This is a genomic window from Nocardia anaemiae NBRC 100462 (assembly GCF_001612725.1).
Lineage (GTDB): Bacteria > Actinomycetota > Actinomycetes > Mycobacteriales > Mycobacteriaceae > Nocardia > Nocardia anaemiae.
Map to the genome: position 1 here is coordinate 55,761 of NZ_BDAZ01000058.1, position 44,510 is coordinate 100,270.

A 44,510-nucleotide genomic window follows, 5' to 3' on the forward strand; every position below is an offset into this window, starting at 1 on the left:
GTGGACGACACGACCGTCTGGGCTAGGAGGATCGGGTGTCTTCTGCAGTGATCGCAATAGTGGTCGTCGTGGTGGTGTTGGTCGCGGCCGGGTTGCTGTTCGCGGCATGGTCGATGCTGCGGAGAAGGCGACTGCGCACGAAGTTCGGGCCCGAATACGACCGGACCATGGAAGAGTCGGACAGCCGTAAGGCCGCTGAACGTGAGCTGAGCGAGCGCGAGCGCCGACACGCCGAATTGGATATTCGCGAGCTGTCCGACGAGGAGAAGCAGCGGTACCGCGCGGAGTGGGCCCATATGCAGGAACGCTTCGTCGACGCTCCGGCGGATGCGGTGACGGCTGCCGATGTGCTGGTGGCCGACATCATGGCCGAGCGCGGCTACCCCACCGAAGGATATGACCAGCAGCTCGCTGATCTGTCCGTCGAGCACGCGGCGACGGTGGGTCACTATCGCGCCGCACATGAGATCGCGATTCGGCGCTCCGATACCCGAATCTCCACCGAGGACATGCGATTCGCGGTGGTGCAGTACCGCGAGTTGTTCGAGGACCTGCTCGGCGGCGCGTCGGGCGAGAAGAAGGATGCAAAGCGATGAGCACGGAGCAGGATCGGCAGCGGAAGCTGGAAGCCGAAGTGCCGGAAGGGGTTTCGCCGACCGCGACGCGTACTGGGACCGAGGGCGATTCGGCCGCGTCGTATGGACCGGCACCGATATCGGAAGCCGAGGCGAGCGGGGACGTTGGTACGGCCGCGGTTGGTGAGAATGAGAGCGAGCGGGTGGGCGCAGGCGAGAACACTGCCGGAGACCGGCCCACCGGCGCGGGCGGAGGCACGGCCACGGACCAGCGCGCAACTCCGGATGAACGCGCGCCTGCAGGCGGAGGCGCGGGGTCGAGCACTGCTGCAGACACGGGCACTGACGATCGCACAGCTACAGACAAGAGCGCAGCCGGAGACGAACGCACGGCTGCGGGCGGGGGCTCGGCGACAGCCGAACGCACGGCTACAGACCAACACGGGGGCACCGCCGCAGAACGGCACGCAGCGACAGCCGAGCGCACGGCGGCGCAGGACATCGGGGGTCAGCCGCTCTTCGGTGCGGCCGATATCGAGCGCCTGCGGACCGCATGGCGGCAGGTGCAGGGCAGTTTCGTGGACAACCCGCACGACGCGGTGACGCAGGCCGACCATCTCGTCATGGCCACGGTTCAGCAGTTGTCCGCCACACTGGCCGAGCGGAAGCAGTCGCTGGAACGGCTGTGGTCGCGCGAAGAGGACGGTGATACCGAGGATCTGCGGCTGGCATTGCGCAGCTACCGCGCCTTCTTCGACCAGTTGGTCGGCACCGGGAACTAGCGCGGTTCAGCCGAGGCGGCGAAGGAGTCCAGCTGCAGGCTCTTGTATCGAGCCCGGATTTTCTCGTATCGGAATCGGTTGTGGGCCAAGAGCCTCAGCGACACGCTGGCCTTCGCCACGGTCACCGTGCCGAGCTTGGCCGCGACTCCCGGTGCGCGTGATTGGCTACCCATCACCGTCTCCTCGATGTGCGGCGCGGTGGCGGTTACCGCGCTCCCTGACGGGGACTCCTACTCCCCGTCCTGTCCCAACCTGCGACAACATCCTCGCCGGACTCGACCGCCTCATCTCCACCGGACGCATGTGAAACACGTATGTCGCATGGGCGCGGCAATACCATAGGCTTGCGCCGTGGTGTCCGAGCGTGCAGTGGTGGACGGGCGTTTCGAGTTGCTCGAGCCGCTCGGCAGTGGCGGTATGGGGACGGTGTGGCGTGCCTATGACCTCGCGCTGCATCGCGAGGTCGCGCTCAAGGAGGTGCGGGCGGAGACCGATGTCGCGGGCTCGCCCGGCGTGCACCGCGAGCGGGTGCTGCGCGAGGCCAGGGCGCTGGCCAGGATCGGTCATCCGAATGTCGTTGCCATCCACCACATCGTGGACTCACCCGAAGTCGCGCATCCGTGGATCGTCATGGAACTGGTTCGCGGACAGAGTCTCGCCGATCGTTTGGCGGGCGGACCGATGCCGCCTCTGCAAGCGGCGCATCTCGGCCGTGGCATCCTCGCCGCCCTCCGTGCCGCGCATCAGGTGGGCGTACTGCACCGCGATATCAAACCCGCGAATGTGCTACTGCGCGAAGACGGTTCACCGGTCCTGACCGATTTCGGTATCGCCGCGATCAACGGCATGAACGGATTGACCTCCACCGGCAGCGTGGTCGGCTCGCTGGATTACGTTGCGCCGGAACGACTCAGTGGCCAGGAGGGCCATACCGCGTCTGACCTGTGGTCCTTCGGTTTGCTGCTGTACTTCGCGGTAGAGGGGTTCCACCCGATGCGGCGCGAGTCGACCGTCGCCACACTCGCCGCCGTGATCAGAGGGGAGGTGCCGCCGGCGCAGCGGGCTGGGGTGTTGACGGCGGTTTTGACGGCGCTGCTGGTGCCTGACCCGGATCGTCGGCCGAGCGCCGAACAAGTAGATCTGATGCTTGCGCAGGCGGTTGGGTTTGCCGGTGCGCCAAGGGTGTTCGATGTGCTGGGTGGGGGTAATGGACCGGGGGCTTCTGGTGGACTGAGTGGGGGCAGTGGTCCGGGAGCTGTTGGTGGGGAGGGCGGGTTTGCGGCCGATGCACCGGGCGGATTCAATTCGCCAGCAGGCAATACACCCGGTGCCTTCAATTCGCCTGGCGTAGTCGACCAGTTCCACGGACCCAGCGGTACGGCACCCGCCACGCACCCATACGGCGCCACGAATCCCCCTGCACGCAAAACACTCTCACGCGGGATTGTCCTCGGCCTCGCCGCTGTCGCACTCATCGCCGCCGTCGTCGGCACAATGGTGATTGTGGCCCTGCGCCCCGATTCGACCGGCAACCTGGCCGATCCGAGCAATCGCCCCGCCACCAACGAATTCCCCGCCACAAGCCGAGCCACACTTCCGACGTCCGGAGCACCCGTCAATGGCAAAACCGTCGACCTCCTGACCCCGACCGGCATTCGCCAGGCCATCGCCGCACTCGAAAAGGTCTCCGGTAGCGATGAATTCAACGAGGCAACATTCTACCCGACCTACGCCAATGTCGGCGCACCGGTCAAAAACAAACCCGACCTCTACGACCTCTTCGTCTACCGCGACGGAACCGCCACCCGAAAAGGCGCGGGCGGCCCGCTCTCGGACAAAGCCACCATAAAGCTGAGCTCGATCAACTGGGACATCCTCCCCGACCTATTCCGCACCGCCGACGAAAGCCTCGGCATCCCCACCCCCACCCTCCGCTACGTAATCGTCGACCCGGCCTGGACCTTCAACAACGACCAACCAACAGTCATGGTCTACCTGACCGACGACTACGGCGGCGCCGCCTACCTTGCCGCCAACACAGACGGCACCGTAGTAACCAAATACCCCAGGGGCCGCTAACCTCAACAACTTTCCCCTTGACCGATACCAAACTCCCTGTACCTAATCGAAATTAGACGTAACAGAGGGTTCAACAGCCTCAAATATTTCTACCGGGAATAACACACCGCCCATCGGTCACTCGTCCCGATGAAAACCCGTCCGACAATGCATAAGAGTGCAGCAACACGCAGGCGCTGACCCGGATCAGGCATCCGAACGTAACGACCACTCAACAATCGCTGATTCGCCTGCTACCCCCGTCGCTCCGGCATGATGCACCGGCACCCAACTCAGATCGCGTGGGGACCAGTCTCATGAACGCGCGCCGAAATTACATTTTGATGTCAGGATCTTCTGCGAGGTAGCCGCCACATCGCGAATCGCTTGTCACGATATGGATTTCGCTGTGAACCTGAAAGTGGCAGCCCACTGGTCCGGCCCCAATGGGTAACTCGAGCCGGAACAGTCCGCCTGCTCCCACACGGTGATCGTATATGCCGTGTTGTTGATTGCGGACCTGATCGCACCAATAGCGAGGCAGCCCCCGGTCCTCTTCATAGCGAAGGTAGGCGCCCCGGGTTGGAAGTTGTCATCGGGCCACAGGCAAAAATTCTCGCCTGGACAAGCGGATGGATCGGCATAAGATACACCCGCATCGAGCGTAGCAATGAAAGCGGCAGCCACTACTACCACTACGGCTCCACCAACAGTTCTTTTCATGGACGTCTCCTCGCAACTCCAGAAATAGTCAGTAGCTCCAGAAGGCGATGCCAATGTGACGTAAACGAATTGGATCCTCCCCCTGCGTCCAGTTCATTGTGTTCGACAGCGAGCGAGCCGTCAACCATGTCGGCCCCGAGCATCGGACGATGCCCGGCACGACCACCCGTCTGGTCTGAGCTTGCAATGCAGCGCATTCTGGCTCGCAAAAGGCCAGGTAATCAGACATCTCGGCTCCACGGATCCAATAACGTCGCTACAACCCGAAACCCACCGCCCCGCACGGAACCTCGAATCCCACTGAACGCAAACCACTCTCACGCGGGATCGTCATCGGCCCCCGGCCGCGGCAATCACCGCTGTCGTGGCCAGGCTAGCGATGGTGGTCCTTCGCCCAGGATTCAACGAAGCAACGTTCTTTCCCACCCCCACCCCCCGCTACGTAATCGTCGACCCGGCCTGGACCTTCAACAACGACCAACCAACAGTCATGATCTACCTGACCGACGACTACGGCGGCGCCTATTTGGCCGCCAATACCGACGACACCGTAGTGACTAAATATCCCAGAGGCCGCTAGCTTCAACAGCTTTCACTCGGACCGGCACCAAACCGCCTGCACCTAACTATAATTGGGCGCAACAAGCGGATTCAACAGGCTCAAATATTGGTACCGGGAATAACACACCGCCCATCAGGCCCGATAGTCCCGATGATCATCCCATCCGACAATGTACAAAAGCTGCCGATCTGAACGCATTCCCGATGAGTATTCATAACCATCTGGTCCCCACAGGGCGTCCCAGGATCATCCGGAGCAGCCAGCGCACTCACCGGAAACAGCGCCGCGGCAACCCCTGCAGCACCAGTAGCAACCAATTGCGAAATACGAAGCATGATCAATCCTCCAACCGATGACGGATCGCGAGCACTCTCTATTCAGACCATCCGATCCCGACATTTCGCATCGAGCAAAATCCGTCCCGACCAGCACGATCCTACTCCCGGCACTCCCAATCGCCCAGACCGGACAGCATGTCCACATATTCCACACTCGGTAAATCACACCCCCGATCGAAAGGCCATCACAGAGACGGCCGCCTCTCCCGACTGTCATATTCGACGAGCCAGCCATCCACATCCACTTCACACACTGAACCATCTGACCGCAGGAACAGTGGCAAGCTATCAACCGGAGCGACCCGCAGCTTGGTCGCCGTCTCCTCGTTGAAGACCGCCAACAAAGCCTGCACGGTTGGATTGGGTTTCCTTCGCCGCGGATCGATCTCGGACATACGGCTAAATCCCTTCGGGGACATTCACTCATATTCAACAACGAAATCCAATACTCCTCGCGCACCGCATCCCACAATCGCCGTGCTCAGGAAGCAATTCCCGAGCGTCGACCAGATCCGGATAGGAGTCGAACATGATCGTTCCCGGCTGCGCCTCCGGCAGTTGCGTCCGCGAAGGCAGTCGATAAGCCGTGAACGCTTCAGCAGGAAACTCCACCCGAAGGATCTGCGGAGCCCGCCCAACCAGTCGCCACACCACCTTCTTGGTTCCATCGTTGTTTCCAGTGGTATGCAACGAATTTAGATCCATGTTCCCCTCTTGCCCTGAATGCTCCCGGTGCCGGGAAGCGACACATCCCGATGCCGGGGCGTTTGGAATGGCCCATTTACCCAGTGCCTCAACCAGGCGCACACACAACTCGAGCGATGGCAGCTCGGCTACCTCCGCTGCAATCGGGTACATGCCCGGTTTACGTTGCGGCAGAGTCGGATAATCGGCCGAACCCTCGTTATCACCATCCGAATTACTTGTCGCCACGCGTACAAGAGTCCTGCGCCGCAAGGGCCGTTACCACCACGTTCGCAGGACGTTTGGGACGTTCTCCGATAAAGTGCCTGCTGTCCCGAGCGGCAGGAGGCGGTACTGTGAACGAAGCCCTGCGCCAAGCTATGGCCAAGGCCGGTGTATCGGATCAACAACTTGCGGAAGCGTGTGATGTCGATGTCAAGACAGTCAACCGATGGATCACACACCCCACTCGGACTCCGCACGCCCGACACCGTTGGGCGGCATGTCGAAAGCTCGGAGCAGAGGAGGCCGATTTGTGGCCATCAGCTATCCGGGTGAGCCTCAAAACCGGACCAGACCGCGAGATCGTCCAGGTTTTCCCGTACCGGTCTGCTGCGCCAGCTTCGTTGTGGCGCAACCTAATTCACAATGCACGACAAGAGCTGACCTTTGCTGGGTATACGAGCTACTTCCTCTGGCTCGAACAGGCCAATCTTGGAAAACTATTGCGCGCAAGGCATCAAATGGTTGCCGAATACGATTCTTGATAGGTGATCCTGACAGCGATGCCACCCGCCAACGTGAGCAGGAGGAGGGAGTCCCGCTCATGCTGTCAACCCGGATCGCCGTCACTGTCGGCGAGCTGCACAAGCTACGCGAGTGCGACAACATCGAAGCCAGGTACGAGACGGGGCACGTGAACATCTCCGTGTTCAGGTTCGACAACGAAATGATCGTCACCCCGATCCTGGCTCGCCGAGTAGGCCACGACTCGCCGATGTTCCACATCCGTCGCGAGCAGAACGACGGCATGTTCGACCGGTTCATGGAGCACGTTGATGAACTATGGTCCCGAGGCCGAGACATCTGGGAGGATCCCGCGCATGGGACGACGTGACTACGAAAACGACCCGAACGCACCTGCAGCGAACAGTCTGGTACCCGCTGCGTCTGTGGTTGTCGTGAACGACACGGGGCAAGTCCTTCTGCAGCGCCGCGTCGACAACAGTATGTGGGCGCTGCCCGGCGGCAAAATGGAGCTCGGCGAATCACTCGCCGAATGCGGAATCCGAGAGACCAAGGAAGAGACCGGGATCGATGTAGAGATCACTGGGATCGTTGGCACCTACACCAACCCCCGACACGTGTTCGCCTACGACGACGGAGAAGTGAGACAGGAGTTCTCGATCTGCCTTCTCGGCAGACCGGTCGGCGGCACGCTCACTGTGTCCGACGAATCCCACGAAGTGGCGTGGTTCGCGCCAGGCGACATCGCTTCTCTACCAATGGTTGCCAGCATACGACGCCGATTGGATGACTGGCGCTCAGGGCAGTACCCCATCGTCCGCTAGCCTGAATCCTTCTCTGCAACAATAATTTCTGACAATTCGCGGAGCTCACGGATTCGGGCAATACGACAGGTCCTCGACCGAAGACCTCCGGCAGGTCCCGCCACGGCAGGCTGGTCCGCAGTCGATACAGCATCCCCTCCACCACCAGGCGATTGTTGGTACGACCCACGTGCCCTTCGGATTTCGGTAGCAGCAGCTCGAGCAACTCCCACTGCTTATCCGTCAGAACCTGATACTGATCACCTGCCACCGTCGCCACGACGACCATGATGGTCGATCAGCCCTGCTGTGCAGAGCTGATCGACCAATGCCATTGAGAGACACAGCCTAGCTCGCGGTCGGGTCGGTAACCGCGCGGACTACGGTTTCGAGGGCGTCTGCGGTTTGGTCGAGGGGGCGGGTGCTGCGTTGAGCTCGGCACATGGCGACGGTGCCTTCGATGGCGGCGACGATCAGGGTGGCGGTTCGGTCGGCGGCGGCGGGAGTCGCGCCGTGGGTGCGCAGGGATTCGGCGAGTAGTTCGATCCAGTGGTCGAAGGCGGCGGAGGCGGCGCGGCGCGGTTCGTCGTCGGCGTCGGGCTGGTCTTCGACCGAGACCGCCAGTACGGGGCATCCGGCACGGAAATCGCTGTCCACCACTACTTTTCGCCACATGTCTACAAATGCGCGGAGTCCGGCGACCGGTCCGGCGGGGAGTTCTCTGGCCAGCTTTCGGGAGGCCAGGGCGTCGGCGAAGCGGACGGCTTCGGCGGCCAGTTGGGATTTGCCACCGGGAAAGTAGTGGTAGGTCGAGCCGAGGGGTGCGCCGGAGTGTTTGGCCAGTTCGCGCACGCTGGTCGCGTTCAGCCCGCGGCGGCGCAGCATGTCGGCCGCGCCGGCCACCATTCGATCTCGCGCCTCCGACTGCGCCATCACACCTCCCTTGCTCATAACGACTGTCATAGCGTACCGTGCACGAGATATAACGGTCGTTATAACGGAGGTGTTCCTCATGCCGATGATCCAGCTCACCCTGCCCGCGGGGGTCTTGTCCGCCGACATCCGGCGAACCTTGCAGCAGACGCTGCCCGCCACACTGCTGAAGTGGGAGGGTGCACCCGACAACGCGTTCTTCCGCGCACAGGCGTGGTGCCGCGTCGACGAAGTGCCGAACGGCGGCTTCACCAGCGTCGAGGACGAGCTGCCACGATTCCGAGTCGATGTCACCGTGCCGGAGGGCGCGCTATCCGATCGGCGCAAGGAGGGACTGATCAAACAGGTGACCGCCGACGTGCTGGCGGCCGCGGGACTCGGCGCGGACGACGCACTGCGCGTTTGGGTGCTCATCCACGAACAGCCCGAGGGAACCTGGGGCGCGGCAGGCACCGTCGTGCGCTACGCCGAACTGAAAGCCCTTGCGGCACAGGCGCGCGGCTGATGCAAGAGCTGACTGCCTGCGCACCAACCACCTCGAGTGGCGCGAGCGCCGCTCGGCGTCAACTGACCACACCGCGCCGTGACGCGGAGTCGAGCGCGGGAGCGACCCAGGTGGTGAGGTAAGCGCGAAGTTCTTCGCCGTGGCGCGGCGGGCGGCCGGGATCGATGACGAACGACTGGACGATGCGCAGCATGTGCTCGACGAGCTCGTCCAGCTCGGTGCCGGAGATTCCCGCGGCGGCCCAGTCGACCGCGTAGCGTTGCAGGATCGAGCGGCCGAATGCCAATGCGGTGTCGGAGGTTACGCCCGCGGAGAAGGCGCTGGCGCGGCCGGGGGCGAGCAGCAGGTTGAGGTATTTCTCGTGCGGTAGACGTTCGAGTGTGTAGGCGATGCCCTCCACGACAGCGGTGGCGGGGTCACGGATCTGGCTCACATGCTCGGCGAGGACATCGAGGAAATGCGTGGTCTGCGCGATGGCGGTCGCGGTCAAAAGCGCTTCGGCACTGGGGAAATAGCGGTACACGGTCTGACGGGTGACGCCGAGATCGCGAGCGACCTCCGCGACGCTGAAATCGCCGCCGGATCGGTCGATCGCCCGACGCGCCGCGGCGAGGATGCGCTCGACGGCTTCGTCGTCGTCCACGGGTGCCGTCCCCGACCATCCATGCGTGCGCACCGGATTGCTCACTCCTTCAAACTTCACGTCCGAGGTCTTGACCATACACTTGCCGCTAGATGTATGGTCAAGTTCAGTAGGACGGATCGAAGGAAATCAATGACGACTCCACCACGCCCCAAACAGCTCGACTCACCGGTATTGCCGAAGATCTTCAAATACATGGGTAAAGCCCAAGTTTGGGTCTACAAACGCACCGGCGGACGCATCGGCGGAAAATGGCGCATCGGCGCGGGCTTCCGCAAGCCGGTGCCGACTCTGCTACTCGAACATCGAGGCCGGAAATCCGGCACCACTTACACCACGCCGCTGCTCTACATCACCGACGGCGCGGACACGATCATCGTCGCGTCCCAGGGCGGACTCGCCAAACACCCGCAGTGGTACCACAATCTGCGCGCCAACCCCGACACCCACATCCAGATCGGCCGCGACCGCCATCCCGTGCGCGCACTCACCGCCGACCCGCAACAACGCGCACGCCTATGGCCCGAACTGGTCCGCGCCTACGCCGACTTCGACACCTACCAAGCATGGACCGACCGCGAAATCCCAGTCATCATCCTCCGCCCCCGCACCGCCCCCGATCCGGATGCGCCATAGCGCTACTGGTGCAGCACAACCCGCTGACGATCACACACCCCCCGAGACCGCTGTGGCTCGGGTAGTTGGCTCCAGGTGTGCCAACGGCGAGACCACTACAGAGTCGGCCGACTCGCGGCTACTACTCGCTGTCTCGAACTTATCTGCTCGGAGGATCGAGGTATGCGGCCGTTGCTGTTTGCACGAACGATCGGATCAACGGATTGGCGTCGCCCTCGTTCCAGACCACCACCACTCTGCTCGGCGCCATATCGATCAGCGCGACCACGGCCAGTCCCGCGGGAACGTTGTGCCCGAGCGGAGTTATGCCAACGGTGCCGTTCCACAGAACGGCTTGCACACACTCTTGAACCACCCGCACGACCGGGCCTTCCCGCGGTTCGCCACCGTTCCAGTAGGTCTGCCAGAGGGTGTCGGTGCCAGCGGGAAACTGGAACCAGTGACGGTCGGCCAAGTCGGCCAGTTTCAGGTGGTCGCGGTGGGCCAGCGGGTCGTCGGCGCGTAGTACGGCTCCGACCGGGTCGGCGCGCAGTTCACGAACAGTCAGGGCAGTGTCGTCGAACGGTGCACGGGTCACGGCGACGTCGACAAGTCCGGCCTTCAGCCCGCAGGTGGGGTCGGTGAGGTCGGTGTCGCGGATACGGATGTCGACCTCGGGATGCCGATGGCGGTAAGCGGCGGCCAGTCTGGTGATGCCCGGGTCGGTGGCGTCACCCAGGATCCCGATGGTGAGATTCGCGTTTCCGGCCGCTGCGGCCACCCGCACGCTGACCCGGTCGGCCTGCTCGAGCAGAGCACGCGCCTCGTCGAGTAGCACTGCCCCGACCGGCGTGAGACCGACACCGGCGGGCGACCGATCGAACAGGGCGGCACCGACTTCCGCCTCCAGTTGCCGGATGGCGCGGCTCAGCGGCGGTTGACTCATGTGCAGCCGGGTGGCGGCGCGACCGAAGTGGCGTTCCTCGGCGACAGCTACGAAGTAACGCAGCGTACGTAGCTCCACACTGGCACGATACCCGTCCGGTATCGGTATCGCGGAACAGGTCTTGGACACCTCCGGTGTCCCGGCGGTGCAATCGAAATATGACCGACGAAACACACAGCGACGAAACGAACTCCGCCACAACGGTTTCGATAGTGCCTGCCAGCGAGGGTGAGGTGATCATGTTAGGTGCCACGCGAATGCACCACAGCTGAACATCGACGTGATGCGCCACTACGCCACCGTCACCGCCACCGACTTCACCTGAATCCCCCGCGGACCGAGGCGCTTTCGCCTCGGTCCCTGATGTCACCCTGGACAGGAATTGTGAATATCGCATTCTGGATCGCCGCAGGCCTGCTCGCACTCTTCTACCTGTATGCAGGCGCACTGAAGATCACCCGAAGCCGGGATCGACTCCGGCCCATGATGGCCTGGGTGGACCGCACACCCCTACCCGCCGTGCGCGCCATCGGCGTGCTCGAAGTACTCGGCGCGCTCGGGCTGATCCTTCCACCCCTGACCGGCGTCGCGCCCTGGCTCGCTGTGGTCGCGGCCGTTGGGTTCGTACTCCTGCAATTCGGTGCGATCCCGGTCCATCTGACCGGCGGAGATCGAAAAGTCGCCCTCAACATCACCCTTCTCCTGACAGCAGCCGTGACCGTTTTGTTCGCGACCACCTGCGTGTGACTCTCTGCTTACCTAGGTAGCTGGAGTGGTCGCGTGGCAGCGATCTACCGATGCATCGGAGCTCGGTGCGTCAGATGCTTGTCGCCGATCGTGGCACCGTGCAACGAACCCGAATCGGCGAAGCAGGCGATGTAGGTGAACATTTCGGCTCTCGACAAGTATCGAATCGCGTGGTTTCCCTGTTTCCCGCAGGACTCGTCGAGGAGCGCTGCACCGCTCGAGCGTCATTCGGTCATAGATGGCGTGCGGGGGCTCCTATGAGTCAGATCCTGCAAGTGGCAGGGGCGCTGTTGCTGCTCGCTGGTTTCGTCTCCGCCCAGATCGGCGGGATGACCGACAAATCGGTTGAGTATCTGGTGCTGAACGCGGTGGGTGGTGCGCTGCTCGCCGTCCTCGCGTTCATGGGACGGGACTGGGGATTCCTGCTGCTCGAGGGCACGTGGGCCGTGGTCTCGGCGATTTCGCTGCGCAGTGCTTGTGGATCGGCCCGATCGGTAGCGCTGGATCCGGCGCCCGTAGGCCTTTCGTCGGCTCGGACGCGGAGGCGCTATCGACAACTTCCAACACCACCGATCCGCGCCGCTGTCCTGAGAGGGGACGAGCTGTGCAAACCCGAGCGGCTCATCCACCTGTTCCGTAACTCCTACGCGGGCTCTCAGGGCCGACAGTGGCTACAGGCCCATATCCTGTGGTGGACACTCGCATTCTTGCGCGACAACGGTGTTCGTGCCGACATCGACCTGCTCACCTCGCCGGAGCTGTCCCGCAGGATCGTCGCGATGGCACTTCCGCCCGGCCACCCGCAAGTGCATCCCGTCGGCCAGCCCGAGATGAATTTCGGCCTGTGGTGGTCGATCCTGGCCGATATCGCCCGAGTGGTTTATCGCCCGCGATGGCGTCGTGTGCTCTTCGGTCGCGGTCCTGCGCTGCCCGATCTGGCGGAGCTGGAGCGGCGGACATGGCAGCTGGGGTTGCGGCCGTGGATGTCGAGTACCGGTTTCGAAGAATTGGCCGGGATCGCGCGGGCGCTGTCGATCATCGGCGAATGCGAGGGGGTGCGGCCGGTCGGCGCCGACAAGGTCATGACGCAGGTCCTGCTGCCGGAACTTCTTGTCGCCGAATTGCACTGGCTGCGTGCACCTGGCGGGCGCCTGCGAACGCGCAACCGTCCACGCGTCGACGTGGTGCTGTTGCGCAGGTACAGCACCGCCCGGGTCAGGTGGGCCGACGGACGCTACCTCAATCCGCTGGACCACATGTATCTGCGCGCGGGTGATCTTCTCGACCACCACGCGCAGCTACCCCAAGAGCCACCGAATCCGGCTCTCCGGCACGTCCTGGATATGTACCGGGAGATATGCCGCGCCGACAACGACATGCCGGACCCGGATTACCCCGATGATCCACCGGACCGACAACAACAAGTTTCGGCCACGTCGCCTGGATCGGTGAGCACCAACAGGACCTGAACAACCACCCCAGCCCACTGGTTCGGCAAACCCGCCAACCGACGCCCTGCGGCCGACTTCTTCGCAGAAGCCGAACGCTAGACGTTGAAACGGAATTCGACGGCGGAAGCGTCGAATATCTGCACGTCGAACACCCTGCTCACCCCTCGACTCGCGTTCTGGAACCGAATAACCTCTGCGGGTCGACCTACGGTCCGACTGCGACCGGCCCCGCCACCACTGCCACCTCACATGGCTACTTCTAGCAAGCTCGAGTACGCGCTCATGCCGATTATGCAGCGCTTGGTTGGCCTCGTGCGATCGTCGTCAAACACTGATGGAAACGGTCTCGTTCCGGGCCGAGGAGGCGGTGTCGGAATCGGCGCGCCTGTCGGTGCCGCCGAGGGTTGGGATCGAGCTGGATCGTTGACGACGTAGGGCGGACAGGGGTGGGTGTGACCGCGCGACTACGTTCCGTCTTTGCGGCTTTCGAGGATGTGCGCATACGGATCGCTGGTCGCCCCCACATGCTCGGGCATCGGGTAATAGGTCTTGATGAGCAGATTGCCCGCGCTGTCCCAGGCGAATGTTTCGATGCTGTGGACCATCACGATGTCCTCGCCGGTGCCGAAGCGGTTCTCGCACACCCACGCCATTTCGTCACCGTTGACCTGCACGGTCAGCATCGTGATCCGCAGAAACTGTTGGAACATGTCCCACGCGTGCGTAGTCGCCACGTCAAAGCCGGTCTTCTCCTGGGTGCCTACGGGATCGAACATGCGCAACCCGGCGGGAACGATGGTGCGCCACGAGGCGATCCAGTCTTCTTTCCGACCGGCGTTCCACAGCTCTGCGTGCTGGGCAGCGTGGGCAAGACGCGCCTCGCGAGTGGGGATTTTCGACACGTTTGACGATCTCCTTCGCCACCGGGTAGCCAATGTTCGCTAACCAGGATTCCGAACACCAGACTAGACACGTGTCCATGCTGGCGTCAATGCGGTCCGGCGCAACACCAATCCAGAATAGTTGCAAAATGCAACCTACTCTCATGCCGCTGGGTGCGGTCCTCTTGGCCACCGGTCGGCGACGTCTCCAGTCGAGCTCGAGTTGGACCTCGTGGCTGCCAGGGTCCACGCTGACCGTGAGCATCTCGCCACGGCCGATGAGACCCACTTTGCTGCCATCGATGAACACGCGGTACTTGCGCAGAAGATCAACAAATCCGCCAGGCCGCCGCTGGACAGTGATTTGCGCTCAAACTAGTTCGATCTTGGTGGGGATGGTCGTTCTGGCTCATTGTTCATCGCGGGTGCCCCGTGGCCACAAGGTAATCGGTCAGGGTCTGACCACGTAGACCGCACTGTCGTTGTAGTCGACGAGGTAGGCGGCGCCGGTGCCAGGGTCAACCGCGGCCGACGCTATAACCCGGCCGGACCCGGGGATGGCAGTTACCTTGTGTGTGTCGGCGTCGATCGCCACCGGCGTCAGGTCGCTCATGTTCGGGTCGCCGCTCGCCGGCAGCACCCCGATATAGACGATGCGGCGATCCTGGTCAATGGCAATCATGCTCGGGCGGCGGACGGGGATTGCGCCGGTGGCCCGATTCGTGTGGGTGTCGATCGTCCATATCGAGTCACCCACGTTGTTCGCGACGTAGAGGGTGCCGGAGCGATGGTCGAGCACGAGGCCCAGTGGCCCCTGACCCACCGCGACGGTCGCGGCCACGGTGTTGGTCGACACGTCGATCACCGACACGGAGTTGTCGCCGTCCATACCGACATAGAGCCGCGAGCGATCAGCGTCGAACACGACCCCGATCGGCCGGATACCCACCCCGACGGTGGCGGTCACGGCACGGGCGCGGGGGTCGATAACCGAAACCGAACCCGGCTTCGACGCCACACGTGGACCGGTCTGGCCCTCTGCGAGCGGATCCAGGGTGGCGTTGGTGACATACACCAGATGGGTGTGGGGGTCTACCGCAATTTCGTCCGGGTTGGCCCCAACGGCGATGGTCGCGGTGACGGTGTTGGTGTTCGCGTCGATCATGAACACCTTGCCGGCGTCGGCGTAGTCGGTCGCGTACACTGCGCGGGTTTGCGGGTCGACCGCCACACCCATCGCGCCCGGAGTGTTTTCGATGGTGGCGACGACAGCGCTGGTGGTGCCGTCGAGAACGGAAACGGTACCGCCGGAAGAATTCGCGACATACACGTTGTGTGTCGTGGCATCGACCGCTACGCCCTGCGGGTTCTTCCCGACGGCGACCGGACTGACAGTGAAGGCCAGCGAGCCGTGCGGTGGTGGCGGTTTCGGCCACATCAGGACCACAGCGACCGCAGCAATGATCGCGACCGCCGCGGCGGCAACCGCAAGCAACTGGCGGCGGACGCGGCGCTTTCGGACCGGAGTCCCCGGCACCACCGCCGGTTTCATCGTGCTCGCATACTCGGCGCCTCCGACTGCCGGGATGCCCTCCGCCACCGTCTTGGATTTCGGCGGTGCGCTCGGCGATGAGACGGTCGCGGTGAGCTCCTTCGGTGCCACCGCCAGCGTGTCGTTGGCAGCAGCGGCCAGCTCACCACAACTGGAGTATCGACTGTCACGATCCTTGGCCAGGGCGCGTTCGACAATGGCATCGAAACCTTCGGGCACCCGCATTTCTCCTTGCCTGCTAGGTTTCGGGATCGGCAGGCTCAAATGCCCGTACATCAGCTGTGCGGGGGTGCTCCCGGGATACGGCAGCGCCCCGGTGAGCATCCGGTACAAAGTCGCACCCAGGGCGTACACGTCGACACGATGATCGATCGTCGCACCGATATCGAATTGCTCGGGCGCGGCGTACTGCAGACTCGCCAGGAGCATGCCGCTGCGAGTAAAACCGCCGGTTTCATCGAGAGCCTTGGCGATACCGAAGTCCGCGAGCAACACCCGCTCGGGTTCACCGCGCGACGCGTCGGTCAACAAGATGTTGGCCGGCTTCACGTCGCGATGCAACACCCCGTGCCCGTGGGCATAATCGAGCGCAGCCGCGGTCTCGGTGACGATCCACACCGCCCGCCTGACCGGCAGCCCCCCATCCCGCAGCAGCTCGGCCACGTCGCTGCCGTCGACATACTGCATCGCGATCCACAGCTGACCACCCTCGTCGCCGCGGTCGTAGACGGTGACGATATTCCGATGGTCCAGCCGGGCAGCGGTATCGGCCTCTCGCAGGAACCGGGCACGCACATCCTCGTCATCGGTAAGAGCACGGTTGAGCACCTTCAGAGCGACCAGGCGCGGCAAATTCGGATGCTCAGCCAGATACACCGTGCCCATACCACCCGCACCGAGCCGACGCAGTATCCGATAGCCAGCGAACACTCCCCCCGACTCCAACGAAGCGCCCATCGCTGAGGACCCCTCCCTTCCGGGAACACCCTCAATCCGACACCCGACCAAGCAAACACCCAGCCCGCTATTCGGGCACCCGCACTGGCAACAGAAACCTCTCCGTAAGCATAGGCGCGGACCGGCCATACGAAATCTCGAACCGGTCGACTTGCTCGAGTCCGAGACGGCGCCGGTGCCGCCTCGAGATCGATCCCCGGCCACATCGCCCGCTGGCTCTAGCGAACTCGAGTACGCGCTCATGCCGATTGATTGCGTTTTGTTGCTTCGGCTGGACTTCCGCGGTGAGCGCAGTCTGGTCGTAGCCGTCGTGGCCAGTCTTCGACGACGGCTGTTTCTGCCGGGTCACCGACGCACGCGGCCGCTGCACCGCAGATCCGTTTGCAGGTCCGTGCGGTAGTCGGTGGATTCGCCGAGGTTCCATCCCGCAACGTCACAGAATCCGGGGAGATCCTGGTCGAGGTACCACGTCCAGTCGAAGTCGGCGGTCAGGAGCGCGTTTCGAACCGCGCCTTCGATGTCAAAGAGGAATCTTGGAATATTCGACGTTGAGCGGTACGCCCGGTTTGCATTCGGCTGAACCTTATTCAGCCTGTTGTCCGCTCTGACACTGTCGGGCGCGATAGCCTCGAGCTATGGGTCGCATCTACAGATTCCTGGCCGGAACTGCGGCGATATCAATGGTCGCTGGGAGCGTTTTCGCCGGGGGTGTGCAGGCCGCGCCCGCCGAGCAGCTGTCGTGTGAGGTGTCGTCGGGGCGGGACCCGGAACGGGCGGCTCCCGAACAGGTTGGACTGGATTCGGGACTGCTCGCGGACGCCTTGACGTTCGCCAGTGGGCGTAATCGGTTGAATGTGCAGGTGTTCCGGCACAACTGCCTGATCGGTGAGGGGCCGACGAACGACGAGACCGGCAATGTCGCATGGAATATCTGGAGTGCGACGAAGAGCGTTGTTTCCCTCCTCGCCGGAATCGCCTGGGATCAGGGGAAACTCGATCTCGAGGCGCCGATCGATCGGTATCTGCCGCCCGGACTCGGTGATGAGCAGCATCGGTCGATCACCGTGGAGAATCTGCTGACCGAATCGTCCGGCCTGGCGGCGGATATACTCACCGAGGGTATCACTGGGGTGATTCCGATCGATCCGAGTGGTGCCGTGCAGGCGCTCGGGGTGCCGTTGAACAATCCGCCGGGTTCGGTATTCAGCTACAGCGAGCGCGATGTCGATCTGCTCGCCTACGTCATCGAGTTGGCCATGGCCGAGCCATTGCAGCAGTTCGCGCAGCGTGCGCTTTTCGATCCGCTCGGCATCGAACGCGGTGATTATTACTGGGCGCGCGATCGCGCCGGGCACACCTACGGTTACGCCCATCTGATGATCCCGCCGAACGATTTCGCGAAGCTCGGTCTGCTGGTGAGCAATAACGGGCGCTGGGGCACACAGCAACTAGTCTCCGAGACTTATCTGCGCATGGCACACCAGCCGTCACCAGCGAACAAGTGCTTTGGCTACCTGCTCTGGATCGGCCTCGGATGCGAAGAGTCCCAGGACTTCCAGCCCGCCGATGTGTATTTCATGGTCGGACTCGGCATGCAGAACGTCTTCATCGTGCCGAGTCTGGATTTGACGGTAGTGTGGACCGGACTCTTCGGAAGTGTCAGCAAACAGGGCATCGAGGAGGCTCTGGAGGACACGACGGAGCTGGCGCACGAATTCTTCCGCAGATTGTTCGTGGCATTCAAAGACCCTCTGGTGCCCGATCCCGGTCCGTATGTAGAACCGCCGCGGCGCGCGGATTCGAGCCAGTCCGTGGATACGAATCTGCTGATGGCGGTCTTCGGCGTCGGGCCCGCGGCATATCCGGGCTGCAATGTCTTCAGCTGCCTGAACTACCCGTTGGCACCGCCGTTCGCGGATACCGCGCCGGGCTGCGTCATTCAAGCCTGCCTCGGTCCGGACCCGCGCACGCCCGGTATCCGCTGAATAAAGGGATATCGCCTTCCTGCGCGCCGTGCGCGAACAAATGGTCACCCACTGTTGTGGTCCACAACCTCGACACACTGGCGGTGCCGCGCTGCGCATCGTTGAGAGCGCAAACTCAGTTATGACATCTATTCTGCCCGTTGAGCTTTCACTCAGGCCACCAAATGAACGAGTGCCTCGGCCCTCATCCGCATAGGCGGATGAGGGCGGTCTGGTCAGTGAGATGGCTAGTTCACGCCGCGGTTCACTGGGCAGGCGCCAGGGCCGGGCTGTTGTGATAGGCGGCGATCAGCCACTGGCCGTCGCGCTTCTCGAAGACCCAGGTCGCGTTCACCTTGCGCTCGTCGGCAGGAACTTCGGTCTCGCCTGCGAACAGGATGGCGGATTCACTGATGACGATCGCGGCATCCTCGCCGAGGAAGCGGATGCTGAGCTGCTTGTTGTAGGTCGAGCTGCCCGCGAGCGGCCCCTCGAAGGCCAGTGCCATGTTCTGGCGGATCACCTCACGGCTGTCGCGGAGTGAGCCGGTCATGATGGCGGTCGCGTCCGCGGTGTAGTTGGCGACCATGGCGTCGGCGTCGCCCGCCTCCCACGCCTTGTAGGAATCAGCCAGCACGGCCTGGATTGCCGCCTCGTCTGCGGCACGATTGTTCGACATCGGAGTCTCCCTTGTTGATCGGCTCGCCTGCAGTGTTCCGGCGACCTCGGGAATACATACCGGCGGCGGCATCCGAACTCATCGCGCCCGCTGAAAAGAAAATCTCGGGGGCTAAGCGTCGAGTCGGGCCGCCAGGCCGAAAGCCGCGAAAATCTCGGGATCCTGGAACACCGAATTCCGGCTGATGCCCTCGGCGGTGACTGTGAAGATCTGGAGCGTGTGCAATTCGTAGCGGTCATCGACGCGCTGATAGGCGGCGAATCCGGGTTGGCCGCCGTTGGCGGCGATCTGCTCGAGAAGCCAGTCCTTCCCGGCCGCCTCGAAGACCCATTCCATGAACAGGCCGTAGTTACTGCGGCCGGAGAACCAGTTGAGCATCGGCGGCATCTCCATGATGACGTCCTCGGTGAGCAGACGCTTGAGGCCCTCGATGTCGGCGTGCGCGAACGCCGTCATGTAGCGCTCGACCCAGGCGCGCTGCTCGGCCGTGGACGGTTCGCTGACCCGTTCGGGCCCGACCCCGATCCCCTTCAGGCGGGTGCGTGCCCGCTGCAGGGAGCTGTTCACCGAAACAACGGTGGTGCCGAGGATTTCCGCCGTCTCGGCCGCGGAGAAGCCGAGCACCTCACGCAGGATCAGCGCACCACGCTGGCGCGCCGACAGATGCTGCAGGGCGGAGGCAAATGCCAAGCGCAGGCTGCTGTGATCGATCACGGTCCCGGCCGGATCGCCAGTGTCCAGCAACGAATCCGGTAAGGGCTGCAGCCAGGCGGCGTGCTCTCCCCGCACGAGCGGCCCGAGCGGATCCGCCGCGGCCACCAGTCCCGATGGCAGCGGTCGGCCGCCGCGAGTCTGCAGAGCGGTCAGGCAGGCGTTGGTAGCGATCCGGTAGAGCCAGGTGCGCAGTGAGCTGCGCGTATCGTCGTACTGCTCCCGCGCCCGCCACGCCCTCAGATACGTGTCCTGGACCAGGTCCTCTGCGTCGTGCGCCGAGCCCAGCATCCGATAGCAGTACGCCAGCAGCTCCGTCCGGAACGGTTCGATCCGACGATCGAACCCCACTTCCCTCGTCATCACGCCTCATCTCCACTGTCGCCGCAAGCACCATACCGGCGACGGCGGTGATCATCCGCTGTGGACGGATCGATCCACTACGCAGGTCGTCAACAGCCTGGCCACAGCTAGCCTTCCGGGAACGTCCGCTTTTGCCTGCGGCCTCGCGTCTACGGGCCGCCGGTATGGACGCGAAGGCGGCACTCCGCGCACCGGGTGCGGCCTCGGCTCGACAAACTAGTGATGGCTGGTTACCTGGACCGACTACGAAGTCGGTTGCGCCTGGGCGGAATCGAGTTCGCCTGCGACGATCGGGTCCGCACTTTCGCCAGCGTCATCGACCCCGACCATCTGCCTGAGCTGATCAGCATGCTGACGAATTTGACCGTGACCGGCACTGTCGAGCGTCACAGCCCAGAAGGGCAGATCCACAGTAGCCAGCTCACGTCCTGAAATGCCGCATGCCGCGCTGTCCGAAGCGGTCAGACGGTCGGCCCCGAAGATCGACGGGCCGACCGTTTTTGATCTCTGGTTCAACGAGATTGGCGCGACCGATCGGTCCTCGACTGCCCGCCGGAGTATCCGCAAATACTGCATACCGGTCGAACAGGCGCGAGATCGACTGCCGCGCTGAACATCCTGTATTGGCTCCCATGAGCGTGTCCGGACGGGCGATAAGTAGATTCGCCCGGGCACGAAACAGGCTCGCGCGTCGGGCCGCCGGGGAAAGAAAACCGTGATCACATGACTCGGAAGGGCGCGGGGCCGGGCGGCCCGACCCGGTGATGCCCGCCCCGCGACTCCGATGGGACAGCCCGACCAACCCGACCGGACCGTCCCGGTAACGCACAACGCGGCTACGGCGGCTGGGTGCCGCCGTAGCCGGGCGTTATGGGCGGGTCATCGTTTGATCAGCGCGCGCAGGGCGGTGATCGAGGCCCGGCGTTCATAGCCGATCCAGGCGAAGATCGCGGTGAGCGCCAGCGGGAACGGGGCCAATTCCGGGGTGTCGGCCAAGAAAGCGTTGAAGCTGGCGGCGAGGAAGGTGACGATCGCCAGGCCGATCGCGGCGGCCGCGGTCAGGCGGGGCACCATGAGTCCGATGCCGCCCGCGACCTCGGCGAGACCGATGAAGACCAGCAGCGCCAACGGGATCGAGAAGGCGGTGGCGTTGTTTTCCATCAGGGTCTGCGGGATGACGAGCTTCGGGCCGCCGGAGGCGATGATGAAGAACAGACCGAGCACGATCTGCAGGGTCCACAGGACGCGGTTGCGAACCTTGGCCGGGCGGACGTCGGCGGTGGTCTGGGTGGCGGTGATGGCGGTCATTTCTTGTTCCTTCTGGGACGGTAGCGCCGGGTTGGTGGCGGGTTCACCAGTAAGGACGGAGGCGGTCCGGAAAACTCATCGCCGCGGTCGAAAGAATCTTCACCGCGCCGTCAGGACCGAATGTGCGCTGTATTTCTGGCCAGAGCTGGCCCTCGGAGTCGAACTGATCCCGATCAACCACTGAAATGCCGCATACCGCGCTGACCGAACCGGCCAGCGAGCGGTGCTGACGGAACGACCGAGCCCCCAACCGGGAACCGGACGGGGGCTCAGCAGAGTCTCTACCAGCAGCGATACGCGCGCTGCTACTTCTTCGCGGAAGCTGGAACGCTAGACGTTGAAACGGAATTCGACTACATCGCCGTCGCTCATGACGTAGTCCTTGCCTTCCATACGGACTTTGCCTGCGGCCTTGGCGGCGGCCATGGAGCCTGCGGCGATGAGGTCGTCGTAGGCGACTACTTCGGCCTTGATGAAGCCGCGTTCGAAGTCGGTGTGGATGACACCGGCGGCCTTGGGGGCGGTGTCGCCCTGGTGGATTGTCCAGGCGCGGGCCTCTTTCGGACCTGCGGTGAGGTAGGTCTGCAGGCCCAGGGTGTGGAAGCCGGTGCGGGCAAGGGCGTGCAGGCCGGGCTCGGATTGGCCGATGGATTCGAGCAGTTCCAGGGCGGATTCGTCGTCGAGTTCGAGGAGTTCGGCTTCGACCTTGGCGTCGAGGAAGACCGAATCCGCCGGTGCCACAGCGGCTTTCAGTTCGGCGACCTTGGCGTCGTCGGTGAGCACCGACTCGTCGGCATTGAACACATAGAGGAACGGTTTGGTGGTGAGCAGCGAAAGTTCTTTCAGCAGTTCGCCATCCAATTGGGCGCGGGCGGAGAAAAGGGTTTTGCCGCTGTCGAGTACTTCCTGGGCCGCCTTGGCCGCGTCGAGCAGCGGCTTGCGATCCTTTTTGACCTTGGCTTCCTTCTCCAGCCGCGGGATCGCCTTCTCCAGCGTCTGCATATCGGCGATGATCAGCTCGGTTTCGATGACCTCGATATCGGCGAGCGGGTCGACGCGCCCATCGACGTGCACCACATCATCGTCGGCGAAGACCCGCACCACCTGGCAGATGGCATCGGCTTCGCGAATATTGGCGAGGAATTTATTGCCGAGCCCGGCGCCCTCGGACGCGCCCTTCACGATGCCCGCGATATCGACGAACGACACCGTGGCGGGCAGGATGCGCTGGGAGCCGAAGATCTCGGCCAGCTTGTCCAGTCGCGGGTCGGGCAGCGGAACCACCCCGACGTTCGGCTCGATGGTCGCGAACGGATAGTTCGCAGCCAGCACGTCGTTCTTGGTCAGCGCGTTGAACAGCGTCGACTTTCCGACGTTGGGCAGGCCGACGATTCCGAGGGTGAGACTCACGAGGAACAGAGTCTACGCGGCAGGAAGCAGAGCTTCGGCAGCGGCCGTGACGCACCTCGACGCACGCTGACTGCGTCAGGGAATCAAGATGACCTTGCCCAGGTTCGAGCGATCCTCGATGACCGCGTGGGCCTCGGCGGCGTCTTCCAGCGGGAACTCCGCGTGGACGGCGGGGCGCAGGAGTCCGGAGGCGAAGTACTGCCAAAGTTCCTGGCGCCAGTGTTCGTAGAGGTCCGGGGAGTTGCGGGCAATGCGGGCCATCTGGAAACCGATCACCGATTTTGCGCCGACGAGCAGGTCGTATGCCTGGATGGTGCCGCCGCCGGAGCTGTAGGCGACGAGTCGGCCGCCAGGGGCCACCGCCGCGATGGCCGGGGTGAGGAGGTCGCCGCCGACAGCGTCGAGGAGGTAATCGACGGGTTCGCCCCACGATTCCTGGCCGTAAGCGACGACTTCGTCGGCGCCGAGGCCGTGCAGGAAGTCGGCCTTGGCGAGGTCCGAGACCGCCGCCACCACGCGTGCGGCCCCGCGCACCCGTGCGAGTTGCAGGGCGAGATGCCCGACACCACTGGCGGCGGCCGTGATCAGGGCGGACTCGTCCGACTTGGGATTAGCGGCATCGAGCGCACCGAGTGCGACCAAACCGCTGCGGACCAGCGCGACCGCGTCGACGGCCGAGGCGCCGTCCGGAATCGGCGAGGCCATCGCGGCGGAGAGCAGCGCGTAGTCGGCATAACCGTGGCCGAAGACCAGACCGGTCACACGGTAGCCGGGCATACAGGTGGTCACACCCTCACCAACGGCGACCACCTCGCCCGCCACCTCGCCGCCCAGCGCGATCGGCTCCCGCTGCTCACGCACCTTGCGAACCACCGGCAGCGTGACACCAACCGCCTCGACCCGGACCAGCAGTTCCCCGGGGCCCGGCGTCGGCACCTCGGCCGACACCACCTCGAGTACCTCCGGACCACCGCTGCGCTGGTATTGCACCCGCCGCATCACACCTCCAAGAACGTTAGAAGCGGTAACGGTATCTGGATACGGCTCCGACTCACAGCGCGTCGTCCACTCGAGTGCGATATCTCACCGTCCCTGGCGAGCGCTCGTCATGACCGCTGTCGCCGCAGCCCAACGCACGAGTGGGCGAGGGCAATCCGCACCGCCGCCTAGTCCATCGCCAACGGATCCGAGCCCGCGGACAAGCGCCCGCGCAACGCTGTCCGCGAGTTCATCCGGGGCGGCAGTCGCCTCCGGACCCTCCTGGTAGAACCGCAGGAAAGCCTGGTGGAAGCAGGTGCCGTCGAGGAGTGCGGCCGCAGTGTCGGCGTCGGCGGCGACCCGACCGAGTTGCTGCTCAGCCCGCAGGTAAGCGGCGATTCCCACGATGGCGTGACCGGGGCCCGCGCCGTGCCGTCGCATCGAATCACCGTGTGCCGCCATACGTTTGGGCTGTGCGAGTAATCCGCCGAGCAGGGGTAGGGACTGCCGGTAGAAGAGCAGGGCGGCACGTGCGAAGGCGGCGAGGTTCGTTTCGATCGTGGCGGAACCCGGCTCGGGTCGGGTCGCGGCGGGATCTGGTCGCGCGTGCCCATGCGGTCTCCCCGGTTGACAGGTTGGTAAGTACTCACCCATCCTAGGTTAGTAAATACTCACCAACCTGAAGGGCTCGACATGCGACTCACGATCTTCGGAGCAACCGGCCGCACCGGCGGACACCTCGTGCGCCAGGCACTCGCAGACGGACATGAGGTGACCGCGGTCGTACGCGGTCAGCACGCACTAGCCGATCATCCACAACTGCGCGTCATCACGGCCGATGTCATGAACCCCGATGACATCGCGACGGCCATTCGAGGCGCCGAGGTGGTGCTCGACACCATCGGCTCACGAGACAAGGGCCCGATGACGGTCGCCACCGATGCCGCACTCGCCATTACCAAGGCCATGTCGTCGGTGGGCGTGCGGCGACTGATCCTGATCAGCAATAGCGCGAGAATCGCTGGGCCAGGTGATGATTGGTTCACCCGCTTCGTGGTGAAGCCGCTCATTCTGCGTCCGCTGCTGCGGCACAGCCTCGACGATATGGCCGCGGCCGAGCAGTCGACGCGCGATACCGAACTCGATTGGACGATCGTGCGAGCACCGCAGCTCACCGACGGTCCGGCGAAGGGTTCCTACCGAAAAGCGGTCGATCGCAACGTGACATTCGGCATCCGGATCAGCCGCGACGACCTGGCGACCTGCCTGCTCGACCTGGCAGCTGATCCGCGATCGATCCACCACCACATCAACGTCGCCAGCTGACTCACCTTGCGATAGCCGACCGGCGGCGTAGCGTTGGCGGCTATGGAGCCGACCACCGAAGTGGTGACGGCACGTCCGGCACCCGCGCTCGCGGCGTACATCGATGGGTACGTCGGGTATCGGCTGAGCGGGTTCGCGCCCGGGTTGCATCGGGGGCTGCCGTCGCGGCATATGACGTTCATCGTGTCGATCGGGCCGAGTATCGACGTTGTGGCGCAGACGGATTCGCGGCAGTCGCCGGAGGATTACCGGTGTGTGCTGAGCGGGTTGCAGGCCAGTTCGGCGGTCATTTCACACAGTGGGTATCAGGAGGGCATCGGGATCGAGTTGACGCCGCTCGGGAGCCGGGCGCTGTTCGGGATGCCCGCGAGTGCGCTGTGGAACACCTCGGTGGAATGCGCCGAGGTGGCGGGGCCGGTCGGGCGGCAGCTGTGGGAGCGATTGCAGGAGCTGTCGACCTGGCCGGAGCGGTTCGCCGCCTGTGATCGGGTACTGACCGCGCTGGCCTGTCACGACCGACTGGTGACGCCCGAATTGACTTGGGCCTGGCGCACTTTGGTCGAATCCGACGGAGCCGCGCAGATCGGCCCGCTCGCCGAGGAGATCGGCTGGAGCCGCCAACATCTGGCCCGCCGCTTCGGCGCGGAATTCGGCCTCGGCCCGAAACTCGCGGCTCGAATCGCCCGATTCGAACGCGCCAGGCGGATGATCGGGCACACGCCGTCGTATGTGACGATCGCGCAGATAGCCGCGACCTGCGGATATTACGACCAGGCCCACCTCAACCGCGACTTCGCGGAACTGGCCGGTTGCAGCCCGACCGCCTGGCTCGCGGAGGAGATTCCATCCGTACAAGACCCGGCGGGGTCCGGCGAGTGAGGCTGGATCCATGACGACACCAACGGATTCACCACAGACAACCACCCGCACCGCCGTATGGCCCTGCCTCAATTTCACCGACGCTCGCGCGGCGGTAGCCTTCCTGACCAGCGCATTCGGCTTCGAAGAAGTAGCGATCTACGCCAGGGAGGGCGACCCGTCGTTCATCGAGCACGGTCAGCTGCGCTGGCCGCTCGGCGGCGGCATCATGTTCAGCTCCATCGGCAAGGGCGATAACCCGTTCTGTGAGCGCGGCCCGGGCACCGATTCGATCTATCTCGTCTGCGAAGAACCCGATGCCCTGCACGACCGCGCGGTCGCCGCGGGTGCGGAGGTGGTGCGCGGACTGCGCGATGAGGACTATGGTTCGCGCGGCTTCACCATCCGCGATCCGGAGGGCAATCTCTGGAGCTTCGGCACCTATTGGGGCGAGTAATAACGACGGCCGCCATCTGCGCGGCCGTCAACGCCCGCCGAGACCCGATGCCGCGATGCCGCGCACGAACGCCCGTTGCGCGATCGCGTAGACCACTACCAGCGGCAGCAGAATGACCACGGCCGCGGCCATGAGAATCGGCCATTGCGTGTGGTACTGGCCTTGCAGACGCACCAAACCCAGTGTGGCGGTGGCGATATCGTTGCGCTGGATCATGATCAGCGGCCACAGGAAGTCGTTCCAGACGGTGATCCAGGTGAGCACCCCCAGCACCATGAGCGCGGGACGGGTGTGCGGCAACAACACTCGCCAGAACACCTGCCAGGTGGTGCACCCGTCGACGATCGCGGCTTCCTCGAGTTCGGCGGGCAACGTTCGAAAGAACTGGCGCATGAGATAGGTGCCGAATGCGCTGCCGAACAGGCCGGGAACAATCATCGCCCACGGTGTGTCCACCCAACCGAAGGCGCGCATGATCAGGAATTGCGGGATCACGGTAACCGTCAAAGGCACCATCAGCGTGCCGAGATAGGCGAGGAAAAGCACGTCTCGTCCGCGAAATCGCAAGCGCGCGAATGCATATCCGGCCAGCGAGCAGAAGAAGACCTGTCCGGCAGTGACGCACAACGCATACAACGCGGTATTGAGCAGCATCCGCCCGAGCGGCATCAGGTCGAAAACCTTCCCGTAGTTGGACCACTGCGGACGCGCCGGAACCAGTGTTGGCTCGGTGATCTCGCCATCGCGCTTCAACGAACCCGACAATGCCCACAGGATCGGAAACAGCGCACACCACGCGACACCGATGAGCGCGACATAGATCAGCACACCACGCACCGTTCGGCGCAGAATAGCCCGCTCCACCCGACCGGCACTGCGTGCCCGCACACCGATCCGCACCGGAAGCGACCGAACCACCTCGTACGTATTCACAACTCGACCTCCGCCCGACGCGCGAACCGCAACTGCAAGAGCGTCAGCACCAGCAGAATCGCGAAGATCACCCAGGCCAGCGCCGCCGCATAGCCGACCTCGTAGAACCCGAAGGCGTTCTGGAACAACATGATTCCGAGCAGATAGGTACCGGTCTCCGGCCCGCCATTGCTTCCGGTCAACGCATAGGCCTGATCGAATGCCTGTACCGAGTTGATGATGGTGATGACGAAGACGAACGACAGCGGCCCGCGGATCAACGGCAGCGTCACCGACCAGAACCGCCGCAGTGCCCCAGCCCCGTCGATGCGCGCCGCCTCGTACAGCGTCTCCGGCACGCCCTGCATCGCCGCCAGCAGGATCACCGTCGCGAAAGGCACGCTCTTCCATACGGTGACGATGCTCAGCGAGACCAGCGCCCAATCCGGATCGGTCAGCCACGGCACCGGATCAATGCCGACCCAGCCGAGCATTATGTTGAGCAGACCGTCATCGGTGGTGAAGATGAAGCGCCACACCACCGCCATGGCCACGGTCGAGGCGACCAGCGGCAGGAACGCAATGGTCCGAAAGATGCCGATACCGGCCAACTTCCGATTGAGCACGGCGGCAACGGCCAGCCCGATCAGCACCGTCGGTATCAGCGTCGATACGGTGAACACCGCGGTATTGCGCAATGCGATGAGGAACAACGGATCCGATGCGAACAACCGCCGATAGTTCGCCGATCCCACGAACCGCGGCGGACTGAACAAGTCCCACGAGTGCAGGCTCAGATACAACGAGACGGCGAGCGGAAACAGCAAGAACACCAGCACCGCGGCCAGATTCGGTGCCACGAACATCCAGCCCGCCCGCTCACGCCGCCGCGCCAGCCGACCCCGCTGGTGTGGTGCACTCATGAGGATTCCAGCAGAGTATTGATATCAGCAGTCAGGGACGCACTCACCGACTCAGCGGTCGCAGCACCGCGCAGCACCCGGTTGCCACCGCGCTCCAGTAGCGCGGAAACCTTGCCCCACACCGGAGTAACGGGCAGCGCCCGCGAATTCTCCGGACCTTCCGTGAACACCTGAAGGTTGCGGATCTCGCGGTGCGCATCCGCGAATCCAGCAGAGCCCATCGCGGATTTGAGCACCGGCACGAAAAGTCCGGAGGATGCGATAATGGCCTGTCCGACCGGCCCGGTCGCGAATTTGACGAATTCCCAGGCTTGTTCGATGCGCGGACTATCGGCGGCGATCGACAACCCGGTACTCCCCACATCGGTGAATGCCCCGGGTCCGCCATGCGGCCCGACGGGCAACACCGTGACACCGATGGGCAGATCATCCTGTCCGGCGAACTCGGAATACAACCAATGCCCACCCATCGCCATCGCGGCACGTCCACGACGAAACAGGTCCGGTGCCGAAACCGACTGCTGGTCGGCAACTTTCGGCGCAACCCCGTGGCGAACCGCGAGATCGGCATAGAACTGGAACCCCTCGGCGAACCGAGGATCACCGAGATTGGTCCTGATCGGATCCACCGGCGGCGAGAACCACTCCGCACCGTTGTTCATACCGAAGCACGCTGCCGAGAAATACGGTACCCAGGCGTCGGCGAACCCCCACCGGGTCCGACCGGATGACTCATGCCGCGTGAGTTTCCTTGTGACATCGAGGAATTCATCGAATGACCAGGCGTCCTGCCACTGGGTCGGCGCGGCCACACCGGCATCGGCGAACAGTCTTCGGTTGTAGTACAGAAACACCCCGGACCACTGTTCCGGCAGCGCATACTGCCCGCCGCCGTAGGTGAAGGTGTCATAGAGCGCCGGATAACTGTCGGCACGCAGCGCGGCAGCGTATTCGGGTTCCCGATCGAGCAGTGTGCGCAGATCCAGCAGCACGCCACGCTCGGCGAGTCCGGCATAGAGCAACTCCCACGCCATCATGACGTCGGGACATTTGCCACCCGCGCAGTAGGTGAGCATCTGCTGCAACGGGTCCGGACCGGACATGATGGTGCGGATCCGGATCTGCGGGTTTCGCCGCTGGAACTCCTCGATGATCTTCAGCCGGACCCGCGCCTCCTCCGGCCTGGCCTGAAAGAAAAAGGTCAGCGCGTCGTCATCGGCTCCGCAGCCGGTGGTGGCGAGCAGCGGCGCGGCCAGCACCGAACCGAGCAGCGTGCGCCTGCGCAACGAGGTCCTCCTCCAGGCGGGTGTGGAGCTTGGCGGAATCGCATGGCAGCATACGTTCGGCAACACCGAGGTGATGGCCGACACACGAACAAAACTTAACGTTGTCCTAAGCCGATCGGAAACGAGCCCGATCGACATCACCAATCGGATACGTTGTCAGATGTTTGAGCAGGATCCTGCGCGTTTTTCAGGAGAGTAAGCGGATGGCGACAATCGAATATTTGCGGACGGATCCCGATCTGCCGCCGGTCGGGGTGGTCGATCACTCCCCGATCACGCCACGGAAGAAGGCGATCTTCGGGGCGATCGCAGTCGTCGGAGCGATAGCCTGGGCCGTCCTCGCCATCTCGCGCGGTGAGAACGTCAATGCGGTATGGATCGTGATCGCGGCGGTCTGCACCTATGTCACCGCCTACCAGTTCTACGCCAGGCTGATCGAATACCGGATCACCAAGCCGCGCGACGATGTGGCCACGCCCGCCGAGGAATTGGAGAACGGCAAGGACTACATGCCGATGGACCGGCGGGTGCTGTTCGGGCACCACTTCGCCGCCATCGCGGGCGCGGGTCCACTGGTCGGACCGGTGCTGGCCGCGCAGATGGGTTATCTGCCGGGCACCATCTGGATCATCGTCGGCGTCGTTCTCGCGGGCGCCGTGCAGGACTACCTGGTGCTGTGGGCTTCGTCGAAGCGCCGTGGGCGCAGCCTCGGGCAGATGGCCCGTGACGAACTCGGGCCGATCGGCGGTGTCGCCGCGATCATCGCCGTGCTGGTGATCATGATGATCCTGCTCGCGGTGCTAGGCATCGTGGTCGTGCAGGCACTGGCCGCGGTCAAGGGGCCGGATGGCGCGCTGCACGGCGGCAGCCCGTGGGGTGTGTTCTCCATCGGCATGACCATCCCGATCGCCCTGTTCATGGGCCTGTACCTGCGCTTCATGCGGCCGGGCCGGGTCGGTGAGGTATCGATCGTCGGCTTCGCAATGCTGCTGTTCGTCATCATCTCCGGCCGTTGGGTGTCCGAATCCGGTTGGGGCCGTGACCTGTTCACGCTGTCCGGCACCACCATCGCCTGGCTGCTGATCATCTACGGTTTCATCGCCTCGGTGCTGCCGGTGTGGTTGCTGCTCGCACCGCGCGATTACCTGTCGACGTTCATGAAGATCGGCACCATCGGTCTGCTCGCGCTCGGCATCGTGTTCACCATGCCGGTGCTGAAGGCGCCCGCGGTGTCCCAGTTCGCGCACAACAGCAACGGTCCGTCCTTCGCGGGCAGCCTGTTCCCGTTCCTGTTCATCACCATCGCATGTGGCGCGCTGTCCGGATTCCACGCTCTGGTCTCCTCCGGCACCACGCCCAAACTGCTGGAGAAGCAGTCGCATGCGCGAATGATCGGCTACGGCGGCATGCTGATGGAGTCGTTCGTCGCGGTTATGGCGATGATCACCGCGAGCATCATCGACCAGCACCTGTACTTCGCCATGAACGCGGGCGCCGGTCTCACCGGCGGCACCGCCGAGAAGGCCGCCGCTTACACCAATTCCCTTGGGCTGAGCGGTGATCCGATCACCGCGGGTGAGTTGACCCAGACCGCCAAGGATGTCGGCGAGACCAGCGTCATCTCGCGCACCGGTGGCGCGCCGACGCTGGCGGTCGGCATGTCCCAGGTGATGTCCGGATTCCTCGGCGGCTCCGGGTTGAAGGCGTTCTGGTACCACTTCGCGATCATGTTCGAGGCGCTGTTCATCCTCACCACCATCGACGCCGGTACCCGTGTCGCGCGCTTCATGCTCTCGGATTCGCTCGGCAATCTGGGTGGTCCGGCGAAGAAGTTCAAGGATCCGTCGTGGCGGCCCGGCGCCTGGCTGTGCTCGGCCATTGTGGTCGCGGCCTGGGGTTCGGTGCTGCTGATGGGTGTCACCGATCCGCTCGGCGGCATCTACACGCTCTACCCGCTGTTCGGCATCTCCAACCAGCTGCTGGCCGCGATCGCGCTCACCGTCGTGCTGACCATTCTGATCAAGAAGGGTCTGGTGAAGTGGGCGTGGATTCCCGCGCTGCCGCTGATCTGGGATCTGATCGTGACGATGACGGCGTCTTGGCAGAAGATCTTCTCCGCGGATCCGAAGATCGGTTACTGGAAGCAGCACGATAACTACAGTGCCGCCCGCGATGCCGGAAAGTTGTTGGCACCGGCCAAGACTGCCGACGATATGGACAAGGTTGTGCGTAATACGTTCATCCAGGGCACCTTGTCGATCATCTTCGCGGTGTTGGTATTGGTCGTCGCGGTGGTCGGTGTGGTCGTCTGCTTCCGTGCCTGGCGCGCGGGCGGCGGACCGAGCAGTGAAACGCCGGACGAACCGTCGAAGATCTTCGCACCGCGCGGTTTCATCGCCACCGCGGAAGAGAAGGCGGTGCAGAAGGAATGGGATGCCCTGATCGAATCGGGGCAGGTCCGGGCGCCGGGCGCGGCACATGCCAAGGGTTCGACGGCGGAAACACCAGTACATTGACCGCAGCAGCGCAGCCGAATGACGGTCGGTCACCTCGACCGGCCATCATTCGGCGTCTGCGGGTCGCCGCAAGCGTCTGTGCGGCAAGGGTTCGCGCGTTCGTTACGTGGTTCAATGCGGTGCTCGGCGGGCAGGATTACCAGCGCTATGTGGACCATCTGCAGCGCAATCACCCCGGTTGCGCGATTCCCTCGGAGCGCGAGTATTGGCGGCGCCGCCATGCGGACGCGGACAACAATCCGCAGAATCGCTGCTGCTGAACCGGCTATCCGATGGTCAACTCAGCTTCGCCACGCTCGTGATCCAAGAGCCAACGCTTGACCGGCAGGCCCCACCGGAATCCGCCGAGCGCTCCGCCGATGCGCAACACCCGGTGGCACGGCACGAAAAGCGCCGCGGCATTGCGGGCGCAGGCATTGGCGGCGGCTCGGGTGGCGTCCGGACGGCCGGAGATGGCGGCGTATTCGGTGTAGGTGACCGGATCGCCCGCCGGGATCTTGCGCAGTACTTCCCACGCGTGCATGAGGAATTCGCCGGATTGTTGACGCACCTCGATCGCGTCGATCGCGGTGAGTTCGCCGCGATGGTAGGCGGTGATCGCGCGGGTCACCTCGCCGAGCTCGGCACGTCTGTGTAGGTCGCTGGGGCGCAGCCTCGGGTGGACCAGCTGTCGCAAGTTCTCGGCGTCGGCGGTCCAACCGGAAGCGAGTACGGCACCATCGGCGTCTACCAGTGCCGTGAATGGGCCGATCGGGGTGTCGGAGGTCGCGAAATCGGTTGTCACGATCGGGTCTTCGCTTTCATCGCGGATACTTTCGGTGGTGTGGCCTTGCGACCGGCGAGCGCGGCCTTCCACAGGTGCATGGATAGATACGAACGCCACGGCGCCCAGCGCGCGGTATCGGTGAGATCGACGCCGAGCAGGGTGGCGCCTTGGCGGACAACGAGATCGGTGTCGAGCAGGATGTCCGGATCGGCCAGCAGCCGCATGGTCACATAGTCCGCGGTCCACGGGCCGACACCTTCCATAGCCAGCAGGTCGCGGCGTAGGTCGCTGGCCGTGCGGCCCTGGTGCAGCACCAGATCGCCGGAGGCGAGAGCCGAAGCGGCGCCGATTATCGAGCGGGTCCGCCGCGCCGGACCGGTCAAAACCTCGGCCCCGCGTTCGGCGATCGCGGCCGGAGTCGGGAACAGGCGTGCGACCGGTCCGTCGATCGGCTCGCCCAGAGCCTCGACCAACCGAGCGGTGTGTGTCGCGGCCGCGGATACTGAAATCTGTTGACCGATCATGGTGCGCAGCAACAACTCCGGGCCGTCGAGGCAGCCCGGCACGCGGATGCCGGGAGTGAACGGTGGGTGGGCTCGGGTGCGGCGGACGGTCGCACCGACATTGAAGGCATGGTCGGCTGGCGCCGCACCGGCGTCCGGGAGATCTCGCCCGGACGTCTCGATGACGTCGGTATCGGCGGGCACCACGCCGAGCGCCTCATCGATACCGACCGGGTCCGCGTCCAGGTCCAGCAGATGCCGCAGTCGCGCGACGGTCGGTGCGAGGTCGCGCATATCGTGCAGGGACAACTCGGCGCGCACGTGGTCGCGCTGGAAACCGAGCCGTATCGTCGCATGTCCATGCGGGGTGCGCAGGCTACGGGTGTAGGCGCGGTCCTCCCATAGCTCCATGCCCGGCACGACGTGCGAGGAGAGGAACCACTCGAGCCAGCCGCGGTCCAGCGGCTCGCGGAAGGGCAGCCGCAGCGTGAGCGAGCCATTGGTGGCGGGCACCACGTGGCTGCCGGAGCGGGTCACCCGCTGTGCCTCGGTGCGCATGGTGGTCGGGCTGACCGCGAAAACCTCGCGGACGGTGTCGTTGAACTGGCGAATGCTGGCGAATCCGGCCGCGAAGGCGATATCGGACATCGGCATATTCGTGGTCTGGATCAGCAGCCGGGCGGTGTGCGCGCGATGCGCCCTGGCCAGTGCCAGCGGACCGGCCCCCAGTTCGGTGGTGAGCACCCGGGTCAGCTGGCGCTGTGAATAGCCGAGCGTGGCGGCCAGTGCGGGCACGCCGCCGCGTTCGATGACGCCGTCGCCGATGAGCCGCATCGCCCGTGCGGCCAGGTCGGCGCGGGTATTCCACAGCGGCGAGCCCGGCGCGGCATCGGGCAGGCAGCGGCGGCAGGCCCGGTATCCGGCCTGCTGCGCCGCTGCGGCCGTCGGCAGGAATGTGACATTCGTCGGTTTCGGGGTAATCGCCGGACATGAAGGGCGGCAATAGATTCCGGTAGTCCGCACCGCGGTGAAGAACTGGCCGTCGAAGCGGGAGTCCCGGGTCGATACCGCCCGATAGCAGCGCTCGAAATCCAAAGCCGTGATCGTCACCCAATCCACAATGGCAGCAACCCGCACGGAACGCTAGCGGAAATCCGCCATGACCGCCACGGCAGGCACGGACGAGCCAGCAGCGGCGGGCATCGGTAGGTATCCGAATTGTCGAGCAGCACAACGGAATCTCGCCTTGAGCGATACACTGCGTTCGCGAGATTTGGGCCGGAACATCGGGATATGGGCCGAATTACGAGGGCGGGCGCATGGTTGGCGTCGGAGACCGCATCGCGGGGCGGTACGCGCTGCGGGAACTGTTCACACTCGGCGGCGAGGGTATGGCCTGGCGGGCGAGGGATGATGACCTCGACCGCGACGTCGTCTTGAAATGTCCGCGCCCGGACGATCCGCCCAGCGCCCAGCGGCTGCGCACCGCCGCGCGCAATGCGGCGGCACTGCGACATCAGCACATCGTCGGCGTCTACAACATCTTCGAACACGACAATGTGTGCTGGCTGGTAACGGAATATGTGCCGGGCCATTCGCTCGCCGAAATCGCTCGTGCGCAACGCAAACTCGGGCCCGGCCGGGCCGCCGTAATCGGCGAGCAGATCGCGAGCGCGCTGGCGCACTGCCACGATCGCGGCATCCTGCACTGCGATATCTCACCGGAAAACATCATCCTCGCCGATGACGGCGACGCCTGGCTGACCGACTTCGGCAGCTCACTCGACCTGCGCAATGCGGGCACCGGCGACACGCCGGATATCGCGCGTGGCAAATGGCGGTATCTGGCGCCAGAGGTCGCGGCGGGCGGTCCGGCCGGACCCAAATCGGATGTCTACGCACTGGCGGCCTCGCTGCTCGCGGTGACCGAACGCCAGCGCCGTCCCGGACTGCTCGAGGCATTACTCACCCAGTTGACCCTGCCGAACCCGAATCACCGGCCCACGGCCGCCACCGCCGCGACCCGCTTCGCACGCCTCGAGCAGCCCCCGCGCGGCTGGGATCGCACCATCGCGCGCCGGACTGCGGTGGGCGCCGCGGAGGCCGTCGCGATGGCGCTGATCGTCGCGGCCAGTGTGGCAATGCCCAGTGCCGCGGCGCTGGACCCCTTCGGCGATCCGAGTTCGGCCGATCCATGCGCACTGCTCGATCCGAACTCGCTGGCCGAATTCGGCCGGATCGATCTGTCCACCGATGGCGGCAATTTCGATACCTGCGACCTGCGCGTGCGACAGTGGGGTGCGGATTTCCACCCGGATATCGGCCAGGTCCGGCTGACGATGTCCGTCGAGGCGCCCGAACAGAGCTCGCAGGTCTCCTTCACCCGCGTCGGCAATATCACCATCGCCTCGGAACCCGCCGGTAGTACCAGATGTGTTCGGACACTGATGGTTTCGCCCGGTGCGAATATCGCGATCATCGGCGAACGAAAGGTTCCGACCGGACCCGACCCGTGTGTGCTGGCCGATATCGCGGCCACGCACGCGCGAGATCTATTGCTGCACAGTTCGATTCCGCGCCGACCTGGCACATTTCCGACCGGGTCGCTGGCCTGGCGCGACGCCTGCGCCCTGCTGGATGTGCCGACGCTGGGCCGGGTAGCGGGCGTCGACGCAGTACATCCGGCCCCGGGATTCGGCAGGTGGTCCTGCCGATGGGACAGCACCATCGACGGTCACGTCACGGTGCGCTACGACCGGGACGCGCTGAAGACCGCGGAGTCCGGACAGCCGCTGACCCTCGCGGGTCTGCCGAGTTTTCGCCGGTCCGGCAGCAAAGCCACCGACGACTGCATCGTGCAGATCCAGTACCGCGGCTTTCGTGGCACGTCCAGCAGCGACCGGGCCGAGGTCGTAGTGGTCAAGTTCTACGGATCGCAGCCCGCCGAGCAGCGCTGCGCGACCGTCACCGATCTGGCGACGACCGTGGCGACCAGCCTGACCAGATGATGCCCGGACCGGTCCGGCGCATTCGGTGCGACGCTCGGATCGGGACCAGACCAACTGTGAGGAGGCCACGGTGGCACAGGGAAAGCCGAGACGCAAGGGCGTGTATCCGATGTCCGCCTCGGGTCATGGATTGGCGAGAGGAGCCGTCGGCACCGCGCCGGGCACGATCTCGGTGCTGTCGACGGCGGGCGGGGTCCACGGCACGCCGCACGATGGAAATCTCATCGAATTCGGCCGCAACCTCGATGAGGTGGATGTCGGTGTCGGCGGGGACGATCTGCGGATCAGTCGCGTGCACGGAACGCTGACCTACCGGCGCAACCGCTGGCAGCTCGACAACATCGGCAGTGTGCCCATTCGATTGCCGCAGTCCCGGCTCGTATTCGAAGGCGAGGAGCCGTTTCCGCTCGACACCGGCTACACCCCGATGTTCATTCGCGGATCACACCATCGGGAGCACCTCCTGGAGGTCTATGTGACCGGCCTCGACGGGGGTCTGCCAGTGCCGCGGCACGAGCATGTCACCGAGAAGCCAGGGCCGTGGCCGCTGGATCCGGACGAGAAGTTGGCGCTTGTCGCGCTCGGCCAGCCGTACCTGTACCAGGAGCGCTGGCCGCAGCCGTGGACCTGGAAGGAGACAGCGGCACTGCTGCACGCGCTGCGACCGGACGCGGGCTGGACCGATCGGCGGGTAGCGGATGTGATCGGGCGTGTCCGGGCGCGGCTTTCGGATGAGAAGTACGCCCGCGCCTGCGGACACGAGCCGGTTCCCGGGTTGACCAGGGATCAGCTCACCGAACCTATCGGCAATATGCTCAATCACAATCTGCTGCAGGAACTTATCCAGTCGACCACGATTGTCCCCCGCGATCTCCAGTTGCTCGACGGGCCCTGAGTTCAGTCGGCCGTTTGTTGCCGAGCGATAAAAAGTGCTGCGGCCGTGCGGGTTACCGCGACGGCGGTTCGGTCGTACCAACCTGACCGCCAGTGACGACGACCACCTCGATCGGTCCGGACACTTCGGTGATATCGCGTCTCCAGCGTTCTGCCCGCTGTGTTCGCCTGATCTATTGCGGCACTTCAGGTCTGGATCGGTGCGCTGCCGTACGAAACCTGGTCCGGACCGGTCCGGGACTGCCCAGGAGAGCATGTTCGAACCAGCATAGGGATCGACCCAACCGGGCGATATCCCGGCGGCGACCGAGCATTCGAGGGGTCTCGCTCGGCGCTGCCGGGGTTCGCTCGGCTGGATCACATTCCGCTGGGAACGTTTCCGGATCCGTTGCCCGACAGTGTTTTTCGCCAGTTGCCTCGGAAAGGCAGACAAATGGATCGATCGATACAGGTAGACCGGCCGCTCGACCCGCTGGCGGTCGCCGTCGCCAACTTGTCGCTGCTCGGCATCGGGTACCTGATGCTGCGGCGGCGCGTTCTGGCCATCACCACCACGGCAATCACCTTCGGGCTGATCACCCTGCTCGTCTGTTTCGTGCGTGACGTGTGGTTCGAGGTCATGGTGCTGCTGTGGTGGGTGGCTGTCGCCGCGCACGGCTGGATCCTGGCGGGCGGCCGGAAAGGCCGGGTATGGACGCAGCGTCTGCTCGCGCTCGCCGTCACCGTTCCGGTCCTGGCGACCGTCGCGCTGCTTCGCGTCGAGGCCGCGCGGATCGAAACCGATGTCGCCGAAGCCCGCCGAGTCGGCGACTGTACGCGGGCCCAGGCCGCCGCGGATCAGCTCTGGGTCGGTGACCGCATCGCCGACGCCCCGCTGACGGACCGCGTCGACGGAACCGTTCGGGCGTGCAGGCTGATCAGGAGAGCCGAGGAAGCGTTCCGCACGGCCACGACCGGTCATATCGATTCCCTGGCAACGGGTTTCGAACTGCTGACGATGGTGCTCACCGAGTTGCCCGGCCATCAGACGATGGTCGGTCGCGTGGTCGACGGGCTCGTCGAGCAGTTGCCCAGTGCGGACGTCTGCGATGCCGTCGCGATAACCGACTGGATCGCACAGCAACACCTGGTCGGCGATGCCCTCGGCCGTGCCGCCGACGCGGTGCCGCGCATCGCGCCCGCGGCGCTGGTCGGATGCGGGGACAAACTCATGACGGCCAGCGATTGGACGCACGCCCTCGCCCGATATCAGCAATTCCTGGTCCAATACCCACAGCACGCCCTCGCCGACCGCGCCAGGAACGGAGCCATGCGGGCTGCTCAGGCGATGGAGTTGGCGGTGGTGCGCGAGCTGCTGCGCCCGCCGTCTCCCGGCGCCCAACCCGCCTACTGCCGCACCCCGAAGCCCTACAGCGGCGCGCCGCCCTACCGCAACGCCAACCCGAATCGTGCACTGCTGTTCGGGAACGATGCGGACACAGCTGCATTCCCCGCCGAGTGGCGAGCCAACGACGCTGCCGACGCCATCGTGGTGATCTGTGCCGATAGGACCGAGTTCGGCGCGGCCGTCGAAACCTGTCCCTACATCACCGAACTCACCAACCAGCGCTCGACCGTGACATTTCGGAAGAAGGCCGTACCCGTACACGTCTACGAGGTGCGAACCGGTCGTCTGGTCACCGACGCCAGGATCGAAATCGGCGGTGCCAGCTGCCCCGGACGGCTGAACGTCCCGGGCGACGTCCTGTACGTCGACGCCGCCCCGGCCGATGTGCGTGCCGCGTTCGACTGGCTGATCAATCCGCGATGAACATGATCAGCATGCGCTCAAGCGACGGTCGCGCGGAGTTGGGAGCCGCCTCGCCCGCGGATGACGTGCAGGCGGCTCGGAATCCGCTGGCGCATCTCGTCGACGTGGCTGACCACGCCAACCACGCGCCCGCCCGCGCGCAGTTCGTCGAGCACCCCCATGACCGAGTCGAGCGTATCGGCATCGAGTCCGCCGAAACCCTCGTCGATGAAGATGGTGTCGAGCACCACGCCGCCGGATTCGGCCGCTACGGTGTCGGCGAGGCCAAGGGCCAATGACAATGCGGCCATAAAAGTTTCGCCGCCGGAGAGGGTTTTGGCAGGGCGGACCGCGCCGGTGTAGTCGTCACGGATGTCGAGACCGAGGCCGCCGCGGCGGCCGCGCGGGCCCGCCTTGTCGGAGTGCACGAATTCGTAGCGACCACCCGACATGCGGCGCAGTCGAACCGAACCCGCCATAGCCACTTCCTCCAGCCGGGCGGCAAGTACATAGGAACGCAGCGACATTCGACGATTGTTCTCGCCTCGGCCCGCGACGACCTCCGCGAGCGCGGCGAGTTCCTCATGGGCGCGCTGCACCGGGGCGATCCGATCGACCGCGGCCCACAGCTGACCGCCCAGATCCTCCAGCAGGCTCACCCGCCGAGTGGCCTCCGCGTGCGCGGCGACCGCGGCGTTCAATTGGTTCTGCGCGGCCGCCACGGCGGACTCCAACTCCGCGAGATCGCCGGGCTCGGTCGAGGCGGCCGCTCGGATCTCGGGCTCGGCCAGGACCGCCTCGGCATGTGCGCGAGCTCGATCCGCGGCGACGAGTTCCGCTTCGATCTCACTCTGCCGCTGCGCGGTTCGCGAGGCGGCGGTGACCACTCGCGCGTATGCCGTCAACATAGCCACGTCATCGCGCGGTTGCGTGCCCTCTTCGGCTGACCTCGAACCGACTGCGGCCCTCGTGGTTTCCGCGTTTTCGACCCGCCTCTCGATCGATTCGGAGACCGCACCAGCGCCAGCACCGTCGGCATCGGCATCGGTGACCGCCCTACCACTGGCCGGGCCGCGTGGACCGGCGACCCGCGAAGCATTCGGACCAGCCATTGCCTCCGGACCGGCCAGGACGGAGCTGTCGTCCTGATCGATGACGAAACCTGCTGCCCGCGCGAGACTTTCGACTCGATCGGCAATTACGGTGACCTGCTCGATGGCGGCCGACTCGTCGTTGCGGGCGTCACGGAGGGCGGTGGCGTCGCCGATCAAGGTGTCGAGGCGGGTGCGGCGGCGGTCGATGGTTTCGTCGGCCCCAGCGGCCGTGCGCAGGCGATCGGTGAGTTCGGTGAGGCGCGCGGTGGCGGCGGCGATGCGGGTGGTGACGGTGCTGCGGCGGCTATCGGACTCGCGGAGTTCGTCGTGCAGGCGCGATTCGTCGGTGCGCAGACGGGACAGTTCGGCGGTGAGGCTGTCGGAGAGGCTGGCGAGTTCGGAGGCGTCTTCGTAGCGGTCCGTGGCGGCACGAAGGGCGGCGGCAAGTTCGACGCGGTCGGCATCGCCGCCGCGGGCGATCAGCGCATCGATTTCGCGTTCCAGATCGGTGATTCGGGCCAGCACCCGGTCGCGGGTGTCCTCGGCCGCGCGCTCCGCGGCGGCCGCCGCGTCCTCGGCCTCCTTCGACACCGCGCTGGCCGCCGCGCGGGCCGGTGCGGGATGGTCGACCGAGCCGCATACCGTACACGGCTCGCCGTCGGTCAGCTGACCGGCGAGTTCGGCGGCCATCCCGACCAGCCTGCGCTCGCGCAGGTCGAGCACGCGTTCCTTGGCATCGAGGTGCGCGGCTCGGGCCGACTCCAATTCGATCCGCGCGTGGTCGAGAGTTGTTCTGCGACCGGCGAGTTCGACCGCCGCCAGCGCCGCGGACTGCAGGCGTTCGCATTCGGCGGTAAGAGTGGGCAGTTTCGCTGCGGCCTCGGTGGTTTCGCGCAGCCGGGCCTCGATGCTGGCGATGGATTCGGGCAGTTGCCGACGCATTCGGGTCAGTTTGTCCACGCGGCCGCTGAGGGCGGCGTCCTCGTCGCGCAGCGTGGCCAGTTCGGAAGTGAGCCGAGTCGCGGTGGTCGCGTCGGCGCTCACCTCGTCGAGCGCGCCGATCTGGGCGCTCCACCGTCGAATGGCCGCGTCGACATCCGCGTCGGCAACGACGATCGGCGTTCCGTCCGGCCCGCGCTCAACCGTGATCAGCTCATTGCCCGCGAGATCCGCACCAGCGGGTTCGGCGAGCAGGGCGGCCAATCGTGCCGCGATGCGGTGGGTTTCGTCCGATTTGCGCCTGGCGTGCATTACCGCGGCGCGAGCCGCATCGATGGCCTCGGCGACCGGCGCGGCGCGGCGGGCCGATTCGAGTTCGGTCTGCAGGTCCGCGCGGTGGTCGGCGGTGGCCGCGTATTCGTCGAGCCGCTCACGCGCGGCGGTCATGCGGCGGCGCAGTTCGTGCAGGCGGCGTTGCTCTTCGGCACGAGACCTGATGCGCGCCGACTCCTTTTGGCACTGTTCGGCTTCGGCAGCAGTTTCGGTGAGTGCGGCGCGCGCGGTCGCGAGCAGATCTTGCGACCAGCCGACTGCCTCGAGCGGCCCGACGGACTCGGCCGCCGTCTCCCCCGCCGCCACCGCGACCTGGGCGATCAACCGATCGATGCCCTGCTTGCGCGACTCCACGTCGGCGGCCGAGGCCCGACGCTTATCGGCCAACCACTGCTCGGCACTACCGAAACGCTCTGTGTCGAAAAGCTTTTCGAGCAGCTTCTCGCGGTCCTCGTTCTCCGCGCGCAGGAATCGCGCGAAATCGCCTTGCGGCAGCAGCACGACTTGGAAGAACTGGTCAGCGCTCATCCCGAGCAATCGGATGATCTCGTCACCGATGTCGGTCAGTCGAGCGAGGTTCGTACCGCGCCCGTCCAACCATTCGAGCGTGGCGGCGGCATTCTCCTTGACCCAGCCGCTTTTGGCCCGCTTACTCGGCCGCTGGAATTCCGGCGAGCGCGTCAACCGCACTCGGCGTCCGCCCAGCGTCGCCTCGAGCACGACGCGCGGTGGCGTCTGCTCGTCGGCGTGGTCGGAATGCAGGCGCCTACTCTCGCCACGTGCCCCCGGCACACTGCCGTACAACGCGAATGCGATCGCATCCAGCACCGTCGTCTTTCCGGCACCGGTTTGCCCGTGCAGCAGAAACAGCCCATCCGCGCCGAGCGCGTCGAAGTCGACGACCGTGGTCTCGGCGAACGGGCCGAATGCGGTCATCTCCAGCCGGTGCAGCCTCATGCAGCGCTCCCGGCGACCGCATTCGCCGCCGACACCATCCGGCGCGTCGTCGCGAATTGTGCGGTCACCGCACCGCACTGCGCGGACCCACTCGCCGCACCGCACCGTGCGGACCCATGATGGCCGGTACACAGCTCCGGAGGCCCGGCGAGGCGATCGGTTGTATAGCTTGCAAACCGTGCTGCCGCAGCGACGATGCCCGGCACGGATTCTCGGCAGCAAGGCATCGGGTCGAGTGGGTCGTGTGTCGACCGACCGCCGCTCATGCGGACAGTTCTCCGGCAAGCGTGACCGCTGCGGGCACCACCCGGTCCGGTTCGGCGACGGCGGCGGCGAGCGCCCTTTCCAGCCAGGCCATTTCGCCCGGGGTCGGTTCGCCGCGCACGTCGGTGAGGAAGCTCTGCGCTACTTCGGTATCGCGGCGGCCGTGCACGCGTTCACGGTAGCGCAATTCCGGGTTGCCTTCCGGGCGTGACCATTCCACGTGCACCGCATGCGGAAAGCGTTCGCGCAGTTTGCGCATGGCGTCGACGGGGCGGGCGTAGTCGGTGAGCGTGGCGGAGACGTAGTGCTCCTCTGCCCCGGAATAGGCTGCGTCGCTGAGCAATTCGTCGAGCGTCCCGGTGAGACGGCTCAGGCCGCGCACCAGCGGAAGATCGCGGCGCTGTACCGAATGCAGGCCGGTGGCGTCCAGATCGACCAGCCACACCGCCTTGCGATGCGAGGTCTCGGCGAACGAATACGGCAGCGGGGAACCGGAATAGCGGACCGATTCCGAGAGCGTCTGCGGTGAATGCAGATGTCCGAGCGCCACGTAGTCGATGCCGTCGAATGCCGACAGCGGCACGGTCTCCACACCACCGACCGAGATCGAACGTTCGGAACCGGTCGCCTCACCACCGACCACGAAGGCGTGGGCGAGCACCACGGTGCGGGTGCCGGGACGCTCGGCGATATCGGCCCGAATCCGGCGCATTGCCGCGTCCAGAATCTCCGCATGCGAACGTGCTTGCGGCACATCGAGTTCGGCTCGAGTGATCTCCGGTTCGAGATACGGGATGCCGTAGCAGGCGATCGCGCCGTGCTCGTCGGACAAAAGCACCGGTTGATCGGCAGCGGCGACCGTCGTGCGCAGGTGCAGCCCACCCGCCGCCGCGAAACTCGCACCGGCGCCGAGCCGCGTGGGCGAATCGTGGTTGCCGGAGGTCGCGACGATCTGCGCACCGGCCGCGCGGATGGCCTCGAATCCCTGGATACACACCGCGATCGCGTCCGCGCTCGGAATCGATCGGTCGTACACGTCCCCCGGCAGTACGACGACGTCAACGGATTCGGCGGCCACCAATTGGGCAATGGCCGCGAGCGCCGCGGCCTGATCGGCGAGCAGATCGACCCCATGGAACGTGCGCCCGATGTGCCAGTCCGAGGTGTGCAGCATCCGCATGCCGCGAAACCGTAAGCGATCGCACCGACACACTCAATTTTATTGGCCGCGCCTTCGGCGCGGCGTGTTCGCGGCCCCCCGATGTCTCGCGTCCGAGCCGTCGAGACTCGCGCCTTCGGCGCATGCGCTTCGACGGCTCGGACGCGAGACGGGCCGCGAACGGTCGCTCGTAAGACTCGCTCCGTGGTGGTTGGTGATGGCGGGATGTTCAGCACTTGGTGCACGGGTGCCGTTGTCGAGTCCCGAGGCTGCGACACGCGCTTCGGCGGCTCGGACACCAGACGGGCCACGAACCCAAGTCTCGGTCCGTTGTGGGCGCCGATGGCGGGTCGTTCGGCCTGATCACCGTGTTTGCTGCGTACAAATTGGGGATCATCTGCCCAGTACGAATCCGCGGCTCCTACCTGATTTGTCGACGCACTGCTGTCCAATTGCTCACTGGTTTCGAACTTGTCGGTGCCATGCGGCACTATCTGCGCTATGACCGCACCGATGCTCGTCGCACTGATGCTGGTGTTCGCCGCCGGGGTAGGGCTCGGCTGGCTCGGGCATGCCGCGCGCGCCGGGCAGCGCGCGACGGCCGCGGAGGC

The 44,510-nt window shown here is 65.0% G+C and carries 43 protein-coding genes and 1 pseudogene; 21 read left to right on the forward strand and 23 right to left on the reverse strand.

Annotated features, from left to right (window positions below; all coding sequences use genetic code 11):
- Positions 1–35 precede the first annotated feature (35 nt).
- Both NA5_RS29000 and NA5_RS29005 read left to right on the forward strand, forming a co-directional pair.
- Complete coding sequence (locus NA5_RS29000; RefSeq protein WP_062991684.1) at positions 36–596, forward strand: hypothetical protein; 561 nt, start codon at positions 36–38, stop codon at positions 594–596.
- On the forward strand, positions 593–1,357 hold the full coding sequence (locus NA5_RS29005; protein ID WP_062991686.1) for a hypothetical protein: 765 nt from the start codon (positions 593–595) through the stop codon (positions 1,355–1,357). Before NA5_RS29000 ends, NA5_RS29005 begins: the two co-directional genes overlap by 4 nt.
- Here the strand turns inward: NA5_RS29005 and NA5_RS40725 are convergent.
- The gene (locus tag NA5_RS40725) at positions 1,354–1,530 is read right to left on the reverse strand and encodes a hypothetical protein (RefSeq protein ID WP_157110684.1); all 177 of its coding nucleotides are present in this window, start codon (positions 1,528–1,530) and stop codon (positions 1,354–1,356) included. The two genes, NA5_RS29005 and NA5_RS40725, sit on opposite strands and share 4 nt — an antisense overlap.
- Positions 1,531–1,708: 178 nt before the next feature.
- Here NA5_RS40725 and NA5_RS29010 point away from each other — a divergent pair, with 178 nt between their 5' ends.
- Positions 1,709–3,436, forward strand: coding sequence for a serine/threonine-protein kinase (locus NA5_RS29010; RefSeq protein ID WP_062991688.1), 1,728 nt, complete (start codon positions 1,709–1,711; stop codon positions 3,434–3,436).
- 369 nt (positions 3,437–3,805) lie between these two features.
- On the opposite strand, the gene NA5_RS43315 is transcribed toward NA5_RS29010, so the two are convergent.
- The gene (locus NA5_RS43315) at positions 3,806–4,138 is read right to left on the reverse strand and encodes a peptidase inhibitor family I36 protein (RefSeq protein ID WP_084484499.1); all 333 of its coding nucleotides are present in this window, start codon (positions 4,136–4,138) and stop codon (positions 3,806–3,808) included.
- Between the two features lie 364 nt (positions 4,139–4,502).
- Here NA5_RS43315 and NA5_RS29015 point away from each other — a divergent pair, with 364 nt between their 5' ends.
- The gene (locus NA5_RS29015) at positions 4,503–4,718 is read left to right on the forward strand and encodes a hypothetical protein (protein ID WP_157110685.1); all 216 of its coding nucleotides are present in this window, start codon (positions 4,503–4,505) and stop codon (positions 4,716–4,718) included.
- Positions 4,719–5,223: 505 nt separating this feature from the next.
- On the opposite strand, the gene NA5_RS40730 is transcribed toward NA5_RS29015, so the two are convergent.
- Together NA5_RS40730 and NA5_RS40735 are read right to left on the reverse strand one after the other, a co-directional pair.
- Complete coding sequence (locus NA5_RS40730) at positions 5,224–5,433, reverse strand: hypothetical protein (RefSeq protein WP_157110686.1); 210 nt, start codon at positions 5,431–5,433, stop codon at positions 5,224–5,226.
- 34 nt (positions 5,434–5,467) lie between these two features.
- Complete coding sequence (locus NA5_RS40735) at positions 5,468–5,971, reverse strand: hypothetical protein (protein ID WP_157110687.1); 504 nt, start codon at positions 5,969–5,971, stop codon at positions 5,468–5,470.
- Between the two features lie 107 nt (positions 5,972–6,078).
- Here NA5_RS40735 and NA5_RS41905 point away from each other — a divergent pair, with 107 nt between their 5' ends.
- From NA5_RS41905 to NA5_RS29025, 3 genes are read left to right on the forward strand one after another with little or no spacing between them, the layout of a single operon-like run.
- The gene (locus NA5_RS41905) at positions 6,079–6,489 is read left to right on the forward strand and encodes a helix-turn-helix domain-containing protein (RefSeq protein ID WP_218020179.1); all 411 of its coding nucleotides are present in this window, start codon (positions 6,079–6,081) and stop codon (positions 6,487–6,489) included.
- Positions 6,486–6,839 carry a hypothetical protein gene (locus NA5_RS41910; RefSeq protein WP_245672446.1) on the forward strand — a complete coding sequence of 118 codons (354 nt, stop codon included), beginning with the start codon at positions 6,486–6,488 and terminating at the stop codon, positions 6,837–6,839. Before NA5_RS41905 ends, NA5_RS41910 begins: the two co-directional genes overlap by 4 nt.
- A complete protein-coding gene (locus tag NA5_RS29025) occupies positions 6,826–7,293 on the forward strand; it encodes an NUDIX hydrolase (RefSeq protein ID WP_062991692.1) in 468 nt (155 codons plus the stop codon). The genes NA5_RS41910 and NA5_RS29025 overlap by 14 nt, the downstream gene beginning before the upstream one ends.
- Before the next feature lie 79 nt (positions 7,294–7,372).
- Here NA5_RS29025 and NA5_RS42475 read toward each other — a convergent pair.
- Positions 7,373–7,561: pseudogene (locus NA5_RS42475) on the reverse strand (transposase); the annotation flags it as partial.
- A gap of 59 nt (positions 7,562–7,620) precedes the next feature.
- The gene (locus NA5_RS29030) at positions 7,621–8,205 is read right to left on the reverse strand and encodes a TetR/AcrR family transcriptional regulator (RefSeq protein WP_062991765.1); all 585 of its coding nucleotides are present in this window, start codon (positions 8,203–8,205) and stop codon (positions 7,621–7,623) included.
- Positions 8,206–8,284: 79 nt separating this feature from the next.
- Between NA5_RS29030 and NA5_RS29035 the strand changes: the two genes are divergently transcribed.
- Positions 8,285–8,710, forward strand: coding sequence for a tautomerase family protein (locus NA5_RS29035; protein ID WP_062991694.1), 426 nt, complete (start codon positions 8,285–8,287; stop codon positions 8,708–8,710).
- Positions 8,711–8,768: 58 nt separating this feature from the next.
- Here NA5_RS29035 and NA5_RS29040 read toward each other — a convergent pair whose 3' ends face one another.
- The gene (locus NA5_RS29040) at positions 8,769–9,386 is read right to left on the reverse strand and encodes a TetR/AcrR family transcriptional regulator (protein WP_062991767.1); all 618 of its coding nucleotides are present in this window, start codon (positions 9,384–9,386) and stop codon (positions 8,769–8,771) included.
- 99 nt (positions 9,387–9,485) lie between these two features.
- On the opposite strand from NA5_RS29040, the gene NA5_RS29045 reads away from it, so the two are divergent.
- Entirely contained in the window at positions 9,486–9,989 is a 504-nt protein-coding gene (locus NA5_RS29045; RefSeq protein ID WP_062991696.1) for a nitroreductase family deazaflavin-dependent oxidoreductase, read from the forward strand.
- A 139-nt stretch (positions 9,990–10,128) separates the two neighbouring features.
- Here NA5_RS29045 and NA5_RS29050 read toward each other — a convergent pair whose 3' ends face one another.
- Positions 10,129–10,992, reverse strand: coding sequence for a LysR family transcriptional regulator (locus NA5_RS29050; RefSeq protein WP_174555284.1), 864 nt, complete (start codon positions 10,990–10,992; stop codon positions 10,129–10,131).
- A gap of 306 nt (positions 10,993–11,298) precedes the next feature.
- Between NA5_RS29050 and NA5_RS29055 the strand changes: the two genes are divergently transcribed.
- Positions 11,299–11,661, forward strand: a complete 363-nt coding sequence (locus NA5_RS29055) for a DoxX family protein (RefSeq protein ID WP_062991698.1) — start codon at positions 11,299–11,301, stop codon at positions 11,659–11,661.
- Positions 11,662–11,918: 257 nt separating this feature from the next.
- Positions 11,919–13,130 carry a CBU_0592 family membrane protein gene (locus NA5_RS41685; RefSeq protein ID WP_063813651.1) on the forward strand — a complete coding sequence of 404 codons (1,212 nt, stop codon included), beginning with the start codon at positions 11,919–11,921 and terminating at the stop codon, positions 13,128–13,130.
- Between the two features lie 446 nt (positions 13,131–13,576).
- Here NA5_RS41685 and NA5_RS29065 read toward each other — a convergent pair whose 3' ends face one another.
- Together NA5_RS29065 and NA5_RS29070 are read right to left on the reverse strand one after the other, a co-directional pair.
- Positions 13,577–14,014: a hypothetical protein gene (locus tag NA5_RS29065; protein WP_062991700.1), complete on the reverse strand. Its 438-nt coding sequence runs from the start codon at positions 14,012–14,014 to the stop codon at positions 13,577–13,579.
- 430 nt (positions 14,015–14,444) lie between these two features.
- Complete coding sequence (locus tag NA5_RS29070) at positions 14,445–16,502, reverse strand: serine/threonine-protein kinase (protein ID WP_084484500.1); 2,058 nt, start codon at positions 16,500–16,502, stop codon at positions 14,445–14,447.
- A 635-nt stretch (positions 16,503–17,137) separates the two neighbouring features.
- On the opposite strand from NA5_RS29070, the gene NA5_RS29075 reads away from it, so the two are divergent.
- Positions 17,138–18,487 (forward strand): serine hydrolase domain-containing protein, encoded by a 1,350-nt coding sequence (locus NA5_RS29075; RefSeq protein WP_062991704.1) that lies wholly within the window; start codon positions 17,138–17,140, stop codon positions 18,485–18,487.
- A gap of 244 nt (positions 18,488–18,731) precedes the next feature.
- Here NA5_RS29075 and NA5_RS29080 read toward each other — a convergent pair whose 3' ends face one another.
- Positions 18,732–19,145: an SgcJ/EcaC family oxidoreductase gene (locus tag NA5_RS29080; protein WP_062991706.1), complete on the reverse strand. Its 414-nt coding sequence runs from the start codon at positions 19,143–19,145 to the stop codon at positions 18,732–18,734.
- 111 nt (positions 19,146–19,256) lie between these two features.
- Positions 19,257–20,219: an RNA polymerase subunit sigma-70 gene (locus tag NA5_RS29085; protein WP_062991709.1), complete on the reverse strand. Its 963-nt coding sequence runs from the start codon at positions 20,217–20,219 to the stop codon at positions 19,257–19,259.
- A 222-nt stretch (positions 20,220–20,441) separates the two neighbouring features.
- Here NA5_RS29085 and NA5_RS29090 point away from each other — a divergent pair, with 222 nt between their 5' ends.
- Complete coding sequence (locus tag NA5_RS29090) at positions 20,442–20,651, forward strand: hypothetical protein (RefSeq protein WP_062991711.1); 210 nt, start codon at positions 20,442–20,444, stop codon at positions 20,649–20,651.
- 447 nt (positions 20,652–21,098) lie between these two features.
- On the opposite strand, the gene NA5_RS29100 is transcribed toward NA5_RS29090, so the two are convergent.
- The 4 genes from NA5_RS29100 to NA5_RS29115 form a co-directional block, all read right to left on the reverse strand.
- Positions 21,099–21,527 (reverse strand): DoxX family protein, encoded by a 429-nt coding sequence (locus tag NA5_RS29100; RefSeq protein WP_062991715.1) that lies wholly within the window; start codon positions 21,525–21,527, stop codon positions 21,099–21,101.
- Positions 21,528–21,857: 330 nt separating this feature from the next.
- Positions 21,858–22,937: a redox-regulated ATPase YchF gene (gene ychF, locus NA5_RS29105; RefSeq protein ID WP_062991717.1), complete on the reverse strand. Its 1,080-nt coding sequence runs from the start codon at positions 22,935–22,937 to the stop codon at positions 21,858–21,860.
- A 75-nt stretch (positions 22,938–23,012) separates the two neighbouring features.
- A complete protein-coding gene (locus NA5_RS29110) occupies positions 23,013–23,936 on the reverse strand; it encodes a quinone oxidoreductase family protein (protein WP_062991719.1) in 924 nt (307 codons plus the stop codon).
- Positions 23,937–24,020: 84 nt separating this feature from the next.
- A complete protein-coding gene (locus NA5_RS29115; protein ID WP_062991721.1) occupies positions 24,021–24,569 on the reverse strand; it encodes a hypothetical protein in 549 nt (182 codons plus the stop codon).
- A 39-nt stretch (positions 24,570–24,608) separates the two neighbouring features.
- Between NA5_RS29115 and NA5_RS29120 the strand changes: the two genes are divergently transcribed.
- The 3 genes from NA5_RS29120 to NA5_RS29130 are packed head-to-tail and all read left to right on the forward strand — an operon-like array spanning position 24,609 to position 26,556.
- Positions 24,609–25,241, forward strand: a complete 633-nt coding sequence (locus tag NA5_RS29120; RefSeq protein WP_062991723.1) for an NAD(P)-dependent oxidoreductase — start codon at positions 24,609–24,611, stop codon at positions 25,239–25,241.
- 42 nt (positions 25,242–25,283) lie between these two features.
- Positions 25,284–26,120, forward strand: a complete 837-nt coding sequence (locus tag NA5_RS29125; protein ID WP_062991725.1) for an AraC family transcriptional regulator — start codon at positions 25,284–25,286, stop codon at positions 26,118–26,120.
- Positions 26,121–26,130: 10 nt separating this feature from the next.
- Complete coding sequence (locus tag NA5_RS29130; RefSeq protein ID WP_062991726.1) at positions 26,131–26,556, forward strand: VOC family protein; 426 nt, start codon at positions 26,131–26,133, stop codon at positions 26,554–26,556.
- Positions 26,557–26,583: 27 nt separating this feature from the next.
- Here NA5_RS29130 and NA5_RS29135 read toward each other — a convergent pair whose 3' ends face one another.
- The 3 genes from NA5_RS29135 to NA5_RS29145 form a co-directional block, all read right to left on the reverse strand.
- Positions 26,584–27,420 carry a carbohydrate ABC transporter permease gene (locus NA5_RS29135; RefSeq protein WP_062991771.1) on the reverse strand — a complete coding sequence of 279 codons (837 nt, stop codon included), beginning with the start codon at positions 27,418–27,420 and terminating at the stop codon, positions 26,584–26,586.
- A 65-nt stretch (positions 27,421–27,485) separates the two neighbouring features.
- Positions 27,486–28,364, reverse strand: a complete 879-nt coding sequence (locus NA5_RS29140; protein WP_371856468.1) for a carbohydrate ABC transporter permease — start codon at positions 28,362–28,364, stop codon at positions 27,486–27,488.
- Between the two features lie 23 nt (positions 28,365–28,387).
- Positions 28,388–29,677 carry an ABC transporter substrate-binding protein gene (locus tag NA5_RS29145; RefSeq protein WP_157110689.1) on the reverse strand — a complete coding sequence of 430 codons (1,290 nt, stop codon included), beginning with the start codon at positions 29,675–29,677 and terminating at the stop codon, positions 28,388–28,390.
- Between the two features lie 203 nt (positions 29,678–29,880).
- Here NA5_RS29145 and NA5_RS29150 point away from each other — a divergent pair, with 203 nt between their 5' ends.
- Together NA5_RS29150 and NA5_RS42480 are read left to right on the forward strand one after the other, a co-directional pair.
- Positions 29,881–32,193: a carbon starvation CstA family protein gene (locus tag NA5_RS29150; protein ID WP_062991730.1), complete on the forward strand. Its 2,313-nt coding sequence runs from the start codon at positions 29,881–29,883 to the stop codon at positions 32,191–32,193.
- A gap of 56 nt (positions 32,194–32,249) precedes the next feature.
- On the forward strand, positions 32,250–32,453 hold the full coding sequence (locus NA5_RS42480) for a YbdD/YjiX family protein (RefSeq protein WP_062991774.1): 204 nt from the start codon (positions 32,250–32,252) through the stop codon (positions 32,451–32,453).
- 5 nt (positions 32,454–32,458) lie between these two features.
- Here the strand turns inward: NA5_RS42480 and NA5_RS29160 are convergent, their stop codons facing one another.
- Both NA5_RS29160 and NA5_RS29165 read right to left on the reverse strand, forming a co-directional pair.
- On the reverse strand, positions 32,459–32,977 hold the full coding sequence (locus NA5_RS29160; protein WP_062991732.1) for a methylated-DNA--[protein]-cysteine S-methyltransferase: 519 nt from the start codon (positions 32,975–32,977) through the stop codon (positions 32,459–32,461).
- On the reverse strand, positions 32,974–34,581 hold the full coding sequence (locus tag NA5_RS29165) for a DNA-3-methyladenine glycosylase 2 family protein (RefSeq protein ID WP_062991734.1): 1,608 nt from the start codon (positions 34,579–34,581) through the stop codon (positions 32,974–32,976). The genes NA5_RS29160 and NA5_RS29165 overlap by 4 nt, the downstream gene beginning before the upstream one ends.
- A 200-nt stretch (positions 34,582–34,781) precedes the next feature.
- Between NA5_RS29165 and NA5_RS29170 the strand changes: the two genes are divergently transcribed.
- From NA5_RS29170 to NA5_RS29180, 3 genes are all read left to right on the forward strand, one after another.
- Positions 34,782–36,470: a protein kinase domain-containing protein gene (locus NA5_RS29170; RefSeq protein ID WP_062991736.1), complete on the forward strand. Its 1,689-nt coding sequence runs from the start codon at positions 34,782–34,784 to the stop codon at positions 36,468–36,470.
- Between the two features lie 70 nt (positions 36,471–36,540).
- Positions 36,541–37,365: an FHA domain-containing protein gene (locus tag NA5_RS29175; RefSeq protein WP_218020182.1), complete on the forward strand. Its 825-nt coding sequence runs from the start codon at positions 36,541–36,543 to the stop codon at positions 37,363–37,365.
- Between the two features lie 432 nt (positions 37,366–37,797).
- Positions 37,798–39,174 carry a hypothetical protein gene (locus tag NA5_RS29180; RefSeq protein ID WP_062991738.1) on the forward strand — a complete coding sequence of 459 codons (1,377 nt, stop codon included), beginning with the start codon at positions 37,798–37,800 and terminating at the stop codon, positions 39,172–39,174.
- Positions 39,175–39,191: 17 nt separating this feature from the next.
- Here the strand turns inward: NA5_RS29180 and NA5_RS29185 are convergent, their stop codons facing one another.
- Positions 39,192–42,476, reverse strand: coding sequence for an AAA family ATPase (locus tag NA5_RS29185; protein ID WP_062991740.1), 3,285 nt, complete (start codon positions 42,474–42,476; stop codon positions 39,192–39,194).
- Between the two features lie 262 nt (positions 42,477–42,738).
- Positions 42,739–43,920 (reverse strand): exonuclease SbcCD subunit D, encoded by a 1,182-nt coding sequence (locus NA5_RS29190; protein ID WP_062991742.1) that lies wholly within the window; start codon positions 43,918–43,920, stop codon positions 42,739–42,741.
- Between the last annotated feature and the right edge of the window lie 590 nt (positions 43,921–44,510).

Bases quoted from the DNA above. Each gene is read 5' to 3' on its own strand.
- NA5_RS29005 (WP_062991686.1), top strand. From the start codon at position 593: ATGAGCACGGAGCAGGATCGGCAGCGGAAGCTGGAAGCCGAAGTGCCG.
- NA5_RS40725 (WP_157110684.1), bottom strand. From the start codon at position 1,530: ATGGGTAGCCAATCACGCGCACCGGGAGTCGCGGCCAAGCTCGGCACG.
- NA5_RS43315 (WP_084484499.1), bottom strand. From the start codon at position 4,138: ATGAAAAGAACTGTTGGTGGAGCCGTAGTGGTAGTAGTGGCTGCCGCT.
- NA5_RS40730 (WP_157110686.1), bottom strand. From the start codon at position 5,433: ATGTCCGAGATCGATCCGCGGCGAAGGAAACCCAATCCAACCGTGCAG.
- NA5_RS29025 (WP_062991692.1), top strand. From the start codon at position 6,826: ATGGGACGACGTGACTACGAAAACGACCCGAACGCACCTGCAGCGAAC.
- NA5_RS29030 (WP_062991765.1), bottom strand. From the start codon at position 8,205: ATGGCGCAGTCGGAGGCGCGAGATCGAATGGTGGCCGGCGCGGCCGAC.
- NA5_RS29035 (WP_062991694.1), top strand. From the start codon at position 8,285: ATGCCGATGATCCAGCTCACCCTGCCCGCGGGGGTCTTGTCCGCCGAC.
- NA5_RS29045 (WP_062991696.1), top strand. From the start codon at position 9,486: ATGACGACTCCACCACGCCCCAAACAGCTCGACTCACCGGTATTGCCG.
- NA5_RS41685 (WP_063813651.1), top strand. From the start codon at position 11,919: ATGAGTCAGATCCTGCAAGTGGCAGGGGCGCTGTTGCTGCTCGCTGGT.
- NA5_RS29070 (WP_084484500.1), bottom strand. From the start codon at position 16,502: ATGGGCGCTTCGTTGGAGTCGGGGGGAGTGTTCGCTGGCTATCGGATA.
- NA5_RS29075 (WP_062991704.1), top strand. From the start codon at position 17,138: ATGGGTCGCATCTACAGATTCCTGGCCGGAACTGCGGCGATATCAATG.
- NA5_RS29080 (WP_062991706.1), bottom strand. From the start codon at position 19,145: ATGTCGAACAATCGTGCCGCAGACGAGGCGGCAATCCAGGCCGTGCTG.
- NA5_RS29085 (WP_062991709.1), bottom strand. From the start codon at position 20,219: ATGACGAGGGAAGTGGGGTTCGATCGTCGGATCGAACCGTTCCGGACG.
- NA5_RS29090 (WP_062991711.1), top strand. From the start codon at position 20,442: ATGGCTGGTTACCTGGACCGACTACGAAGTCGGTTGCGCCTGGGCGGA.
- NA5_RS29100 (WP_062991715.1), bottom strand. From the start codon at position 21,527: ATGACCGCCATCACCGCCACCCAGACCACCGCCGACGTCCGCCCGGCC.
- NA5_RS29110 (WP_062991719.1), bottom strand. From the start codon at position 23,936: ATGCGGCGGGTGCAATACCAGCGCAGCGGTGGTCCGGAGGTACTCGAG.
- NA5_RS29115 (WP_062991721.1), bottom strand. From the start codon at position 24,569: ATGGGTGAGTACTTACCAACCTGTCAACCGGGGAGACCGCATGGGCAC.
- NA5_RS29120 (WP_062991723.1), top strand. From the start codon at position 24,609: ATGCGACTCACGATCTTCGGAGCAACCGGCCGCACCGGCGGACACCTC.
- NA5_RS29125 (WP_062991725.1), top strand. From the start codon at position 25,284: ATGGAGCCGACCACCGAAGTGGTGACGGCACGTCCGGCACCCGCGCTC.
- NA5_RS29130 (WP_062991726.1), top strand. From the start codon at position 26,131: ATGACGACACCAACGGATTCACCACAGACAACCACCCGCACCGCCGTA.
- NA5_RS29150 (WP_062991730.1), top strand. From the start codon at position 29,881: ATGGCGACAATCGAATATTTGCGGACGGATCCCGATCTGCCGCCGGTC.
- NA5_RS29170 (WP_062991736.1), top strand. From the start codon at position 34,782: ATGGTTGGCGTCGGAGACCGCATCGCGGGGCGGTACGCGCTGCGGGAA.
- NA5_RS29180 (WP_062991738.1), top strand. From the start codon at position 37,798: ATGGATCGATCGATACAGGTAGACCGGCCGCTCGACCCGCTGGCGGTC.
- NA5_RS29185 (WP_062991740.1), bottom strand. From the start codon at position 42,476: ATGAGGCTGCACCGGCTGGAGATGACCGCATTCGGCCCGTTCGCCGAG.
- NA5_RS29190 (WP_062991742.1), bottom strand. From the start codon at position 43,920: ATGCGGATGCTGCACACCTCGGACTGGCACATCGGGCGCACGTTCCAT.